The organism is Mesorhizobium sp. M2A.F.Ca.ET.043.05.1.1 (assembly GCF_003952445.1).
GTDB lineage: Bacteria > Pseudomonadota > Alphaproteobacteria > Rhizobiales > Rhizobiaceae > Mesorhizobium.
The window spans coordinates 57,672-114,758 of record NZ_CP034446.1 but is presented as its reverse complement, the minus strand read 5'-3'; the positions used below and the strand labels follow the sequence as shown (position 1 = coordinate 114,758).

General features: G+C 64.0%; 50 protein-coding genes, 1 tRNA gene and 2 pseudogenes (2 of these 53 running past the window's edge). 32 read left to right on the top strand and 21 right to left on the bottom strand.

The window, feature by feature from the left end; translation table 11 throughout:
- Positions 1-941 carry the 5' portion of a chloride channel protein gene (locus tag EJ069_RS00525; RefSeq protein WP_126059602.1) on the bottom strand. It extends 841 nt beyond the left edge of the window, so the window shows 941 of its 1,782 coding nt (coding positions 1-941); the start codon lies at positions 939-941; its stop codon lies off the left edge, out of view.
- A gap of 243 nt (positions 942-1,184) precedes the next feature.
- Positions 1,185-1,484 (bottom strand): putative quinol monooxygenase, encoded by a 300-nt coding sequence (locus tag EJ069_RS00520; RefSeq protein WP_126059601.1) that lies wholly within the window; start codon positions 1,482-1,484, stop codon positions 1,185-1,187.
- Between the two features lie 121 nt (positions 1,485-1,605).
- Between EJ069_RS00520 and flhA the strand changes: the two genes are divergently transcribed.
- Genes flhA through EJ069_RS00500 form a run of 4 tightly spaced genes read left to right on the top strand, consistent with a single transcriptional unit; the run spans position 1,606 to position 5,146 of the window.
- Complete coding sequence (gene flhA, locus EJ069_RS00515) at positions 1,606-3,693, top strand: flagellar biosynthesis protein FlhA (protein ID WP_042640531.1); 2,088 nt, start codon at positions 1,606-1,608, stop codon at positions 3,691-3,693.
- Entirely contained in the window at positions 3,690-4,442 is a 753-nt protein-coding gene (gene fliR, locus EJ069_RS00510) for a flagellar biosynthetic protein FliR (RefSeq protein WP_126059600.1), read from the top strand. Before flhA ends, fliR begins: the two co-directional genes overlap by 4 nt.
- 5 nt (positions 4,443-4,447) lie before the next feature.
- Positions 4,448-4,831, top strand: coding sequence for a hypothetical protein (locus tag EJ069_RS00505; protein ID WP_126059599.1), 384 nt, complete (start codon positions 4,448-4,450; stop codon positions 4,829-4,831).
- A gap of 48 nt (positions 4,832-4,879) precedes the next feature.
- On the top strand, positions 4,880-5,146 hold the full coding sequence (locus EJ069_RS00500; RefSeq protein ID WP_126059598.1) for a hypothetical protein: 267 nt from the start codon (positions 4,880-4,882) through the stop codon (positions 5,144-5,146).
- 188 nt (positions 5,147-5,334) lie between these two features.
- Here the strand turns inward: EJ069_RS00500 and EJ069_RS00495 are convergent, their stop codons facing one another.
- Positions 5,335-6,153, bottom strand: a complete 819-nt coding sequence (locus tag EJ069_RS00495) for an alpha/beta hydrolase (protein ID WP_126059597.1) — start codon at positions 6,151-6,153, stop codon at positions 5,335-5,337.
- A gap of 163 nt (positions 6,154-6,316) precedes the next feature.
- Here EJ069_RS00495 and EJ069_RS00490 point away from each other — a divergent pair, with 163 nt between their 5' ends.
- On the top strand, positions 6,317-7,243 hold the full coding sequence (locus EJ069_RS00490) for a LysR family transcriptional regulator (RefSeq protein WP_126059596.1): 927 nt from the start codon (positions 6,317-6,319) through the stop codon (positions 7,241-7,243).
- Between the two features lie 619 nt (positions 7,244-7,862).
- Here the strand turns inward: EJ069_RS00490 and EJ069_RS00485 are convergent.
- Positions 7,863-9,614: an adenylate/guanylate cyclase domain-containing protein gene (locus tag EJ069_RS00485; RefSeq protein ID WP_126059595.1), complete on the bottom strand. Its 1,752-nt coding sequence runs from the start codon at positions 9,612-9,614 to the stop codon at positions 7,863-7,865.
- 418 nt (positions 9,615-10,032) lie between these two features.
- Between EJ069_RS00485 and EJ069_RS00480 the strand changes: the two genes are divergently transcribed.
- From EJ069_RS00480 to EJ069_RS00465, 4 genes are all read left to right on the top strand, one after another.
- Positions 10,033-10,602 carry a rod-binding protein gene (locus EJ069_RS00480; RefSeq protein WP_245456406.1) on the top strand — a complete coding sequence of 190 codons (570 nt, stop codon included), beginning with the start codon at positions 10,033-10,035 and terminating at the stop codon, positions 10,600-10,602.
- Between the two features lie 8 nt (positions 10,603-10,610).
- Positions 10,611-11,030 carry a hypothetical protein gene (locus EJ069_RS00475; protein WP_126059594.1) on the top strand — a complete coding sequence of 140 codons (420 nt, stop codon included), beginning with the start codon at positions 10,611-10,613 and terminating at the stop codon, positions 11,028-11,030.
- Between the two features lie 31 nt (positions 11,031-11,061).
- A complete protein-coding gene (locus EJ069_RS00470) occupies positions 11,062-11,592 on the top strand; it encodes a hypothetical protein (protein WP_126059593.1) in 531 nt (176 codons plus the stop codon).
- Between the two features lie 186 nt (positions 11,593-11,778).
- Positions 11,779-12,063 (top strand): SCP2 sterol-binding domain-containing protein, encoded by a 285-nt coding sequence (locus EJ069_RS00465; RefSeq protein WP_040997164.1) that lies wholly within the window; start codon positions 11,779-11,781, stop codon positions 12,061-12,063.
- Positions 12,064-12,122: 59 nt separating this feature from the next.
- Here the strand turns inward: EJ069_RS00465 and EJ069_RS00460 are convergent, their stop codons facing one another.
- Together EJ069_RS00460 and odc2 are read right to left on the bottom strand one after the other, a co-directional pair.
- Positions 12,123-12,788 (bottom strand): N-acetyltransferase, encoded by a 666-nt coding sequence (locus tag EJ069_RS00460; RefSeq protein ID WP_126059592.1) that lies wholly within the window; start codon positions 12,786-12,788, stop codon positions 12,123-12,125.
- A gap of 159 nt (positions 12,789-12,947) precedes the next feature.
- Positions 12,948-14,081, bottom strand: a complete 1,134-nt coding sequence (odc2, locus tag EJ069_RS00455; RefSeq protein WP_126059591.1) for an ornithine/lysine decarboxylase — start codon at positions 14,079-14,081, stop codon at positions 12,948-12,950.
- 542 nt (positions 14,082-14,623) lie between these two features.
- On the opposite strand from odc2, the gene EJ069_RS00450 reads away from it, so the two are divergent.
- The 4 genes from EJ069_RS00450 to EJ069_RS00435 all read left to right on the top strand — a co-directional run bounded on the left by EJ069_RS00450 (position 14,624) and on the right by EJ069_RS00435 (position 18,831).
- On the top strand, positions 14,624-15,820 hold the full coding sequence (locus EJ069_RS00450) for an amidase (protein ID WP_126059590.1): 1,197 nt from the start codon (positions 14,624-14,626) through the stop codon (positions 15,818-15,820).
- A 2-nt stretch (positions 15,821-15,822) separates the two neighbouring features.
- The gene (locus EJ069_RS00445) at positions 15,823-16,722 is read left to right on the top strand and encodes a LysR family transcriptional regulator (RefSeq protein ID WP_126059589.1); all 900 of its coding nucleotides are present in this window, start codon (positions 15,823-15,825) and stop codon (positions 16,720-16,722) included.
- A gap of 125 nt (positions 16,723-16,847) precedes the next feature.
- The gene (locus EJ069_RS00440; RefSeq protein ID WP_126059588.1) at positions 16,848-17,516 is read left to right on the top strand and encodes a DUF1007 family protein; all 669 of its coding nucleotides are present in this window, start codon (positions 16,848-16,850) and stop codon (positions 17,514-17,516) included.
- Positions 17,517-17,619: 103 nt separating this feature from the next.
- A complete protein-coding gene (locus tag EJ069_RS00435; RefSeq protein ID WP_245456405.1) occupies positions 17,620-18,831 on the top strand; it encodes a nickel/cobalt transporter in 1,212 nt (403 codons plus the stop codon).
- Positions 18,832-19,024: 193 nt separating this feature from the next.
- On the opposite strand, the gene EJ069_RS00430 is transcribed toward EJ069_RS00435, so the two are convergent.
- Entirely contained in the window at positions 19,025-19,597 is a 573-nt protein-coding gene (locus tag EJ069_RS00430; RefSeq protein ID WP_126059586.1) for a TetR family transcriptional regulator, read from the bottom strand.
- Between the two features lie 64 nt (positions 19,598-19,661).
- On the opposite strand from EJ069_RS00430, the gene EJ069_RS00425 reads away from it, so the two are divergent.
- On the top strand, positions 19,662-20,423 hold the full coding sequence (locus EJ069_RS00425) for an SDR family oxidoreductase (RefSeq protein ID WP_126059585.1): 762 nt from the start codon (positions 19,662-19,664) through the stop codon (positions 20,421-20,423).
- A gap of 109 nt (positions 20,424-20,532) precedes the next feature.
- Here the strand turns inward: EJ069_RS00425 and denD are convergent, their stop codons facing one another.
- From denD to EJ069_RS00405, 4 genes are read right to left on the bottom strand one after another with little or no spacing between them, the layout of a single operon-like run.
- Complete coding sequence (gene denD, locus EJ069_RS00420; protein WP_126059584.1) at positions 20,533-21,507, bottom strand: D-erythronate dehydrogenase; 975 nt, start codon at positions 21,505-21,507, stop codon at positions 20,533-20,535.
- 2 nt (positions 21,508-21,509) lie between these two features.
- Positions 21,510-21,716 (bottom strand): hypothetical protein, encoded by a 207-nt coding sequence (locus tag EJ069_RS00415; protein ID WP_126059583.1) that lies wholly within the window; start codon positions 21,714-21,716, stop codon positions 21,510-21,512.
- A gap of 43 nt (positions 21,717-21,759) precedes the next feature.
- On the bottom strand, positions 21,760-22,749 hold the full coding sequence (locus EJ069_RS00410) for a cation diffusion facilitator family transporter (protein WP_126059582.1): 990 nt from the start codon (positions 22,747-22,749) through the stop codon (positions 21,760-21,762).
- A gap of 13 nt (positions 22,750-22,762) precedes the next feature.
- A complete protein-coding gene (locus EJ069_RS00405; protein ID WP_126059581.1) occupies positions 22,763-23,449 on the bottom strand; it encodes a GNAT family protein in 687 nt (228 codons plus the stop codon).
- Between the two features lie 82 nt (positions 23,450-23,531).
- Between EJ069_RS00405 and EJ069_RS00400 the strand changes: the two genes are divergently transcribed.
- Positions 23,532-24,716 carry a pyridoxal phosphate-dependent aminotransferase gene (locus EJ069_RS00400; RefSeq protein WP_126059580.1) on the top strand — a complete coding sequence of 395 codons (1,185 nt, stop codon included), beginning with the start codon at positions 23,532-23,534 and terminating at the stop codon, positions 24,714-24,716.
- Between the two features lie 158 nt (positions 24,717-24,874).
- Here the strand turns inward: EJ069_RS00400 and EJ069_RS00395 are convergent, their stop codons facing one another.
- The 3 genes from EJ069_RS00395 to EJ069_RS00385 form a co-directional block, all read right to left on the bottom strand.
- Positions 24,875-25,636: an SDR family oxidoreductase gene (locus EJ069_RS00395; protein ID WP_126059579.1), complete on the bottom strand. Its 762-nt coding sequence runs from the start codon at positions 25,634-25,636 to the stop codon at positions 24,875-24,877.
- 240 nt (positions 25,637-25,876) lie between these two features.
- Positions 25,877-26,608: a tellurite resistance TerB family protein gene (locus EJ069_RS00390; protein ID WP_126059578.1), complete on the bottom strand. Its 732-nt coding sequence runs from the start codon at positions 26,606-26,608 to the stop codon at positions 25,877-25,879.
- A gap of 116 nt (positions 26,609-26,724) precedes the next feature.
- Positions 26,725-27,654, bottom strand: coding sequence for a rhodanese-related sulfurtransferase (locus EJ069_RS00385; RefSeq protein WP_126059577.1), 930 nt, complete (start codon positions 27,652-27,654; stop codon positions 26,725-26,727).
- A gap of 154 nt (positions 27,655-27,808) precedes the next feature.
- On the opposite strand from EJ069_RS00385, the gene EJ069_RS00380 reads away from it, so the two are divergent.
- Complete coding sequence (locus tag EJ069_RS00380) at positions 27,809-28,447, top strand: 2-dehydro-3-deoxy-phosphogluconate aldolase (protein WP_126059576.1); 639 nt, start codon at positions 27,809-27,811, stop codon at positions 28,445-28,447.
- A 9-nt stretch (positions 28,448-28,456) separates the two neighbouring features.
- Here EJ069_RS00380 and EJ069_RS00375 read toward each other — a convergent pair whose 3' ends face one another.
- Positions 28,457-29,206, bottom strand: a complete 750-nt coding sequence (locus EJ069_RS00375) for an SDR family NAD(P)-dependent oxidoreductase (RefSeq protein ID WP_126059575.1) — start codon at positions 29,204-29,206, stop codon at positions 28,457-28,459.
- A 183-nt stretch (positions 29,207-29,389) separates the two neighbouring features.
- On the opposite strand from EJ069_RS00375, the gene EJ069_RS00370 reads away from it, so the two are divergent.
- A complete protein-coding gene (locus EJ069_RS00370) occupies positions 29,390-30,283 on the top strand; it encodes an AraC family transcriptional regulator (protein ID WP_126059574.1) in 894 nt (297 codons plus the stop codon).
- A 90-nt stretch (positions 30,284-30,373) separates the two neighbouring features.
- Here EJ069_RS00370 and EJ069_RS00365 read toward each other — a convergent pair.
- The 3 genes from EJ069_RS00365 to EJ069_RS00355 form a co-directional block, all read right to left on the bottom strand.
- Positions 30,374-30,447: transfer RNA gene (locus EJ069_RS00365), tRNA-Gln, on the bottom strand.
- Positions 30,448-30,529: 82 nt separating this feature from the next.
- Positions 30,530-32,389 carry a DUF882 domain-containing protein gene (locus EJ069_RS00360; RefSeq protein WP_126059573.1) on the bottom strand — a complete coding sequence of 620 codons (1,860 nt, stop codon included), beginning with the start codon at positions 32,387-32,389 and terminating at the stop codon, positions 30,530-30,532.
- 377 nt (positions 32,390-32,766) lie between these two features.
- Entirely contained in the window at positions 32,767-34,314 is a 1,548-nt protein-coding gene (locus EJ069_RS00355) for a sigma-54 dependent transcriptional regulator (RefSeq protein ID WP_126059572.1), read from the bottom strand.
- Positions 34,315-34,477: 163 nt separating this feature from the next.
- On the opposite strand from EJ069_RS00355, the pseudogene EJ069_RS00350 reads away from it, so the two are divergent.
- The 12 genes and pseudogenes from EJ069_RS00350 (at position 34,478) to EJ069_RS00295 (ending at position 48,898) form a co-directional block, all read left to right on the top strand.
- Positions 34,478-36,315 (top strand): annotated as a pseudogene (locus EJ069_RS00350) (M3 family oligoendopeptidase).
- Between the two features lie 351 nt (positions 36,316-36,666).
- Positions 36,667-37,377, top strand: coding sequence for a proton-conducting membrane transporter (locus EJ069_RS00345; RefSeq protein ID WP_126059571.1), 711 nt, complete (start codon positions 36,667-36,669; stop codon positions 37,375-37,377).
- Between the two features lie 275 nt (positions 37,378-37,652).
- On the top strand, positions 37,653-38,579 hold the full coding sequence (locus EJ069_RS00340) for a transposase (protein ID WP_126059570.1): 927 nt from the start codon (positions 37,653-37,655) through the stop codon (positions 38,577-38,579).
- Between the two features lie 302 nt (positions 38,580-38,881).
- Positions 38,882-40,026 (top strand): annotated as a pseudogene (locus EJ069_RS00335) (aminodeoxychorismate synthase component I).
- Complete coding sequence (locus EJ069_RS00330; protein WP_126059569.1) at positions 39,975-40,637, top strand: aminotransferase class IV family protein; 663 nt, start codon at positions 39,975-39,977, stop codon at positions 40,635-40,637. Before EJ069_RS00335 ends, EJ069_RS00330 begins: the two are co-directional and overlap by 52 nt.
- Before the next feature lie 39 nt (positions 40,638-40,676).
- Positions 40,677-41,612: a DUF3445 domain-containing protein gene (locus EJ069_RS00325; RefSeq protein WP_126059568.1), complete on the top strand. Its 936-nt coding sequence runs from the start codon at positions 40,677-40,679 to the stop codon at positions 41,610-41,612.
- Between the two features lie 131 nt (positions 41,613-41,743).
- Positions 41,744-43,189, top strand: a complete 1,446-nt coding sequence (locus EJ069_RS00320; protein WP_126059567.1) for a homospermidine synthase — start codon at positions 41,744-41,746, stop codon at positions 43,187-43,189.
- Between the two features lie 86 nt (positions 43,190-43,275).
- Positions 43,276-43,650, top strand: coding sequence for a hypothetical protein (locus EJ069_RS00315; RefSeq protein ID WP_126059566.1), 375 nt, complete (start codon positions 43,276-43,278; stop codon positions 43,648-43,650).
- Between the two features lie 187 nt (positions 43,651-43,837).
- Complete coding sequence (locus tag EJ069_RS00310) at positions 43,838-45,898, top strand: bifunctional UDP-sugar hydrolase/5'-nucleotidase (RefSeq protein ID WP_126059565.1); 2,061 nt, start codon at positions 43,838-43,840, stop codon at positions 45,896-45,898.
- Positions 45,899-46,149: 251 nt separating this feature from the next.
- Positions 46,150-47,214: a ferrochelatase gene (gene hemH / locus EJ069_RS00305; protein WP_126059564.1), complete on the top strand. Its 1,065-nt coding sequence runs from the start codon at positions 46,150-46,152 to the stop codon at positions 47,212-47,214.
- Between the two features lie 242 nt (positions 47,215-47,456).
- Positions 47,457-48,407 carry an SPFH domain-containing protein gene (locus EJ069_RS00300; RefSeq protein ID WP_126059563.1) on the top strand — a complete coding sequence of 317 codons (951 nt, stop codon included), beginning with the start codon at positions 47,457-47,459 and terminating at the stop codon, positions 48,405-48,407.
- 26 nt (positions 48,408-48,433) lie between these two features.
- The gene (locus EJ069_RS00295) at positions 48,434-48,898 is read left to right on the top strand and encodes an NfeD family protein (protein ID WP_126059562.1); all 465 of its coding nucleotides are present in this window, start codon (positions 48,434-48,436) and stop codon (positions 48,896-48,898) included.
- A 49-nt stretch (positions 48,899-48,947) separates the two neighbouring features.
- Here EJ069_RS00295 and EJ069_RS00290 read toward each other — a convergent pair whose 3' ends face one another.
- Entirely contained in the window at positions 48,948-49,949 is a 1,002-nt protein-coding gene (locus EJ069_RS00290) for a KpsF/GutQ family sugar-phosphate isomerase (RefSeq protein ID WP_126059561.1), read from the bottom strand.
- 160 nt (positions 49,950-50,109) lie between these two features.
- Between EJ069_RS00290 and EJ069_RS00285 the strand changes: the two genes are divergently transcribed.
- The gene (locus tag EJ069_RS00285; RefSeq protein ID WP_126059560.1) at positions 50,110-51,906 is read left to right on the top strand and encodes an outer membrane beta-barrel protein; all 1,797 of its coding nucleotides are present in this window, start codon (positions 50,110-50,112) and stop codon (positions 51,904-51,906) included.
- A gap of 18 nt (positions 51,907-51,924) precedes the next feature.
- Here EJ069_RS00285 and galU read toward each other — a convergent pair whose 3' ends face one another.
- A complete protein-coding gene (galU, locus tag EJ069_RS00280; RefSeq protein ID WP_042639406.1) occupies positions 51,925-52,830 on the bottom strand; it encodes a UTP--glucose-1-phosphate uridylyltransferase GalU in 906 nt (301 codons plus the stop codon).
- Between the two features lie 239 nt (positions 52,831-53,069).
- On the opposite strand from galU, the gene EJ069_RS00275 reads away from it, so the two are divergent.
- Both EJ069_RS00275 and EJ069_RS00270 read left to right on the top strand, forming a co-directional pair.
- Positions 53,070-54,290, top strand: a complete 1,221-nt coding sequence (locus tag EJ069_RS00275; protein ID WP_126059559.1) for a lytic murein transglycosylase — start codon at positions 53,070-53,072, stop codon at positions 54,288-54,290.
- Between the two features lie 221 nt (positions 54,291-54,511).
- Positions 54,512-55,720, top strand: a complete 1,209-nt coding sequence (locus tag EJ069_RS00270; RefSeq protein ID WP_126059558.1) for a DUF459 domain-containing protein — start codon at positions 54,512-54,514, stop codon at positions 55,718-55,720.
- Between the two features lie 154 nt (positions 55,721-55,874).
- Here the strand turns inward: EJ069_RS00270 and EJ069_RS00265 are convergent, their stop codons facing one another.
- Positions 55,875-57,087, bottom strand: partial view of a glutamate synthase subunit beta gene (locus EJ069_RS00265; protein WP_126059557.1) — the 3' portion only. 242 nt of this gene lie beyond the right edge of the window; only the last 1,213 of its 1,455 coding nucleotides appear in the window; its start codon lies beyond the right edge, outside the window — the gene reads right to left on this strand; it ends in the stop codon at positions 55,875-55,877.

Sequence of the window (57,087 nt, the reverse complement as noted above, 5' to 3'; positions counted from 1 at the left end):
TCGCGGTGCAGCGCGCCATGGCCGCTCGAAAGCACCTGCGGCGTGACCAGCCCGAGCAGGCCGACGAAGATGCCGCCGATGAACGGCCTGACCGACGCGTCGATCGACAACCGCACGAAGACGCGCTCGACGATGCTGACCAGATGCATGATGGCGATCGAAGCCGCGCCGCCAAGCAGGCCCAGCAACAGGAACGGCACATACTCGCTGGCGGTCAAATTCGGCAAACCTGACAGTTCCAACGGAAACGGCACACCGCCGAACATTTCCGCCGTCAGCGAGGCGCAGATAGCCGCCGCCATCACCGGCGCCACATTGGCGACGGAGTAGATGCCGATGACCAGCTCGAAACCGTAGAAGGCGCCGGTCAGCGGCGCGTCGAAAGCGGCGGCAATGGCACCGGCGGCCCCACAGCCGACCAGAATGCGCACGTCGTTGCGGCGCAGCCGGAACGCGCGGGCAAGCCTGGAAGCGATACCGGAGCCGATCTGCGTGTAGCCGGCTTCCAATCCAACGGAGGCGCCGAAGCCGGAGGAAATCATCGTCTGCGCCACGATGATGAAAGTATCGGTGAGCGACATGCGCCCGCCATAGAGCGCGTTGGCCTCGATCGGGTCGACCGGCGTGCGGAACTTGCGCTTTCTGAGCCAGATGACGGAAAGGCCGAGCAGCAGGCCGCCGACCGCCGGGAACATCGCCTGCACCGGGTCGGCGAGCGAGAACATCGCCGAAAGCCGGCCGCCCGCCTGCACGTCGAACAGCAGATAGTGCATGCCTTGCACCAGCGCGCTCATGCCGGTGACCAGCGCGCCCGCGATCGCGCCAACCACGCCGGCCATCAGCACGATGACGATGCCGCGCGCCTCGAGCACGGGGATCGAGCTGATCAGCACCGCGCGAAGCCGGCGGGCGTAGACTTGTGGGTCGTTTCTGGCAGGCAACGGAACGGCTCGCCGGTATGCGAAAGAAAAGAACTGCCGTGCCTGATACGCGCGGCGGCTGTGCGTGGCAATCGCAATGCCGACCGCATGTGGCGCCAATTTGGCGTTGCGCGAATTAGCGTTACGAAGGCTTCCGCCGCGACAAAGGTGATAGATTTAATCAGCTGCCGGGATTGTCAGCGGGCCGCCGTTGTCCTCCGCGACGAAGATCGCCAGCAGCTCCGTCGGCAGGGCCGGCCGCTTTCAAGTCGGCGCCCCGCCGTCTGTCTCGTAAAGTGTGAGCTTGCGGTCACCGATGCCGAGTTCCGCCCAGCTCGCGCGCCACTCGGCGATATGCGCAGACTTGAAATGCGCTTCGAGCGCGACACGGTCGCTCCAGGCTTCCGAAACATGGATGAGCCCGGCGTCCAGCACGTCCTGCGCGTAGGAATAGCCCTGGCAACCCGGCTCGGCGCGGCTTGCCAGGATCATACGTTGCATTGCTGGCCTTGCCTGCTCAAGCCTGTCCGGTGGCAGCCGGATCGTGCCGATGATCAGCAGCATGCGATTTTCCTTCCGCCGACAGGATCGAGCCGGCGTAGCCGCTCTCCCACCTTCGCGCAAGCTTGGGGGGTTACGGTCAAGGGCCTGCCCTGTGCGTGGCGGGTCTTGATTTGGGGACGACATGGCGATCAGCGAAACACTCCCGTCCGGCCTGGTGGCGAAGAACGGCCGCGACGTGTTCTTCGCGCTCGGCATCGTCGTCATCCTGGCGGTGCTGTTCCTGCCGATCCCCGCCTTCCTCATCGATATCGGCCTCGCTTTCTCGATCGCGCTCTCGGTGCTGATCCTGATGGTGGCGCTGTGGATCCAGCGCCCGCTCGACTTCTCGTCCTTTCCGACCGTGCTGCTGATCGCCACGATGCTGCGCCTGTCGCTCAACATCGCCACCACGCGCATGATCCTGTCGCACGGCAATGAGGGCACGCATGCCGCCGGCTATGTCATCTCGGGCTTCTCCAAGCTGGTGATGTCGAGCGACTTCGTCATCGGTCTCATCGTCTTCATGATCCTGATCGTGGTGAACTTCATCGTCATCACCAAGGGCGCCACCCGCATCGCCGAGGTCGGCGCGCGCTTCACCCTCGACGCCATTCCCGGCAAGCAGATGTCGATCGATGCCGATCTTTCCGCCGGCATGATCGACGAGAAGACGGCGCAGCTGCGCCGCCGCGAGCTGGAAGAGGAATCCTCCTTCTTCGGCTCGATGGACGGTGCCTCGAAATTCGTGCGCGGCGACGCTATCGCCGGCCTGATCATCACCGCCATCAACATCGTCGGCGGCATCGCCATCGGCTATCTGCGCCACGGCATGGGCCTCGGCCAGGCAGCCGATGTCTTCATCAAGCTGTCGGTCGGCGACGGCCTGGTCACCCAGATCCCGGCCCTCATCGTTTCGCTCGCCGCCGGCATGCTCGTCTCCAAGGGCGGCACGCGCGGCTCGGCCAACCAGGCGGTGTTCGGCCAGCTCGGCGCGCATCCGCGCGCGCTCTATGTCGCGGCCTCGCTGCTGGTCATCCTCGGCCTGATGCCCGGCCTGCCGCTATTCCCCTTCTTCGCGCTCGCCGGCGGCATGGCCGGCCTCGGCTACATCATCCCGTTGCGCCACAACCGCGCGCTTGCCGCCGCCGAAGCCTTGAAGACGCAGGAGAAGGCGAACAAGGTCGAGGAGGAGAAGAACTCGGTCAAGGCCTCTCTGGTCACCGCCGAGATCGAGCTGCTGATCGGCAAGCAGCTGTCGACCAGGCTGATGGTGGCGCATCAGGAACTGGTGTTCCGCATGTCGAAGATGCGCAAGAAATTCGCCCAGCAATATGGCTTCGTCGTGCCTGAAGTGCGCGTCGCCGACGACTTCGCCATTCCGCCGAAGAGCTACCAGATCAAGGTGCACGGCACGGTGGTCGCCGAATACCAGATGCGCGTCGGCGAGATCATGGTGCTGCTTGGCACCCGCGGCGTGCCGGACATCCCCGGCGAGGAAATCCGCGAGCCGGCCTTCGGCATGCGCGCCTATTCGGTGCTCGAAACCTTCGCCGAGGATCTGAAGCGCGAGAACTTCACCTTCGCCGACAACATGTCGGTGCTGCTCACGCATCTTTCCGAGGTGATCCGCAATAACCTGCCGCAGCTTCTCTCCTACAAGGACATGAAGGCGCTGCTGGAGCGGCTCGACCCGGAGTACCGCAAGCTCGCCGACGAGATATGCACCTCGCACATCTCCTATCCCGGCCTGCAGGCGGTGCTGAAGCTGCTGCTTGCCGAGCGCGTCTCGATCCGCAACCTGCATCTGATCATCGAGGCGATCGCCGAGATCGCGCCGCATGTGCGCCGCACCGAGCAGATCGTCGAGCATGTGCGCATCCGCATGGCGCAGCAGATCTGCGGCGACCTCTCCGAAGGCGGCACGCTCAAGGTGCTGCGCCTCGGCAACCGCTGGGACCTCGCCTTCCATCAAAGCCTCAAGCGCGACGCCAAGGGCGAGGTGCGCGAGTTCGACATCGATCCGCGCCAGCTCGAGGAATTCGGCCAGGACGCGACCAAGGCGATCCGCAAGCATCTCGAGGCCGGCGAACGCTTCGTGCTCGTCACCGCGCCCGACGCGCGTCCCTATGTGCGCATGATCATCGAGCGGCTGTTCACGACGCTTCCCGTTCTCAGCCATGTCGAGATCGCCAAGGGCGTCGAGATCAAGGTGCTCGGAACCATCTCGTGAACGCGCCCTCGCAAGGCGTCGTGATCGCCGCCTTCCTCGCCTTCTGCCGCATCGGCGCCTGCTTCATGCTGATGCCCGGCCTGTCCAGCGCGCGCGTGCCGCTGCAGATCAGGCTGTTCGTGTCGATCGCCGCGACCGGCGGCCTGCTCGCCTTCCTGTGGGATCGCATCTACCCGTTCGTCGATCCGCGCCCGCAGGTGCTCGCGCCAATGATCGTCTCGGAGCTGCTGGTCGGCGGGCTGATCGGAGCCATGACAAGGCTCTATATGGAAGCGCTGCGTTTCATGGGCTCGGCCATCGCCACGCTGATCGGCTATGGCGGCTCGGGCGGGCCGGCGATCGAGGAGCCGGAGCCGCAGGCAGCCCTTGCCGCCATCATCTCGTTCTCGGCGCTGCTTCTGCTTTTCGTCTTCGATTTCGACCACGAGATCGTCAAGGCGTTGGTCGCCTCCTATCAGGTCGCCCCGGTCAACGTGTTCTTCAATCCGCAGGCAGCGCTGGTCGACGTCACCGACACGGTGTCGGACGCCTTCTTCCTGGTCCTTCGGCTCGGCAGCCCGTTTGTCGCCTATGCCATTCTGGTCAATCTGACGATCGGCTTCGTCAACAAGCTGACGCCGCAGATCCCGGTCTATTTCATCTCCCTGCCCTTCGTCATCGCCGGCGGCATGATCATCTTCTATTTCGCTGTCGGCACGCTGCTGTCGCTGTTCGTCGACGGCTTCGTCGACCTCACCTTGGCAAGATAGCCGCCATGACGACGCGAAAAGACCGCCTGAAGAAACTGGTCAAGGTGCAGGAGCAGTTGAAGGCGCTGCACGAGACCCGCCATGCCGGCTTCCTCGCCGCCGCCGTCAAGGCGGAAGCGGAGGCCAAGGAACTGATCGAGCATTTCGACACCGACAAATCGCTGGCAGGCCTCTTTCCCGCGCTCTACCACAAGCACATCACCGACGCGCTTGGCCGCCAGAAACAGAACCTGGAAGATGCCAGGCAGGAAGCCGCGCTGATCGCCACGGCGACGGCGCGCACCAACATGGTCGAGCGCGCCTACGAGGACGTGCGCCGCCGCGACGAACGCGAACGCTCCGACCGCGAGCGGCTCGATTTGATCACGGAGAAGCGGGCCGAGGAGTAATTCGGTAATTCTGCCTATAACCCGAAGTTGACTTACGGACTACACCACGTGAACGACAGCTTCGCGCCTTATTTCAGCCGTTCAGACACAATGGTCAGTGTCCCAAAAGCTGTCATCGAGTTGAGCGCCATAAAACTCGAATACGACGGCAACGCCAGCCTGCGGTTACCTAAAGGCCGGAAGCCGATAAACGAGCTTATGACGGGCACTTTGGAAGCTGGTGGTCCTTCCGACATTAAATCGACGGGAACCCCCGGCTCTTACTTCCTAGATGGCGGAAGCCGAGACGCCGAGACATTTCGACCGGTGGAGTAATCGGCCACCGCATCGAAAGACTTAAGCGCGACAAATTGCATCTTTCACTACGCATCAGGCAAATTGCCACTGTCGGAAGCACAGTTCGGGAATGCGTCATGTATCAGCACCTACAGCTGTCACCCGGCAGTGCCGGGTGACAGATTCTCCGTCCGACGTTGATGACGGTCGTGGTCCGGTCGATGTCGTCAAGATCTGATGAACGAGAGCAGGTCGGGATTGAGGACATCCGCATGCGTGGTCAGCATGCCATGGGGGTAGCCGGGGTAGGTTTTCAGCGACCCGTTCTTGAGCAGGTCGACCGCACGCGGCACGGAACTTGCGAACGGGACGACCTGATCGGCCTCGCCATGCATCACCAGCACCGGCACGGTGATCTTCTTGAGGTCTTCGGTGTAATCTTCGAGCCAGGAGTCGACTGTTGCGTAGTGCGCCAACGCGCCGCCGGCCATGCCTTGGCGCCACCAATTCGCAATCACTGCCTCCGAAGGTTTGGCTCCGTCCAGCTTGTAGCCGTAGAATGGATTCTCAGGGACGAAACGGAAGAACTCTGCCCGGTTGCCCAGCACGCCTGCCCGGATCGCTTCGAACCATTCCGGCGGTTGACCGGCGGGGTTGTTCTCGCTCCGATACATGTTCGGCGTCAGCGAAGCGACCAGTACCGCCTTCGCGACGCGCTCCTGATAGCGGGCGACGTAGCGAGCTACCTCGCCGCCACCTGTCGAGTGCCCGATATGGATCGCGTCGCGAAGGTTGAGGTGTTCAGTCAGTGCCGCCAGGTCGGCAACCCAGTGGTCCATGTCGTTGCCGGTGCCGGGCTGGTCGGACCGGCCGTGGCCGCGCCGGTCGTGGGCGATCACCCGGTAGCCGTGTCGAAGGAAGAAGGTCATCTGGGCGTCCCAATCGTCCGCCGACAGCGGCCAGCCGTGGCTGAATACGATCGGCTGGCCTGAGCCCCAGTCCTTGTAGAAGATGCTTACGCCGTCTGAGGTTTTGATCGTAGGCATTGAGTCGCTCCTTCTCAAATTGGGCACAGTTGAGTGGGGAAATACCTCCGGCGAGGCGTGTTTGATTATATCCCCGAATTGCGACGTTAACTAAATCGCCCTTTTTTCAAAGACAAATACCTTGTATGTTCGAGCTATGCCTTAAAGGTATAGCGAGGACCTGATGGAATTGAGGCATTTGCGCTATTTTGCTGCTGTTGCCGAGGAGGGAAGCTTACTGACCGCAGCCGAACGACGGCTACACACTTCCCAACCCTCCCTCAGCAGGCAAATTCGCGATCTGGAAACCGAAATCGGTGTAAAACTGCTGGAGCGGCAGCCGCGTGGCGTGACGCTCACCGCCGCCGGTAAAGTGTTTCTCGATCATGCTCGGCTGGCACTTCTGCAAGTCGAGGCTGCGATCGAAGGCGCCCGACGGACGGCAGAGCCGAAAAGACCCGCACTCGCTATGGGGTTTCTGGTTGGGCTGGAGGTCACGTGGTTGCCTCACCTGTTGCGCATGATCCGTGAGGAAGCGTCGGAGACTGAAGTCACGCTGTGTAGTCTATCGTCCCCGGAGCTTGCCCTTGCCTTAATGCGCGGGAGATTGGACCTAGCCTTCCTTCGTCCCGAGAAACAGAGTTTGGGCTTATCCTTCAAATTGCTGGCGAAGGAGCCTCTTCTCGCCGTGCTGCCGGCGAGCCATCGCTTGGCATCAAGCAAAAAGATTCGGCCGGAAGATCTCGCCCGCGAAATTTACGTCAGTTCGGCGAGAACGTCTCCAGTATTGCAAGCTGCCATCCAGGAGTACGCATCGAGTACGGGGATCGTGCTCAAGGCAAAATACGAAGGCGAGAACATATCGTCGGCAATGTCGCTTGTCGCATCCACGGGCGGAGTTACTCTTGTCCCGCTTTATGCGCAAAATATGCTCGCACCAAACGTTGTTGCCAGAGCGCTGGAAGGAGTGCCTCCGACAGTTGATCTCACGCTTGGATATAACGAGACAAATACCTCGCCCTTGCTTCGCCGGCTTCTATCGCGTGCGGATGAATTGGTCGAAAACGTGCAAAAACAGAGCATCATAAGATACGCTGAAGTTCCATACTAGATATCGAGCTCCTGCGATTTCTTCTTATTGGGGCGCTACAGAATTGTGTTCCGCATTCTCGAATCTCAGTCAATCGACCCATCTCGACTTCTCCGATTAAGGAACGACAGGCAAAACGGAGTTTCACGCGACGAAGTAATCGATCAGACCTCAATATGCGGTGGACCAGGCAGCGCGGCTTTGGGCTGATGCCGCCAAATTGGCCAGGCCTGCTGCCGATGGAAGAGGTAGATCTAGGACGCTTGCCAGCGGCGCGGCCGCGATCACCTCGGCGGCCGGCTGATCTTTGCGCCTCATCCCGGCCGTTGAGACCGCTTCGCAGATTCCTGGAAGCGGGCCTTGCCGACGATTGGGCTGAAAGGTCGTGGTTGCGCCAAAAACTGACGATCAGCCATTGTCCTGCCGAAGCAGCCTTCGCCGATGTCCTACGGATCGCCGACAGGGCTTGAGATCGAGCAGGTGCTTTGCCGCGAGTTGGGATCAGTGCCCCACCTCTGACAGGGAAGTGCGGCGCGCCGCCCTACGGCGATTTGTGCCGGGCCCGCGCCACCAAGGGTGCGGTCTTTGCGATCTTGGCGGGTTCCCAACTTCGCGATCCGTATGCGCCAGCCTGGCAGAGCTATTCCGGCAGCCCGGCCTTTCGCAAACCTTCTGCAAGCAGAGCCATATCGGCAGGACGGCTAGTTGAAGCGACGTCGGCGAGATTGGAAATTCGCTGGTCGGGATCGAGCCCGAGAATTCGGCTCACGACCTTTTGCGCCTCCTCTGTTCGGCCGGCGTGAGCATAGCTTGCAGCCGCAAAGCGCAACGAGGGCAAAAAGTCCGGTTTTTCCCGCAACGATCTTTCAGCCCAAGTTGATGCCTCCTCAAATCGACCAGCGAAGAGATGAGCCACTGCAGCCGCATTCTGCATGTCGAACATCAGCGGGTCGACTGGGCTCATGCGCATCGCCGTCGCAAGGTGCCGAAGTGAGGTTTCCGTATCGCCAAGGTCGGCTCTGACCCAGCCGCTGAATAGCCACGCGGTAGCCAGGTTCGGATTGAGCGCAAGCGCGCGGTCAATGAACGCTGCCCCGCTATTGTTGTCGCCCACGACGTAGGCGAGCGCGATCCCGCCGCGGGAAAGAGCGATCGCGTCATCCCTGCCCAAATCCATGGCCTTCAAAGCCAGGCGCTCGGTTTCGGCGGTTTCCTGCTTGCGATCCGTCATCCAACCGTTCGCCTTGCGTATGACGGCACACCACGCGGCCATGCCGTATGCGGAGGCAAATTCAGGGTCGAGTTCGATGGCTCTGTAAAACAACTGAAGAGCGTTCACGGTGGATTCCCTGGTCAACTGGTGGAGGCTTGCTATCCCGCGCAGATAGTAGTCGTAAGCGTCAAGATGTTCGGTCGGCTTGCGCTTGGCCCGCTCGATCTCTGCCTGTTCCAGCTTCGGAGCGATCGCTCCGACGACGCTCCGGGTCACTTCCTCCTGCAGATCAAAAACATCCTCCAGCCCGCCGTCGAAACGGTCGGCCCATAGATGTGCTCCTGTTGTCGCGTCGATAAGCTGACCGGTGATGCGGACCCTGCTCGCCGCCTTGCGGACGCTCCCTTCAAGCACGTAGCGCACACCAAGCTCGCGTCCGACCTGCTTAATGTCCACGGCCCGGCCCTTGTAGGTAAAGCTCGAGTTGCGCGCGATGACGAACAGCCAGCGCGTCCGGGAGAGCGCGGTGATGATCTCCTCGACCATCCCGTCAGCGAAGTAGCCCTGCTCGGGGTCGCCACTCATGTTGTCGAATGGCAAGACCGCGATGGACGGTTTGTCGGGAAGCGCCAGCATATCCCTTGTGGAGAATACCGAAGTGGGTTTCGCCCGACTGACCCGATAGGCGCGCACCGCTTCCATGATGTTGTGGACCTGATGGCTACCGAGATCGGTGTAGTTGTAGTCTAGTTTGCCTTTGACCTGCTCGTAGACGTTGCTCGCGACGCAGATGCCGCCAGGTTCTGCAAGCTTCTCGAGCCGCGCGGCGATGTTCACGCCATCACCGTAGATCGTATCGTCCTGCGCGATCACGTCGCCCAAATTCACACCCATGCGGAAAGCCATGCGCTTGTCTTCGGGCAAACTTGCATTGTGAGCGGCCAATCCCTCCTGGGCTTCGACCGCACACTGCACCGCGTGGACTGCGCTGGCGAATTCGACAAGAAGGCTGTCGCCAGCCGAACCGACGATGCGTCCGCGCGACTCTTTGATCTTGGGCTCGATAACTTCGGCGCGAAGCCTCTTCAGATGCGCAAGCGTGCCAGCCTCGTCGGCTCCCATGAGACGGCTGTAGCCGACGACGTCGGCTGCAAGGATTGCGGCAAGGCGTCGCTCCATGCTTGTGTCCTGCCTCTTGCGTGGGTCGAAGCTCCGGGCGGAGAGCGTATTCTAGTCCTAACTCGAATGCGAGCGTGCAGTGCCGGCGCGCCGACAGCGATCAATCACCACGCCCCTGGGCCACTCACACGGCGTCGTCTTTGGTCCGATCGCCGGTGCTGCCGAAGGGCTGCTTTGGATCAGGGCACGACGATATCCCCTTCAGCCGAACGTCCGCTTTGACATCCGCGGCCTCGAAGCTGCCCGTCTCTTGCCGGCCCCAAAGGCCACTTCAGAACATCTGCTCGGGAAACACCCCTCGTGGCGCGAGCAGATAACCGATCCATACATCCGCATTCCGCCTCCCTTTTCGCGCAAGCCTGCCACAAGCTTGTTCAGTCATGTTGGGGATAACAAAACCGGCAAAGGGCGGACTTTCTTGGCCATTTCCCCACCCAGCGACATCGTCATGGACGTTGCCCGCGCAGCCGAGCCGGCCGATGTCGAGGCCGCGCGCGCGGCGCTCGCAAGAAGGGCGAATGGCACTTCGGCACCGTTCTCTGTCGATCCCTCCGCCACGGTCGATGCCGGCTCCGTGCTCTCGCGCGCCACGGCCGACAAGGCGGAAGCCGCCAATCCCGCGAAGAAGTTCCAGCGCTTCGAGGCGATGGTGCTGACGACCTTCATTCAGAACATGATGCCCAAGGACACCGAGGGCGTTTACGGCAAGGGCCTTGCCGGCGACATGTGGAAGTCGCAGCTCGCCGAGAAGGTGGCCGATGTCATGGCCGCGCATGGCGGCATCGGCATCGCCCGATCCATGCTTGCCGACCACTATCTCGACGGCAAGCACAAGCTGCCGGTGGGCCCCGTTGCCGGCGGACCGCAGAAAGCGGAGATCGACCAGCAAACCAGGCTTTCGACCTCGATGGTCGAGGAGCTTGAGCGCAAGGCCGCACGGTCGATGACCGGCGACGACACAACCATAAAAACGGACATCAAGATCTAGGGACCTACATGGCCGACCAGACGGACCTTTACAACCTTCCCGCGCGCGCCAATGCATTGGACGCGCCCGCCGCCGCACGACCAGGCAACCTCGCCGCCATCATCGGCCGCATCGAGGAAGTCGTGGACGAAGAGACCGCCGGCATCCGCAGCGGAACGGCCTATGACCTCAAGGCCTCGAACGCGCGCAAGAGCCGGTATCTTTACGAGCTGAACCGGGCGCTCAAGGGCGCCAACGAGATCGAGTTCCTCGAGCAGCATCGCGAGGGTCTGCTCAGGCTGCGCCAGAAACTGGCCAAGAACGAAGCGGCGATCCTTGCCCATCTCAACGCCGTCAACGAGGTCGCCACGCTTCTGAGGAACGCCATTCAGCGAGCCGATACGGACGGTACCTATTCGGCCGCCGAGTTCGGCATGGCCCGAGCCTGATCGAGATGATCTGGGCGCAAGGAAAGACCCGGTGATAAGATTTGTCGCCGCCGCGCTGTGGATTTGCGCCGTGACGCTCGGCGCGGTCTTTTATTCCTTCCAGGCGGCCAGCCAACGCGGCGCGGCCGAACCGCCGAAGCCGATGCTGGGCGGCCTCGACTACGTCAAGACCGACATGATCTCGGTGCCGCTGCTGCGCGATGGCACGATCGACGGCTATTTCCTCACCAAGCTGGTCTATACCGTTGAGCCGGAGCAGATGAAGAAGCTGTCGGTCCCGGCGCAGGCGTTGATGACCGACCAGGTCTATTCCTATCTCTATTCCAATCCGCAGATCGATTTCACCAAGAAGGAATCGATCGATCTCGACGCCTTCCGAAAGTCGATCCGCGATACCATCAACACCCGCATTGGCGTCGAGCTGGTGCACGACGTGCTGATCGACCAGGTCAACTTCCTCTCCAAGGACGATATCAGGGACAACGCGTTGCGCCGTCGCAGGGGCGCCGGGGAAACCGCGGCGGCAATGACCAAGGCGTTCAAGGCCGCGCCGGAGCATTGATCGCTCGGCACGGATGCCTAGCCGCGCTTAGCCCTGTTGCGACATGACGCATGGTGACCGCGTTGACGTTTACGTCAACTCGAAGCTATATGCGCGGTGACAGGCGACCGCGCAGGCGCGGCGCATCTACCTCGCCCAGCGGCCAAGCGCCGATGCGCGTCAACGCAACCAACGAGGAGAACAGCCATGGGCGTTCAGGAGATTGCCGACAAGATCAGGTCGCGCGTGGCAAGCGCGGGCTTCGAGCATTCGGTCAAGTTCGACACCGGCAGCGACGGCGTCATCGTCATCGACGGTGCGACCGTCTCGACCACCGATGCGCCGACCGACTGCACCGTGAAGCTGTCGCTCGACGATCTGGATTCGCTGATCGCCGGCGACCTCAACCCGACCATGGCCTTCATGGCCGGCAAGCTAAAGGTCGAAGGCGACATGACGGTCGCCATGGCGCTCAGCCAGCTGCTCGGCTGATCGTTCGCAAGAAACAAGGCCGCCCGTCGGGCGGCCTTGTTTCTGTCGAATAATAGGCGTCAGGCGACGAAGCCCGGCGCCTGCCCCTTGATCTTGCGACCAGCGGCCTTGATTGTGCCCTTGACGCCATCCAGCGCGCCGTCCTTCAGCTCCAGCGCCAGAAGCCGGTGCCGCTCATAGGGGCCAGGCATGGCGAGCGCTCCGGTGCGGTCGGCCGAGAAGCCGAACCGTCCGTAATAGGGCGCATCGCCGACGAGCAGGATCGCGCCATGGCCGAGCCGCGCGGCCTCGGCGATCGCATGCCGCATCAGCGCCGAGCCGATGCCGCCGCTCTTCAAGCCAGGCTCGACCGCCAGCGGGCCAAGCAGAAGCGCTGGCGGACCGCCCTCGCCCAGCCTCACATCCCAAAGCCGCACCGTGCCGACGACCACGCCCGACGCATCGCGGGCGACGAAGGCCAGTCCCTCCGAGGGCCGGCGGCCGCGCCGCAGCTTCTCGGACGACTTCTTCCTGCGCTTCGGCCCCATGGCGCGGTCGAGCAGCGCTTCGCGCGCCGTGGTGTCGATGACGGATTCGGCGACGATCGCAAACGCGCGAGCAATCTCCCCCTCGAGGGGAGATGTCGCCGCAGGCGACAGAGGGGTCGCCGCGCGTGAAGCGCCAACATCTTTCTGCCGCAAGAGGTCGAGTCCGGTCGAACCGACCCCCTCTGGCCTACCGGCCATCTCCCCTCAAGGGGGAGATTCCGCACACGCCACTGTCGATGATGAAATTTGCCAAGTCCATATCCGCGATCCTTCACGAGCGGAGATCTGTTCCACAAGCGAGCCCGGGCGGGCGACAGGCGCTCGCGCCGGTTGATCTGAGCGGTTCTTGCGAACGGCTCAGATCACGTAGGATCGGAGAGGCTCGAAGCCGTTGAAGGCGACCGCCGAGTAGGTGGTCGTGTAGGCCCCGGTGCCCTCGATCAGCACCTCGTCGCCGATGGTCAGCGACAAGGGCAGCGGATAAGGCGTCTTCTCATACATCACGTCGGCCGAATCGCAGGTCGGGCCGGCGAGCACGCAAGGCGCGGTCTCCGAGCCGTCGTGGCGGGTGACCAGCGGATAGCGGATCGCCTCGTCCATCGTCTCGGCGAGACCGCCGAACTTGCCGATGTCGAGGAACACCCAGCGCACATTGTCGTTGTCGGCCTTCTTGGAGATCAGCACGACTTCCGACTTGATGACGCCGGCATTGCCGACCATGCCGCGGCCCGGCTCGATGATGGTCTCGGGCAGCGCGTTGCCGAAATGCTTGCGCAGCGCCGAGAAGATCGCCTGGCCGTAGGCTTGGGCGGCGGGCACGTCCTTCAGGTAACGGGTCGGGAAACCGCCGCCCATGTTGACCATCTTCAAGACGATGCCTTCCTCGGCGAGCGTCGCGAACACCTTCTTGGCGTCGCCCAGCGCGCGGTCCCAGGCCGACAGGTCGGTCTGCTGCGAGCCGACATGGAATGACACGCCATAGGCGTCGAGGCCGAGGCCCTTGGCATGGCGCAGCACGTCGACGGCCATCGCGGGCACGCAGCCGAACTTGCGCGACAGCGGCCACTCGGCGCCCTCGCCGTCGGTCAGCACGCGGCAGAACACGCGCGAGCCGGGGGCGACGCGGGCGATCTTCTCCACCTCCTCGACGCAGTCCACGGCGTAGAGGCGAATGCCGAGCTGGTAGGCGCGTGCGATGTCACGCTCCTTCTTGATGGTGTTGCCGAAGGAAATGCGATCGGCCGGCGCGCCGGCATCCATCGCCATCTCGACCTCGGCAACCGATGCGGTGTCGAAGGACGAGCCTATCGCAGCAAGGAGGCGCAGGATCTCCGGCGCCGGGTTTGCTTTCACCGCATAATAGATTTTGGAATCGGGCAGCGCCTTCTCGAAGGCGCGGAAATTGTCGCGCACGACATCGAGGTCGACGACGAGGCAGGGACCGTTCGGACGTCGGGTGGCGAGGAAGTCAAGGATGCGCTGGGTGGCCATCGGGGTCTCTCCATAACGCCTTTCGGCGCGCACAAAGGCTGCAGAACGCGGGCGCTCAGCCTCGCGAACTCGCGGTCAAACAAAGGCGGGACGTCAAATCCATGGAACCAGCCGGTGGAGACCCCGGAACCATGAAATGCCGTCTCGCGGCGATGAACCTTGGCCTTGCCCGGCCTCGGTTCGCTTTGTCTGCCTTGGCTTGGATGGGAGAGCCCCGTCCGCACTGCCGGCAATGAAGGTGTGCCTCTTTAGTAACCCCGGTCTTTGGACAACCGGAAGAGAACCAGAAAGGCCCGCACCGTCGTTGCTTCAAGGTGTCCTCGGTCTTGTGGTTGGCCACTGACCGACTGGAGGGTTGGCTCCAGTTACCTTACCGATTGCCCTCACCATTCGACGATCGGCGGACACCCACAGGCACGTGCGACTTTGGGCAAGCGCGATATAGGAGCGAAGGGTTTCACAATCAATAAAAATCGTAAGCCCAGGTTGTAAAATTTCTGGCATCGAACAATGTTGGTCCGACTGTATCCGGAAATCGAACGATGCCAGGAACTCAAGGACCGCTAAACGCCTTCCTCGATCTGCGCCAAATGCCTGTGGCGAATGCGGAATTGGGACCGCTCGCCGGCCTGCGCCTGGCCGTCAAGGACATCTATGACGTCGCCGGCTACCGCACCGGCTGCGGCAACCCGCAAAAATACGAGGAGGCGCATGCCGCCTCGCGCACGGCGCGAACGGTGCAGGCCATCCTCGACGCCGGCGCGCGATTCGTCGGCAAGACCCAGACCGACGAGCTGGCCTTCTCGCTGTTCGGCCAGAACGCGCATTTCCCATACCCGGTCAATCCCGCCGCGCCCGATCGCGTCACCGGCGGCTCCTCTTCCGGCTCGGCGGCCGCGGTTGTCGGTGGGCTGGCGAACATCGCCACCGGCTCCGACACCGGCGGCTCGATCCGAGCGCCGGCGAGCTTCTGCGGCCTGATCGGGCTACGCACCACCCATGGCCGCATTTCGCTCGACGGGGCGATGAAGCTGGCATTGAGCTTCGACACGTTCGGCTGGTTCGCCGACGACATCGAGACCTATGAGATGGTAGGCAAGCTTCTGCTCGGCCGCGACCCGCATCAGCACCCGCTCAACCGCCCGCTGTCGATCCGCTGGCTGGACGCCTTCGTCATGGGTCCGGCGGAGGCCGCGCAATATGCGCGCATGAAAGCGCTGGCCGCCTCTGTCATAGGCCAGCCTGTGGAGACCGAATATGCCTTCGCCTCGCTCCCCGACGAGCTTTACTGGTGCTTTCGCCGCCTGCAGGCCTTCGAGGCCTGGCGTGAGCATGGCCCTTGGATTTCGGCCGGCGGTCGCCTCAGCCCGGGCGTCGAAGAGCGTTTTGCCTTCGGCCGCACCATAGATGCCAAAACTGCCGCCGCCGAAGCGGCGCGGCGGCTGGCTTTCCGGGCCGAGCTTGGCGCCCTGCTTGGCAATGACGGCTTTCTGGTCCTGCCCACCGTTCCCGGCGCGGCGCCGCTCGCCGCCAGCACCCCGGAACAGTTCCAGGCCTACCGCGAAAGGGCGCTGCATCTCTTATGCCTTTCGGGTCTTTCGGGCTTTCCGCAGATCACCTTGCCGATCGGCTCCGTCGACGGCGCACCTTTCGGCCTGTCGCTGCTCGGGCCTTCCGGCAGCGACGTTGCCCTGATACGGCTCGGCCGCAAGATTCTCGACGCGGCACGAAAGGTCTGACCATGGATACATTGACCCGCATGCGCGCCTTCATCGACGTGGTCGAGGCGGAGGGCTTTTCGGCCGCGGCGCGCAAGATCGGCCGCTCCAAGGCGCTGTTGTCGAAATATGTGCGCGAGCTGGAGGATGAGCTCGGCGCGCTGCTCTTGAACCGCACCACGCGCCAGTTCTCGCTGACCGAGGCCGGCCACACTTATTATCAGCGCGCCTCGGAGATCGTGCGCGAGGTCGACAGCCTTGCCGAGGCGGTGCGCCAGTCTTCCGGCGACGTCCGCGGCAGGATCAAGCTGTCTGCCGCCCGCACCTTCGCCGACGCGCCGATCGGTCAGTCGCTGATCGACTTTACCAGGCAGCATCCCGACATCGTGCTCGATATCCATCTCGACGACCGCTTCGTCGACCTTGTCGAGGAGGGTTTCGACCTTGCCGTGCGCATCTCGCGGCTGGAGAACTCCTCGCTCATCGCCAGGCGGCTGGCGCCGTTCTCGGTCAGGCTGTGCGCGTCGCCGGAGCTGATCGCCAAGCATGGCGCGCCGACGCGCCCGCAGGATCTCGCCAACCTGCCCTGCATCGTCGACACCAACGGCCGCTCGCTGGCCAACTGGCGCTTCAAGGGCGAAGGCGAGGAATCCATCAGCGTCGCCGTTTCCGGGCCTATCGAGGTCAACAGCCCGATCGTGGCGAGAGCCGCCGCGCTCTCCGGCCTGGGTTTCGCCATGCTGCCCGATTTCATCGCCGCCCCCGACGTCGCGTCCGGCAAGCTGGTCACAGCGCTCGACGATCGCCTCCTGTCGGGCACCGGCATCTTCGCCGTCTACCCGCACCGCCGCTATCTGCCGGCCAAGGTAAGGGTCTTCGTCGACTTCCTCGTGCACTGGTTCCGGACGCGCGACACCGTCTGACGCATGTCGCCCCGGACCTGTATAGCGGCGCGCATCAAAACCAACGTGAAGCGGGCGTCCCAATTTCGCCCGCTTTATGTCAACCCTCGGGACCGCTCCCGAAGTCAATGGAATCGCGGCACGGAATGCATCTGAAACGGCAAGCAACCATACTGGCTTCGGCCCTCGCGGCCACATTGGCCTCGGTCGAGCAGGCTGAAGTCCATCCGCATGTCTTCGCCGAAGCGCGGCTCGACGTCATCCTCAGCCAGGATCACCAAAGTGTGACGGCGCTGCGCCACCTTTGGCGCTTCGACGACCTGTTTTCGAGTACAGTGATGATGGAGTTCGACAAGAACTCCGATCTGAAGCTTGACGACAAAGAGCTCAAGGAAGTGGCCGACACCGTCCATTCCTCGCTGGCCGAGTTCAACTACTTCCAGCTCGTCACCCAGGACGGCAAGGACGTGCCCATGGTGCCGCCGCCGCATCTGATGGCGAATTTCGACAATGACCAGCTGATCATCCTGTTCGAGTCGCAGCCCAAGACGCCGATCAAGCTTGCCGGCAAGATCGACATCGGCGTCTACGATCCGACCTTCTACACCGCGATCGACTTCACCGACGACGCCAACATGACCGTCGAAGGCCTGCCCTCGACCTGCGCCAAGAAGGTCATCCGTCCGGATCCGGACGAGGCGATCAAGGAAAACCAGAAGACCCTGACGGACGCGTTCTTCAACGATCCGACAGGCACCGACATGAGCAAGATCTTCGCCACCAAGCTCGAATTGGACTGCCCGCCGGAAGGATGATTTGGTGATGAAACCGTCGTTACGCGCAAGCAGGTTCCGCAAAAGTGTCGCACGGTTTTGCGAGCGGAACCTGCGGCAGACAAGGGAATCCAAGCGGATATTCGTGGGGCATCCCACGAATATCCGCTTGGCGCTTGGCCTGCTGGCCGCCACCTTGGTGATCGCCCACCTGCCCGGCGCCGCGCATGCCCAAAGCTCGCTCGGCATTGGCACCAATGACGGCATGGCGCCGACCACCACAGGTCCGTTCGCCCACATCCTGATGTGGATCAATCTCAGGCAGCAGGAATTCTACCATTCGCTGGCGGCGGCCATGAAGGCGATGCGCCAGGACGGCAGCAAGCTCTGGCTGCTGATCGGCCTGTCTTTCGCCTACGGCATCTTCCATGCCGCCGGCCCGGGCCACGGCAAGGCGGTGATCTCATCCTACATGGTCGCCAATGAAGTGGCGCTGAAGCGCGGCATCCTGCTTTCCTTCGTTTCGGCGCTGCTGCAGGGCCTGACGGCGGTGGTCGTCATGATGCTTGCCTATTTCGTGCTGCGCGGCACCGCCATCTCGATGACCGACGCCGCCTGGTTCCTCGAAATCTCCAGCTTTGTGCTGGTCACCTTGTTCGGCGCTTGGCTCTTATGGCGCAAGCTCGGTCCATCGGTGCTCCGCCTGTTCGGCAGAGCGCCCGCCTACAGCCTGTCGGCCGCCCACGCCGCCCATTCTCATGGCGGACATTCCCACGCTCACGCTCACGCGCATTCCCATGCCGGCCACTCTCATGCGCACGCGCACGCCGCGCATTCTCATACCCTCCACGTGCATGACGATCATGACCATGCACATAGCCATGATCACGGCGCGCACGATCTTCACCATCACGACCATGCCACGCACAGTCACAGTCATGAACATCAGCATCACGACCATGGCCCGGGCGAAGTCTGCGAGACCTGCGGCCATTCGCATGCGCCGGATCCGGCGATGCTGTCGGGCGACCGCTTCGACTGGAAGACCGCTTGGTCGGCGGTCGCCGCCGTCGGCATCCGCCCCTGCTCCGGCGCGCTGATCGTGCTGAGCTTCGCGCTGCTCAACGGATTGTGGCTCGGCGGGCTGCTGTCGGTGCTGGCAATGTCGATCGGCACCGCGATCACTGTCTCGGCGCTGGCGACGATCGCCGTGCTGGCCAAGAATTGGGCTGTCTACTTCGCCGGCGACGGCCGCATCGGCAACCGCATCCATTCCATCGTCGAGATCGGCGGCGCCGCCTTCATTTTCATCGTCGGCTTGCTGCTTCTGTCGGCCAGCCTGTCGGGCGGCGTCTGAAGTGCCGACGATGGAGGAAGAACGCGCGCGGCCGTCAATGTCAGGCTGGCCGATCCCGAGGCGGTCGCCGGACTGGCGGTGATCGCGTTTATGGCCTGGACAGCTTCGATGTCATCCGGTTGCGCAAGCGGAACAGCTGTCGGTATGCAATGCAATAATGGAGGGGGCGCCTTCGCGCGGCGTCCGGTCCAACTCAGAGCCAGCCCATGCGCACCGCGGCGGCAATTCTTTCATTATCGCCATTGGCCAGAAGGTCGATCAGCAGGCCGCGTATCGTTGCGAGTATACGGGTAGCCCGCGCCTCGGCCTCGGCTCGCAGGAGCTGCGTCTGGGTGTCGATCAGCAGGTCCAGCCAGTCCTGGGCCGCTTCCGCCGCGAATCCCGCCCACGGACCGGGCTTACGGCTGAAAGAAAGCAGGAACGCCTCATAGGTGAGCCTGACCATCGGGCGTTGCTCGGGCGCGGACATCCAGGCCCACAGTCGCCCCGCCGTTTCTTCGAGACCATGGCTTCGACCCTCAGCCGCGAGCGCGACAGTCAGTTGCGCGATCTGTTCGGTGCGCGCCCGGACCAGCAATTCGCGCAGCAGCTTCTCCTTGCTACCGAACAGATAGAGCAGCACACGGGGACTGGAGCCGATGGCGGCCGCCAGCGGGCGCAACGACAATCCATTGAGGCCATGGTCGAGCACATAGGCATAGCTGGCATCGAGCAGTTCCGCCCGCCGGAGGGAAGGTTCGGCAGTCACCGCTTCATGCCCGGCCATCTTGCGCTCCTTTCATGCCCGCTGTAATACCTAACTGAAACGGTCGTTTCAGTCGAGGTATCCGATGGCGCGCAGCATGAGCTTCTCGCTTGCCGGTCGAACCGCCCTGGTGACGGGATCGGTGCGTGGGCTCGGGTTCGAGATGGCGCGCGGCCTAGCCGAAGCCGGCGCCCGCGTGATCCTGAACGGGCGCGAGCCCGCCACGCTCGAGGCAGCCGTCGCCGGAATGCGGGACCAGGGTCTGGACGCGCATGGCGCGCCGTTCGACGTCACTCGGCGCGACGCCGCGCAGCAGGCGATTGCCGGGCTGGGCGACATCGACATCCTCGTCAACAATGTCGGCCGCCGCGATCGCCGCGGCTTCGACGCCATGTCGCCGGAGGAATTCGGCGCCATGCTCAACGGCCACCTGGTTTCCGCCTATGCGATAAGCCAAACGATCGCCCGTGCCTTGATCCGCCGCGGCGCGCCGGGCCGGATCATCAATGTTTCCTCAGTCATCGCGCAACTCGGCCGGGCGGGAGACGTCGCCTATCCCGCAGCCAAGGCCGGTATCGACGGCCTGACCCGGGCGCTCGCCGTCGAACTCGGCGGCCACGGGATCACCGTGAACGCCGTCGCCCCCGGAACCTTCGCGACCGAGGTGAATGCCGGCCTCGCCGAGGATCCGGATTGGGCGCGCTGGCTGAAGACACGCACGGCGCTCGGCCGCTGGGGAAAGCCGGAGGAGATCGCCGGCATCGTGGTTTTTCTCGCCAGCGACGCGGCTTCCTTCGTCACCGGCCAGACAATCGCCGTGGACGGTGGCATCACCACGACGTTTTGACAGCGCAGGTGACTGGGCGTCCCCTCGCCTTCGCTCCCTACGGTCGAATTAGTTGCAGAGAAGCGGGTAACGGTTATCTCGGGAAAGCCGTGACCCTTTAGAGTTCAACCTAAGCGACCGTTTTGCCGAGCTCATCTTCGATATGAGCTTGGATGATCTCATCGAAGTTCTTCTCGGCGGCAAAGCCGAGCTCACGCGCCCGCCTTGCCTCGAACCGCGTCGGCCAGCCTTTGACGATCGCCCAGATCGTTTCGTCGGGCTGCTCGCGGATGCGCTTTGCGACCTCGGCGCCGGCAATGCGCTCCAGCGCCTCGATCTGCTCGCCGACGGTGACGGCGACTCCGGGCATGGTGAGGTTACGACGCGGTCCGACCTTGTCGCCGTCGATTTCGGCCGCATGGATGAGGAAATTCACTGCCGAGCGCGGGCTGGCATGGGTGTGCAGCACCGAGCGCGGCACCGGCAGGATCGCCTCCTGCCCGGCGAGCGGCTCGCGGATGATGCCTGAGAAGAAGCTGGAGGCCGCCTTGTTCGGCTTGCCGGGGCGCACGCAGATCGTCGGCAGCCGGATGCCGATGCCGTCGAAGAAGCCGCGCCGTGTGTAATCGGCGAGCAGCGCTTCGCTCATCTGCTTCTGCGTGCCGTATGAGGTGAGCGGCGTCGGATGGAATTCGTCCGGAATGACATCCGGAAAGGGCGCGCCGAAGACCGCGATCGACGAGGTGAACACAAGGCGCGGCGCGAAGGCCGCCAGCCGCACCGCGTCGAACAGCGCCCGCGTGCCGTCCAGATTGACCCGGTAGCCGAGATCGAAATTGGCTTCCGCTTCGCCCGAGACGATGCCCGCCAGGTGGAAGATCACGTCCGGGCGCGGAGCCACGAGGGCCGCCATGGCGCCGGGCGCGGATAGATCGCCGGTGTGGATCGAGACATCGACGCCTGTGAGCGGCGGCGGCTGCGGCGCCACGATGTCATGCAGGTCGAGCGCCGTGATCTTGCGCCCGCGCAAGGCGCCGTCCCTGGCCAGCCGCGCGATAAGCTTGCGGCCCACCATGCCGGCCGCGCCCGTGATCAGAATTCTCATCTTCAGAGACCTTTCTTGCGTTGGCTGCGTCCGCGCAGCCATAGGACGACGAACAGCCCGACCATGAAGACCACCGCGATCACGGCCGCCAGCACCGTCGATACCTTGCCCGCGGCCAGCATGATGGCCGGCAGGAAATAGGCGGCGAGACCGAACACGAGCAGTATCACAGCCGCGGCAATCGCCGCGTTGCGTGTGTCACGATCCATCAGCAGGCTTTCCTGGCTTCGAGGCTGTTAGGCATAATCGTGATCAGTGATAGTGCCGGCGATCGGCGGGCGCGCCATGCGTATGATCGTGATCATGGTGATGGCCATGCTCGTCATGACTGTCGGCGCATTGTCCGAATTCCGGTTCGACGGTGGCATGATCGATGCCGTGCTTGGCGGCAAGCCGTTTCTTGATGGCGCTCACCGCTACATGCGGATCGACGCCGTCATTCAGGCAGGCATGCAGCGTCGCCATGTTGGAGGTGCCGTCGAGCGACCAGACATGCATATGATGCACCTCGCGCACGCCCTTGACCGCGCCTTCGATGTCCTTGGCGATCACGTCGCGATCGAGGCTTGCCGGCACGCCTTCGAGCAGGACATGCGCCGCCTCGCGCATCAAAGACCATGCCGTCGACAGGATCAGCAGCGACACAAGGACGGAGAGGATAGGATCGATCGGCGTCCAGCCGGTTGCCAGGATGATGAGGGCTGCCGCGATTGCCGCGGCGGAGCCCAGCAGGTCGCCCAGCACATGCAGGATCGCGCCGCGCATGTTCAGGCTCTCGCGGTCGCCGCCATGCAGCACGAAGAAGGAGGCGATGTTGACCAGCAGGCCTGCCACCGCCACCACCAGCATCGGCCCGCCAAGCACGGGCGCCGGGTTCATCAGCCGCCCCCAGGCCTCGTAGACGATCCACAGCGCGATGACGAAGATGGCGATGCCGTTGGTGTAGGCGACCAGCGTCTTCACCCGGCCGAAGCCATAGGTCAGACGGCCGGTGGCCGGGCGTCCGGCGAGATGGAAAGCGTACCAGGCAAGACCGAGCGCGATCGAATCGGCAAGCATATGGCCGGCGTCCGCGAGCAGCGCCAGCGATCCGGTGAGCAGACCGCCGAACGCCTCGGCGACCATGAAGCCGCCGGTCAGGCAGGCCGCGACCAGCACCCGATTCTTGTCGGTCGAGCCATGCACATGCCCAGCGCCGTGGCTATGACCGGCGGAACCGTGATCATGCGAACCGTGCGCCATCGTCAAACTCCTGTTACGCTCCGAAGTCGGCGCGAAAATCCTCAAGCCGCCGCTTTTGGCCGCCTTCGTCATCGAAATTCGCTGGATCGAGCCAGCCTTCATAGGCTTTGCGCAAGGCCGGCCACTCCTTGTCGATGATCGAATACCACGCCGTATCGCGGTTTTCACCTTTGACCACAAGGTGCTGGCGGAAGATGCCTTCGAACTTGAAGCCGAAGCGCTCGGCAGCGCGCTTCGAGGGCTCGTTGCGGTTGTTGCATTTCCACTCGTAGCGGCGGTAGCCGAGATCGTCGAAGAGATATTTCGCAAACAGGAACTGCGCCTCGGTCGCCGCCGGCTTGCGCGAGATCAGCGGACCCCAATAAATGTTGCCGATTTCACCGACGCCGTTGGCGGCGTCGATGCGCATCAGCGTCTGGCGTCCGGCGATCTTGCCGCTCGCCTTGTCGATGACGGTGAAGAACAGCGGATCCTCGCTGGCTTCCGCCTTGTCGAGCCAGGGCTGGAAGGCTGCGCGGGTTTCCGGCGGGTAGTCGGGCAGCCAGGCGAAACGTCCGCCGACATCGGAAACCGAGGAGGCCTCGTAGAGGCCGTCGCCATGTTTTGCCGCGCTCAGCGGCTCGAGCCGGACGGTGCGGCCCTCGATCGCCTTGCGCTCCGGCCGTGGGCGCGGCTGCCAATTCTTCAGATCTTCCGACACCGACCCCTCCAATCCGTTGACTTTTCCCAGCGGACGGTCACAAAAACGGTCGCTCACAGAAAGAACCACAGGGACGGGAAAAATGCTCCACACGATCGCGGCCTTCGACCGTCTTGGCGAGGAAAACGCCTTTGCGGTGCTGGCCAGGGCCACCGCGCTTGCCCATCAGGGCCGCGACATCGTCAATCTCGGCATCGGCCAGCCCGACTTCAAGACGCCGCAGCACATCGTCGAGGCGGCGATCAAGGCGCTGCGCGACGGCCACCACGGCTACACGCCGGCCAACGGCCTGCTCGCCACCCGCGAGGCGGTCGTGCGCCGCACGCTGTCCACCACCGGCGTCGAGGTCTCGCCGGAGAATGTGATGATCCTGCCCGGCGGCAAGCCGACCATGTTCGCCGCGATCCTGATGTTCGGCGAACCGGGCACTGAGATCCTCTATCCAGATCCCGGCTTTCCGATCTATCGCTCAATGATCGAGTTCACCGGCGCCACGCCGGTGCCGGTGCCGATCCGCGAGGAGAACGGCTTTGCCTTCTCGGCCGACGAGACGCTGGCCCTGATCACGCCCCGGACCAGGCTGCTCATCCTCAACTCACCCGCCAATCCAACCGGCGGCGTCACGCCGCGCGCCGAGATCGAGAAGCTGGTCAAGGGCCTGGAGAAGCATCCTGAGGTCGCCGTCATGTCCGACGAGATCTACGACGTCATGACCTATGACGGCGAGAAGCACTGCTCCCTGCTCAACTTCCCCGAAATCCGCGACAGGCTGATCGTGCTCAACGGCTGGTCGAAGACCTGGGCGATGACCGGCTGGCGCATGGGCTGGTCGATCTGGCCGAACGGCGACAAGGGCGCCCATCTCTATGACAAGGTGCGCAAGCTGGCGGTGAACTGCTGGTCCTGCGTCAATGCGCCGAGCCAGTTTGCCGGGATCGCGGCGATCGACGGGCCGCAGGACGATGTCGAGAAGATGATGCGCGCCTTCGACAACCGCAGGAAAATCGTCGTCGAGGGCCTCAACGCGCTCCCCGGCATCTCCTGCATCACGCCGAAGGGCGCCTTCTACGCCTTCCCCAACGTGTCGAAGACCGGCTGGAAGGCCAAGAAGCTCGCCTCGGCGCTGCTGGAGGATGCCGGCGTGGCGCTGATCGGCGGCCCCGATTTCGGCGTGCTCGGCGAAGGCTATATCCGGCTTTCCTACGCCAATTCCGAGGAGAACATCCTGCGCGCGCTGGAGCGGGTCGAGGCGTTTCTAAAGAAGTGAGCCCTCATCCGGTCGCTTCGCGACCACCTTCTCCCCGGTCGGGAGAAGAGGTTGGCGCCAGCGCTGGAGAGCTCCTCTCCCCACCGGGGAGAGGTCGGGTTGCCCCGAATTGCCCTTCGCAATTCGGCTACTGGCAATCCGGGTGAGGGGGACCTGAGCTAACCCCTGCCGACAAACGGCATCTTCGTCGCCATCACCGTCATGAACAGCACGTTGGCGTCGAGCGGCAGGCTGGCCATATGCAGCACCGCGTCGGCGACGCGCTGCACGTCCATCACCGCCTCGGCGGCGATCGAGCCATTGGCCTGCGGCACGCCGACCGTCATCGGCTGCGCCATCTCGGTCAGCGCATTGCCGATATCGATCTGGCCGCAGGCGATGTCGAAGGGCCGGCCGTCGAGCGCCAGCGTCTTGGTGAGCCCGGTGATGGCGTGCTTGGTCGCCGTATAGGGCGCTGAGCCTGGGCGCGGCGCATAGGCCGACACTGAGCCGTTGTTGATGATGCGGCCGCCCATCGGCTTCTGCCTCCGCATCGCGCCGAAGGCGGCGCGCGCGCACAGGAACGAGCCGGTGAGATTGACGCCGACGACGTCGTTCCAGACCTCGACCGGGATCTCGTCGATCAGCGTCGACTTGTAGCCCATGCCGGCATTGTTGAAGAGCAGGTCGACGCGGCCGAAGGCCTCGAGCACAGTCTCGAACATGTCATCGACTTCCGCCGCCTTGCTGATGTCGCAGGCGACGGCCAATGCCTTGGCTTGCGTCTTTCCCGCATCGGCGATCGCCTCTTCCAGCACCGTCTTGCGCCGGCCGCAGAACACCGTGTTCCAGCCTGCCTGGAGCAACGTGGTGGCGACGCTCTTGCCGATGCCGGTGCCGGCTCCGGTAACGATGGCGGTCTTCTCTGCTATGGCGGTCATCGCCGTCCTCCCGGTCATGCTCGGAAAGACGTGGCATCGCAAATGCCGGGGATCATGGCAAGCCGCTATTGGCGACAAACAAGAGGCCAACAAAAAGGGCGGCCATTGGCGACCGCCCCGATCTGAACCGCGCTTGGGAGGAGGATAAGCCGGTCCGACTGATTAGAATGATGCGCTTGCTGGGTTAACGAGAGTTTAAAGACCGGCAAGACGTCGCCTGATGGCGTTTACCACACCGCTTCACCGAGGCGAGCTCGGCGCGCTGCCAGCCGGCACCTTGGCCGCGGAAACGGTCGCCTCGACATGGTCGATCAGCGCATCCGGCAGGCCGAGCCGGCCGGCGAGCAGGTCGAGATAGCCGCGCTCGGCGCGCGTGTCGGGATCGATGGTGAGCCGTGAGGCGGTGTAGAGTTCCAGCTTCTGCGCATCGGTCTTGGCGCCGGCGACCAGCGTGTCGAGATCGAGTGGCCTTTCGAGCTCGGCAAGCAGGAACTTTTCCGCTTCCGCGCCGATGCCGGCGAGCTTGAGCTTGTCGGCGATCTTCTTGCGCTCTTCGTCGTCGATATGGCCATCGGCCTTCGCCGCCGAGATCATCGCCCGGACCAGCGTCAGCGTGAACTCGGCCTCGCCCTGCGGCGCCGCCGCGGGATCGAAAGCGGTATCGGCCGGCGGCGGCAGCAGTTCAGGCTCGCCGGACGCAGGCGCCTGCGCCGGCTCGTTGCCGGCCTTGTAATTCTGATAGGCCTTGTAGGCGAGGCCGCCGATCGCCGCCAGACCGCCGAGCTTGATGGCCGCGCCCGTCACCTGCCGTCCGGTGCCGGTGCCGAGCAGCACGGCGGCAAGCGCTCCGGCAGCCAGCGGATTGTCCTTCGCCATCTGCACCGCCTGCCCCGCCTTGTCGCGAACGGTCGAGCCCGTGCCGGGAACTTGCGAGCCGAGAAGGTCGTCGAGCAGCTTCTTGGGGTCGAGCATCAATGCCTCCAGAATTGGCCCGGCCGAATGCGCGCGGGCAAGGTTTCGGACCGGCAAGAGGTAGGCCCCGCGCTTTGACATTACAATGACGACCAGCTTTTCGGTCGCAGGCCGCTCTAGCTGCCGATATGGCGCTTGCCGCCGCGGGCCTGCGCAAGTTCGACCTGACGGTGACGTTCGGCATAGCGCTCGCGGTCCGCATCGGACCGCGCCTCGAAGCAATGCGGGCATGAAACGCCGATTGCGTATTTCGGCGACAGCCGGTCCTCGACCGTCAGCGGATGCCGGCAGGCGCGGCAGAGCTCCGCCTCGCCCTCGCTCAATCCATGCGAGACGGACACCCGTTCGTCGAAGACGAAACATTCGCCCTGCCAGAGGCTCTCCTCGGCCGGCACGTCTTCCAGATATTTCAGGATGCCGCCCTTGAGATGAAAGACGTTTTTTAGGCCGAGTGACTTTACATAGGCCGTCGCCTTCTCGCAGCGAATGCCGCCGGTGCAGAACATCGCCACCTTGCGGCCTTCAAGCTCTTCACGGTGCTCTTCCACCCAGGCCGGGAACTCGCGGAAGCTGGAGGTCCTCGGGTCGACCGCGCCCTTGAAGGTGCCGAGCGAGACTTCATAGGCGTTGCGCGTGTCGATGACGACGATGTCGGCGTCCGAGATCAGCGCGTTCCAGTCGGCCGGCGCGACATAGGTGCCGGCGCTGGTTGCCGGATCGATATCCTCGACGCCCATGGTGACGATCTCGCGCTTCAGCCGCACCTTCATGCGATGGAACGGCATCTCGGCGGCGCTGCTGTATTTGACGTCCAGCCCGGCAAGGCCTTCGACGGCCTGCAGATGATCCACAAGCGCGGCAATCGCTTCCTCGCTGCCGGCGACGGTGCCGTTGATGCCTTCATGCGCCAGAAGCAGCGTGCCCTTGATGCCGCGCCCGCAACAGAAGGCGGCGAGTGGCGCGCGCAAAGCCTCGTATCCGTCGAGCCGCGCAAATTTGTAAAGCGCGGCGACCTGGATGGGCTGAATTTCCTTGGTTGTCGTCATGGCGATGCCACTAGACTGTGGTCAAAGCGGTTTCAAGGCAAAGGAAGTTCAGGCGACGCACGATCCGCACGCGGCATCGCGACACGCCGGGCTTCGTGGACTTGGACGGACCCTTCTGCTAATCGGTTTAAAACATAGAAACGGAGACCAGCACATGACCAGCAAGACCGAAAAGCTCCTGTCGCTCCTCAACGGTCAGCCGGTCATCCCGGTGCTCAAGATCGCCAATGTCGCCGATGCCGTGCCCCTCGCTCGTGCTTTGTCGCGCGGCGGTTTGCGGGCCATCGAGATCACGCTGCGCACCGCCGACGCGCTGGAAGCGATCCGGCGCGTCGCGGCCGAGGTCGAGGAAGCGATTGTCGGCGCCGGCACCATCCTCGATGCCAGGCAGTTCGACGAAGCGGCCCGCGCCGGCTCGACATTCATCGTCAGCCCCGGCATCACCAGCCAGCTCCTCGACGCCGCCAAGGATAGCCCCGTGCCGCTGCTGCCCGGCGCGATCACGCCCGGCGAGATCATGGCCGCGCGCGAAGCCGGCCTGCGCTTCCTGAAATTCTTCCCGGCCGAGCAATCCGGCGGCATCGCTTCCCTGAAAGCTTTCGCCTCGCCGCTGGCGGACGTGAAATTCTGCCCCACCGGCGGCATAACGGCCAAGAACGCCGCCGACTATCTGAGTCTGCCCAACGTCATCTGCGTCGGCGGCTCCTGGGTGGCGCCCGACGATCTCATCAAGGCCGGCATGTGGGACGAGATCGAAGCGCTGGCGCGCGAGGCGAGCAAGCTCAAGAAGTAGTCAGCGCTTTCACCAGGGCAGCGCGCCGTCCTCATCGAAATAGCCGCCTGTCGGTCCGCCCGGCTCCAGCGTCGCCAGCCGCACGATGATCTCGGCCGCCTGCTGCACCGTGCGGCCGCCTCTGTGCGCGTTGAGGTCCGTCGCGGTGTAGCCGGGAGCGGCTGCATTGACCATCATGCCGTGCGGCGCGAGTTCCCTGGCGAAGGCGAGCGTAATGGCGTTGAGCGCGGTCTTCGAGCTGCCATAGCCCATGACATTGGGCGACTGGCTGTTGCCGGACGCGCGAGCCAGCGATCCGAGATAGCTGCTCACCATGACGATGCGGGCGGCGGGAGATGCCAGGAGCAGCGGCAGGAATGCCCGCGTGACCCGCACCGGCCCGAAGACGTTGACGTCATAGGTGGCTTTCATGTCCGCGATGTCCTCCTGGCTCGGCGTTCGCTGATAGCGGCCGTCCGGGGCCAGCGCCTCGACATAGCCGGGAGCGATGCCGGCATTGTTGACCAGCACGTCCAGGCTGGATATCCGCGCCGCGACTGTCTTGGCCGCGGCCGCCACGCTGTCGTCGCTGGCGACATCGAGCGCGAGCCATTCGACATCCAACCCCTCATCACGCAATGCCTGCGCCGCGGACTCGCCACGATCGGCGTCGCGCGCGCCGAGCCGTACCTTGTAATCCAGTGCCGCCAGCCGCCGGACGGTCTCACGGCCGATGCCCTTGTTGGCGCCGGTCACCAGCGCGTTCTTTCTCGTCGTCATGTCCATGTCTCCTGTTCGGTGACCCAGAGATGACGTGAACCGGCTTGCTTCGCGCGCCAAAAGCTCTCAGCCTCTTGCCTAATCCTCTCAGGTGCGTCTTCGCGTCACCAGGTTCGTGTCTTCGCGGGCGCGTCAGCGCCTCGCTTTGTTGCTTGGCCGCGATGGATCGGCAATGCTGGAACGATGAGTGACATACTGCAGGAATTGATCGCCTTGGCCGGGCGCCATGCACGGGGACGGCGGACGAAGACGGCCATTCCGCGCGTCACCATCGGCCGCAGCGAGCTTCCGACGCCGCCGCTGCCCGAGCTCTGCCAGCCGACCGCGCTTCTGGTCCTGCAGGGGACCAAAACGGTGCTGATCGGTGACCGCACGCTTGCCTACAGCGCCGGCAGCTATTTTGTCTACGCGGTGGAGGCGCCCGCAACCAGCCAGTTGATCGAGGCCAGTAGAGCCTCTCCCTACATGGCTCTCGCCTTCGCCATCGACATCGAGTTGATCGCCGGGCTGCTTATCGATCATAGCGTGGCGATCGACGGCGACAGCTTCGTCACCAACACGGCCGATGATGACCTACTCGACGCCTGGCGACGGATGCTGCGGCTGCTCGATCGGCCGGAAGAAATTCCGGTTCTCGCGCCCATGCTCGAACGGGAGATCGCGTTCAGGCTCTTGCAAGGCCCGCAGGGCGAAAAGCTGCGCCAGCTCGCGCGCGCCGACGGCCGCCTGTCGCAGATCCGCCGCGCCACCGCCTGGATCCGAGCGCATTACAACGAGCCGATCGATGTGACGCAGCTGGCCGAGCTCTCGCATATGAGCAACGCCGCCTTTCATCGCCATTTCAAGGCGGCGACCGCGATGAGCCCCATCCAGTATCAGAAGCAGCTCCGCCTTTTGGAAGCGCGCCATCTGCTGATTGCCCAACCGGGCAGCGCAGCGCAGGTTGCTTTCACCGTCGGCTACGAAAGCGCCTCCCAGTTCAGCCGCGAATATGCGCGCCAGTTCGGGCTGCCTCCGGCGCGTGACGCCGCGCGGCTCCTGGCCAATGGCGAGGCGGCCGCGCTGGAAGTCGACTGAACATAAAGACCCGCCGGCTTGCGCCGACCCCCTCACGGGAAGTTCAAGCCGGTGCAGCTCGGGCAATGCCGGATAACGCCAACCGAGGACTGGTTCCCGCTCATGGATTCGAACCACGATTCACGCCTTCAAAGGGCGCTGTCCTACCATTAGACGAAGCGGGAGGCTGACGGTCTGGACGCGACATGAAAAACAAAAGCCGCGCTTCAAGTCCAACGCGGCTTCTCTTCGGTGTCTCTCAAATGGCTACTTCGTCTGGAAACGGGCGACCGACAGGAACTTGACCGCGTTGCCGCTGAAACGGCTGGCATCTTGCATCTCGCCATTCGCTTGGAAGCCGGCGGTGTACACTTCGCTCGGCGGCGTATGCACGATGTTATAGGCATAGCGCGGAGCCGTCGTCGGGTCGGAAACCGAGGCGATGTTCACGCCGCTGCCCAGCGCCCAGCGCGCGGCCTGCGGCGCTGCCGCCACCACCATGGCCTTCGGTCCCGGCTTGAGGTCGCGAGGCGAAGCTCTGCCTTCCTTGGCCGTCGTCTTCACGCCGGCGCCGATCGCCTTCGTGGGATCGCTGCCTGCCGGAAGGGCGGCGATGGCCTGGCGTGGCGAGGCAGCATCGGCCCCTGACGGGTCGTTGAACGCCGAGCGCGGCTCCGGCTGCGTCAGCGACGCAAGCTGGTATTCGGCGCCGGCGCCGCCGGCCTCGACGGTCGCGTTGGCCTGTTCGAGAACGGCCTTGACCTCATCCTGCTTGCCGGGCTGCGGCCGGACGGTCGGCAGCACGGAGAACGCATCGGTCGCGCTCTTGTCCTGCGAAGCCGTCTCGGCCAGCGCCAGAAGCACGTTCTTGTCCTTCGACGCCAATTCGGCCGGCGTCGAGCGATCGGGGCGCCAAGTCGGAAGCGGGATGTTGTTGACCGCCACTTGCGCTGGATCGGTGCCAGCGGCCTCGGCCGCGCTGGCGGCGCCGAACGGAACCTTGTCAGGCAAGGGCGCCTGCGCCGTCGAAACCGCCTGCTCGGTCGTCGCCGAGGCATCCGCCATGGCGAACGGCACGTTCTGCGGCGTCTGCTGGCCGACATCGACCTTCGGACGCGGCGCGAAGTCGGGCAACGGGATTTCCTTGGGCGGCAGTGCGGCGATGATCGTCTCGGGCGTATCCTGCTGCGGCTGCTGCTGATCATCGGCGCTGTCATCCGCGATCTGCGGGACGTTGGCGCGCTTGGCATCCTTCGGCGAAACGATCGCGATGCCCGGGAGATTGCTGTTGCGGGCCGTCGCGGCGCTCGCGACCTGAACCTGCTTTACAGCTTTCTGCTGAGGCGCCGGAGCGCTTTCGTCGGCCGCGTCATCGGCCTCGTCGGCGCCACCGCCGAACAAGGCGGCAAGCAATCCGCCGGACCGCTTGGTCGAGCCGCCGGCGCTGGCCAGTTCGATGTTCGGGGTGCCGGCGCCCTTGCGCGCCTGATAGGCGGCCAGCGCCTGCTCATAGCCAGGCAGCGGGCGCCCGTCGCTCGGCACATGCAGCGTCTTGCCGTTCGGGAACAGGCTGACCAGTTCCTGGCGGCTGATGCCCGGCCAGTGGCGCACATTGCCGACATCCATATGGACGAAGGGTGAGCCGGAGGTCGGGTAGTAGCCGACGCCGCCGCCCTGCATCTTGAGGCCGATGTTGCGCAGCTTCTTCAGCGGCACGCCGGGAATGTAGAAGTCCATCGCCTTGCCGAGCATGTGCTGGCTTTTCTCGGCGACGCCGCGGCTGCGCGAACGCAGCATCGCGTTGGTCGACGGCGAACGATAGCCGCAGACGACCTGGATGTAGTCGGTCGCGCCGGCTTCGCGATAAGCTTCCCAGACGAGGTCGAGCAGCCGCGGGTCCATCTTCGTCGGCTCGTTGCGGCGCCAGTCGCGCAGGATGATGTTGATCTTGCGCAGGCCTTCCGGATCGTAGCGGCCATTGCGCTTGTAGACGATCTCGGCCTTCTCGTGCGTGTGCAGGTGATAGAGCTTGAGCGTGCGGACCTCAGCCCTGGCGCCCGACATTGCCGCGGACAGAAACCCGACAGCCAAAATCACAAACGTCAGCCACCTCGGCCAGACGCTCATGTGAAAATGCCGCCCGTTTGTGTGTCGTTCGACTTTGTTCAAATCAACTGGCTTTCAGGCTGCCGTTTGTCCCCGGATTTGACCAAACGGATGCGTGGTTTTCACATCCGAATATCGATCCTAATGGTTAATCATCGTTTATTGAAGCCGAAATGCGGTAACACCGTGGCGATATCCCGTCAAAAATGATGCACAGCATTTCGTGGTAAACCGCTGGTTTAGATCAAGAATCCGGCCCCGGCCAGAACACGATCTGTTACCGTTAGCGTTAATGCGTGATCCCGGCAACGCCAACCGCTGAAAACCTTGCGTTTTCACGTCAAAAGCGACAATTTGACTCGGATTTTAGGCGCGCAAGCTGGTTCGACGCTTGCCCCTCAGGAGGCAAGCCGGTCGACGCGACCAGCTTCGGGATCAATGCCATATTCCTTCAACTTGCGGTAGAGGGTCGAACGGCCGATGCCCAAACGGCGCGCGACTTCGCTCATCTGGCCATTATAATGATCGATCGCCAGCTTGATCATCTCGAGCTCCACATCGGCCAGCGCCCGTACATTGCCGCGCTCGTCCAGAGCCCGAAGCGTTCCGAACCGCGGCTGCGGCCGCGCCGGTGACTCGCTGTCGGCAAAGGCGGACCCCATCATCTCGGCAACCGCCTCATCCGCCGGATTGGACGCCCCCTCGACCGTTTCGGCAACGGTGGATGTCGTTTCCGCTCCGAGATTGACCGTACCTTCCACCTGGGCCCGGATTTGCGGGAACTCCTCCTCGGTCAGCACGTCGCCCTCGGCAAGCACCGACGCGCGGAAGACCGCATTCTCCAGTTGGCGGATGTTGCCCGGCCAGTCATAGGCCTGCAGCATCGCAAGCGCTGGCGCCGATATGCCGGCAAGGCGCCGGCGCGGATCGGCCGGCGCGACCTTTTCCATGAAGTGCCGGACGAGATAGGGAATGTCGTCGCGGCGATCACGCAGCGGCGGCACGAAGATCGGATAGACGTTCAGCCGGTAGAACAGGTCCTCGCGGAACTTGCCGTCCTTGACCTGCTGCAGAAGGTTGCGATGCGTGGCCGAGATCAGGCGGATATCGACCCTGACGGTCGAGCGGCCGCCGACCGGATCGACCTCGCCCTCCTGCACGGCGCGCAGCAGCTTGACCTGGACGTCGAGCGGCAGATCGCCGATCTCGTCGAGGAACAGCGTGCCGGAATTCGCCTCGACGAATTTGCCGGTATGCTTCTCGGTGGCGCCCGTGAAGGACCCCTTCTCGTGCCCGAACAGGATCGATTCGACGAGGTTGTCCGGGATGGCGCCGCAATTGACGGTGACGAACGGCTTCGAACGGCGATCGCCGCTGCCCTGGATGGCGCGCGCCACCAGTTCCTTGCCGACGCCGGATTCGCCCTCGATCAGGATCGGGATGTTGGAGGCCGCCGCCTTCTGCCCGAGGCGGATCACCCGGTCCATTGCCGGGCTGCGCGTGATCATGTCCTTGAAGGTGAGATGGCCGCCGCCGCGTCGCCGCGATACGCGCTTCATCTCGTCCTCGACGGCCTCGACCTTGAGCGCATTGGAGATCGCGGTCTGCAGCCTGTCGGGCGATGCCGGCTTGACGACGAAGTCGAAGGCGCCGTGCCGCATCGCCGAAACAACCGTCTCGATGCCCCCCTGGGCCGTCTGTACGATGACGGGAATGTTGATGCCGCGCTCGCGCATCGCCTTCAGCACGCCGATGCCGCCGAGGCCGGGCATGACAAGGTCGAGGATGACGACGGAGACCTCGCGCGCGTTCGGCCCATCGAGCGCGTCGAGGCCGGCCTCGCCGCTATCGGTGACGATCGCTGTGTGCCCAAACTTGGTCAGCGCGGCCTCGACCAGCCTGCGCTGCACCGGATCGTCATCGACTATGAGTATGGAACCTGTCATGACTGTTTGAGTTTTCCGCCCGAGATAATCCCCATGGATCATCTTGGCACAGGGTTCTAAATAAGGTTTCAAAAAACCCGGTGAACGAATTCCTTAGGATTTGACCGGCTTCCTCCTTCCCTCTGATTTGGCACCGATTCAAAGTTCAAAGAAGGTATTGCTGATGCGCATGGAATTTGGTCATCGGCTCGGGGCGCCAGCGTCCGGACACGGCGCGGCGGAGCTTGGCGATCTGCCGGAGTGGAATCTCGCCGATCTCTATTCCGGCATGGAAGCCCCGAGCTGAAGCGCGACATCGCCAAGGCGGCCAGCGACGCCATCGCCTTCGAGACCCGCTGGAAAGGCACGCTCGCCGCGGAAGCCGGGCGCGGCGGCGCCGGCCGGCTGGGCGAGGCGCTGCAAGCCTATGAGGCGCTCGAGGAACTGATCGGCCGCATCGTCTCCTATGCCGGCCTCGTCTATGCCGGCAACACCGCCGATCCGCAGCGCGCCAAGCTCTATGGCGATGTCCAGGAAAAGATGACGGACGCGAGCGCCCATCTTCTGTTCTTCGCGCTCGAGCTCAACCTGATCGACGATGCGGCGATCGAGAGCGCTCTGGCCGCCGACAAGGCCTTCGGCCATTACCGGCCCTGGGTGCTCGACCTCAGGAAGGACAAACCCTACCAGCTCGAAGATCGCGTCGAGCAATTGTTCCACGAAAAGTCGGTCACCGGGCGCGGCGCCTGGAACCGGCTGTTCGACGAGACGATGACCGACCTGCGCTTCGACGTCGACGGCGAGGAGCTGACGCTCGAGCCGGCGCTGAACCGGCTCCAGGATTCGGATGGCGAAGTGCGCCGCCGCGCCTCCGAGGCGCTGGCCGCCACGTTCCGCAAGAACCTGCGCACCTTCACCCTCATAACCAACACCTTGGCCAAGGACAAGGAAATCTCCGACCGGTGGCGCGGCTTCCAGGATATTGCCGACTCGCGCCACCTGGCCAACCGCGTCGAGCGCGACGTGGTCGACGCGCTGGCGGCGGCCGTGCGCGAGGCCTATCCGCGGCTGTCGCACCGCTATTACGCGATGAAGGCGCGCTGGCTTGGCATGGAGGTGATGAACCACTGGGACCGCAACGCGCCGCTGCCGGAGACGCCGAAGGCTGTGATCCGCTGGGACGACGCCAGGGACACGGTGCTCTCCGCCTACCAGCGCTTCTCGCCCGACATGGCCGAAATCGCGCGCGGCTTTTTCGATCGCAGGTGGATCGACGCGCCGGTGCGGCCGGGCAAGTCGCCCGGCGCCTTCGCCCACCCGACAGTGCCGTCGGCGCATCCTTACGTGCTGCTCAACTACATGGGCAAGCCGCGCGACGTGATGACGCTGGCGCACGAGCTCGGCCATGGCGTGCACCAGGTGCTGGCCGCGGGCCAGGGCGCGCTGATGGCCTCGACGCCGCTGACGCTGGCCGAGACAGCCTCCGTCTTCGGCGAAATGCTGACCTTCCGCTCGCTGCTCGAACAGACCAGTGACAGACGCGAGCGCAAGGCCATGCTCGCTCAGAAGGTCGAGGACATGATCAACACGGTCGTGCGCCAGATCGCCTTCTACGAGTTCGAGCGCAAGGTGCATACCGAGCGCAAGAACGGCGAGCTGACCTCGGACCGGTTGGGCGAATTCTGGCTGGAGGTGCAGGCCGAGAGCCTGGGACCGGCGATCAAGCTGCGCGACGGCTATGAGGTCTTCTGGACCTATATCCCGCACTTCATCCATTCGCCCTTCTATGTCTATGCCTATGCCTTCGGCGACTGCCTGGTGAACTCGCTCTACGCCGTTTACCAGAATGCCGAGCGGGGATTTCAGGAGAAGTATTTCGAGATGCTGCGCGCCGGCGGCACCAAGCATCACTCCGAGCTCCTGGCGCCCTTCGGCCTCGACGCCACCGATCCCGCGTTCTGGCAGATCGGCCTTGGCGTGATCGGTTCGCTGATCGACGAGTTGGAAGCGCTGGACAAGTGAACAGCAACGAAGCCTGCATCGGCAGCTATAGTTTAGCAAAGACGCATATTGGCCGGACTCTATTCTTGCCTAAATAGCTGTTCTTGAATAACTCTCCGGCGCATTTTCAACTGGCTTTCGACAAGCCATATGATAGCGTCCGGCCTCAAGCTCAGCCGGACGCATTGCGCAGGCCAGAGATGCCTGCCGCTCCGCTACGGCGAATGCGAAGATGGCCGTCGGTCCGGACAAGACCGAAACGCCGATGGCTCGATTGAAGCCGGCGGTTCCACCGAACACGGAACCTTTGACGATCCTTGGCGGCAAGCGCGCCCTCCCAGCCGCGGCCGACGGATCGGACTGGAGAGGGAAATGAGCACTTTCTTCTACATGCTCCTGGCGTTCGTTGTGGGTATCCTGGTTGGCTGGTTCATCTGGGGCCGCCTGCGCGGCGAGCTCGACAGTCTGCGTGGCGATCTCGACCGCACGCGAAGCGAGCGCGACAGGCTGCGCGCCGACAGCGACCGGCTGAAGGGCGAGCTCGATGCCTGCGGCCGTGCCCGCGGCGATCTCGAAAGCCGGCTGCGTAACGCGCCTGCCGCCAAGGCCGGCGCCGACAAGGCCGCCACGCCGGCGCCGGCGGCGCTGATATCGACACCGGCGAGCGCGACAGCGGCAGCGGCGAAGGCCGCGCCGGCGAAGCCCGCCGCCGCGAAGAAGCCGGCGGCCACGAAAACTGCGGCAGCGAAGCCCGCGGCCAAGGCAGCCGCGCCGAAGAAAGCGGCCGCACCCGCCAAGAAAGCTGCCGCGCCGAAAGCCGCGGCCACCAAAGCCGACAATCTGCGTCGCCTTATCGGCATCGGTCCGGTCAACGAAAGGCTGCTCAAGGGCCAGGGCGTCACCACCTACGCCCAGATCGCCGCCTGGACCGACGCCGACGTCAAGCGCATCGAGGAGGTGCTCAATTTCGACGGCCGCATCGCGCGCGAAAAATGGATCGAGCAGGCAAAACTGCTGGCCACCGGCGACGAGGCTGAGTTCGTCAGGCAGTTTCCGACGGCTGGCACCGCAAGCAACACCTGAGCAGCCCGCCAGTATCGCCAACGGTCGGCCACAGGCGCCCATTTTTTCGTCATCCTATGGCGTAGCGAGGAGCGAAGCGACGAGCGCAGACCATAGGATCCTGTGTGTTGGTTCTGGTGTATGGTTCGAAGTGGGAAGGAGACCGAGTGGATCCTGGTCGTCCTTTCGGACAGGCCGTGGCATGGCCCGGTCCCTTCCCACCGGTGAACCATCAACCTGAACAGTTGCACGGGGCTGTTACAAGCAGACCTCGCACCACAGGAAGAGGCGTGGACATGATAGCCCAGAACTATGTCGGCTGCGACATCTCCAAGCAGTGGCTCGACTTTTTTGATGAGACAAGCGGCCGTCTTCGGCGCATCGACAACCAGGCCGATGCGATCGCGGCTTATGTGGCGGGTCTTGATCCCAGTCGGGACTTCGTCGTCATGGAGGCGACAGGCGTGCATGACCGGCTGCTGCGTCATGCGCTGGCCAAGGCCGGCGTGCCGTTCTCGCGGCACAACCCGGCACACACCCACCACTATTCGAAGTCGACGCGCCGGCGCGCCAAGACCGATCCTCTCGATGCCAGGATGCTGAGCGACTATGGCCGTCGCTATAACCCTGAAGCCGAGCCGGCGCCGCGCGAAGAAGTCGAGCGGCTTCAATCGCTTGCCGGCCACCGCGACCACCTGGTCGAGATGCGGGCAGCGCTGAAGAAGCACCTCGCCGAGGCCTTCGATGAGATCGTCATTGCCGATCTGGAAGAGACGATCTCCTTCCTTGACACGCGCATCAAGGCGTTCGAGAGCCAGATTGCCGAAGTCATTCGTCAAAACCAGGACACCGCTCGCGACCATGCGCTGATGGTCTCCGTGCCCGGTGTCTCCAAGGTCGGCGCGCTCTCGCTGCTGGCGCTCCTGCCCGAGCTCGGCCAGCGCTCACCCAAGGCGATCGCGGCACTGGCCGGCCTTGCCCCGTTCGACAACAAGAGCGGCAAGCTCAACCGCAGGAGCCATATCCAGGGCGGGCGATCACGCGTGCGCCGCGCCCTCTATATGGCTGCCCTCACCGCCATCAGAACCTGTGAGCGCTTCAAGACCTTCTACACCGCACTTGCTGCCCGCTCAGGCTCCAAGAAACTGGCTATCATCGCCGTCGCAAGGAAGCTCTTGGTCGTCCTCAATGCCATCATGCGCGACAAAATCGCCTTCGCATGAACACAGTTGCCATTCCGTGACCTGCAAGCGTTGCGGCGGTGCAAAAAGGTCTTCGTTCTGCACCGCCTTTATTCTTCGCGCGAGGCCACGGAATGGATCCTCGGGTCTACGTGCGCGCTTCGCTCCCGCTCTGCCCGTGGATGACGAAGGTTCGGGCGTTTCCGCCAATCCCTGCAAAATCAGCTAGCGAACAACTTCCTCACCGACCGGACGCCTTTGCGCCGCCCAACGCCGTTCCCTCGATTGCGCGTCCCCGGGCCCCCATATAGACCGGTCGACTGAATTGTCCGCTTCCGAGGCTCATGCCCCTGCCCGCAGCCATATTCCGCAACGACGAGAGCGCGCGTCAGTTGGTGTTCGACCGGCCGCACGAGGTCATTCTCGCGCGCACAGCGGAGGAGTTCGCGCCGGCGCTCGAGCGAGCCCAGGCTGCTACCGACGCCGGCAAATGGCTGGCGGGCTATTTCTCCTACGAAGCCGGCTACCTGCTCGAGCCGAAGCTGGTGCCGCTGCTGCCCAAAGGCCGGCGCGCGCCCTTGATCTGCCTCGGGATCTTCGATGCGCCTGTCGACCAGGCGGTGCCGCAAAGCCTCGGGCCCGCCAGCAACGGCCCGATCTTCGACGCCAGGGCGACGTGGTCCGCCGAGGACTATGCCGGCCGTTTCGCGCGCCTTCACAACCACATCCGCAAGGGGACTGCTACCAGGGCAACCTTACCTTCCCGGTCCATGCGCAGTGGTCCGGCGGTCCGCTTGCTGCCTTCGACGCGCTGACCGAGCGCCAGCCGGTCAAATATGGCGCGCTGATCTCGCTCGGCGATCCGGTCGTTCTGTCGCGCTCGCCGGAACTGTTCTTCGAGATCGATGCCGACGGCATGATCGAGACGCATCCGATGAAGGGCACCGCGCCGCGTGGCGCGACCAAGGCCGAGGATGCCCGGCTGAAAGCCTTCCTGCGCAACGACGAGAAGAACCAGGCCGAGAACCGGATGATCGTCGACCTTTTGCGCAACGACATCTCGCTGATCAGCGAGGTCGGCACGCTGGACGTGCCGGAACTGTTCCGCATCGAGACCTATCCGACGGTGCACCAGATGGTGAGCCGCGTGCGGGCGAAGCTGCTGCCCGACATCGGTATCCGCCAGGTCTTCGCCGCGCTGTTTCCCTGCGGCTCGATCACCGGCGCGCCGAAAATCCGCGCCATGGAAATCCTGCGTGAGTTGGAGGACGCACCGCGTGACGTCTATTGCGGCGCCATCGGCTGGATCGCGCCGGGCGGCAGGATGCGTTTTTCGGTGGCGATCCGCACCATCTCGCTCTTTGCCGACGGCGAGGCCGTCTACAATGTCGGCGGCGGCGTCGTCTTCGATTCCACCGCCGAGGAGGAGTATCGGGAGTGTCTGTTGAAAGCGCGCTTCGCGACGGGAACGGTCCCGGCTTCGAGCTGATCGAGACCATGCGCTGGGAGCCGGGTTCAGGCTTCCTGCGCTTCGAGCGCCATCTCGCCAGGCTTTATGCGTCCGCCGCCGAGCTCGGCTTCGCCTGCGATCCCGAACGGATCGGCGAAGTGCTGTCGAACACCGTCGACGGACACGGGATTGCCTTGCGCGTGCGCCTTGCCTTGCAGCACAATGGCGAAGCGACGGCTGCCGCTCAAGCCTATGAACCGCTGCCCGTGGGCAAGGTCTGGCGGCTGCAGTTGGCGCGGATCCGTCTCGATTCCACCAACACGATGCTGCGCCACAAGACCAGCCTGCGTCAGGTCTACACGCATGCCCGCGCGGAATATCTTGCCACGCGCGCCGACGAAGTGCTTTTAACCAACGAGCGCGGCGAGATCTGCGAGGGCACGATCACCAATCTCTTCGCCGATTTCGGCAACGGTCCGCTCGCCACGCCCCGCCTCGACTGCGGCCTTTTGCCTGGAATATTGCGCGGCGAGCTTCTGGACGAAGGCCGCGCCGTGGAAGCGATCTACAGCTTCGACGATCTGAAGGCGGCGAAGGCGATCTTCGTCGGCAACTCGCTGCGCGGGCTGATCCCGGCGCAGCTTGGCTGACCGGGCTGGAGACATAAACTGGATAACAATCAAACAGGCATGAACGTCCGCCACCCGACCCATACGCCCTATGACGGGTCCTCGAAGCTCTTCAGCATCGGGCTGAAGCCGCTCGATTTCGACCGCTGGATCGAGGTCGACGAGTTCCTGCTGCCCCATCTCGCCGAAAAGCAGCGGCTCTACGCGGAAATCCCGGAAAAGGTCTTTGTCGAGGAAGACGGCACCCGTGACGCTCAGCGCGAAGTGCTCGACCTGCTCGTCGCCCATCTCGAAGCCGCGCATCCCGTAACCCACCGCCGTAACGGAGCCGGTGTCGAGCCGGCCGGGTTCGAGGGTATAACCGACCGGCTGCCTCCTGCCTTGCGCGACGCGCCGTTCGCGAAGGCCTCGCTGCTCGTCCAGGAAGACCTGATCCTGATGCGCCGCGACGAGCGGGGCTGGCGGCTAGCCGCCGGCTCGCTGTGCTTTCCTTCATCCTGGTCGCTGCGGGAGAAATTCGGCAAGCCGCTGCAGCAGATCCACGAACCGGTGCCCGGCTTCGGACCCGGCACGCGGCCGGCCGAGCTCATCAACCGCATGTTCGACGGACTGCAGGGCCAGGCGGTCGAGCGCTTCAACTGGTCGATCCAAGCCGATGACAGGCTCTATCATCCGCTCTCCAATGTCGAGCGCATCGACCGCGCCACCAACCGCCCGAGCCGCTTCCCCGACGGCGACGTCAACGCCCATGCCTTCATACGCGTCGAACGCCAGACGCTGCGCAAGTTGCCAGTGTCGCGCGACATCCTCTTCACCATCCGCATCCATCTCGACCCGCTCAAAGTGCTCGCTGACCATCCGGACCGGGCGACATTGGCGGCCTCCTTCGCGGAGCAGCTCCTGGCCCTCGACCAGCAACAGCTCGACTACAAGGGCCTGACCGCCGACCGCGACCGGCTGGTTGCACTCCTCGGCCGCATGGCCGGATCGGCTTAACCACACGCCCAGAACGGCCTAGCCGGCGGTTGGCGCTTTTCGCTGGTTTATGACAATGATCTGTGGTGTAGCGCTTGGCCTTCGGGCCAAGGCGCCCGGTTTTGCGCGTGTTTGAAGGAGTGTGCGAAAAAATGGCGAATGAAAACTGGCCCGTTTACGGTGAAATCACCGGTCCCGTCGTGATGATCGGCTTCGGCTCGATCGGGCGGGGAACGCTGCCGCTGATCGAACGCCATTTCAAGTTCGACAAGTCGCGCATGACGGTCATCGACCCTCTCGACACCGACCGCAAGCTGCTCGACGAGCGCGGCATCGCCTTCATGCAGGACGCTGTGACCGAGAAGAATTACAAGAAGCTGCTGACGCCGCTTCTGACCAATGGCGGCGGTCAGGGCTTTTGCGTCAACCTGTCGGTCGACACCGGCTCGGTGGACCTGATGAAATTGTGCCGCAAGCTCGGCGTGCTCTACATCGACACCGTCGTCGAGCCGTGGCTCGGCTTCTATTTCGACGCCGAGGCCGACAATGCCAGCCGCTCCAACTACGCGCTGCGCGAGGCGATGATCAAGGAAAAGCAGGACAAGCCCGGTGGCCCGACGGCGGTCTCCACCTGTGGCGCCAATCCCGGCATGGTCTCGTGGTTCGTCAAGAAGGCGCTGGTCAACCTCGCCACCGATCTCGGGCTCGAGTTTTCGGAGCCCGCGCAGGAAGATCGCGAGGGCTGGGCCAGGCTGATGAGGAAGGCCGGCGTCAAGGGTATCCACATCGCCGAGCGCGACACCCAGCGCACCAAGAAGCCAAAGCCGATGAATGTGTTCTGGAACACCTGGTCGGTCGAAGGCTTCATCTCGGAAGGCCTGCAGCCGGCCGAGCTTGGCTGGGGCACGCACGAAAACTGGATGCCGAAGAACGGCAAGAAACACAAGCACGGCTCAAAGGCGGCAATCTATCTGGAGCAGCCCGGCGCCAACACGCGCGTGCGCAGCTGGTGCCCGACGCCGGGCGCGCAATACGGCCTCTTGGTGACCCATAACGAGTCGATCTCGATCGCCGACTTCTTCACCGTGCGTTCGAAGAAGGGCAAGGTCCAATACCGCCCGACCTGCCATTACGCCTACCATCCCTGCAACGACGCCTTGCTGTCGCTGGACGAGATGTTCGGCGCGGCCGGCAAGCCTCAGCGGGTCCACCACGTGCTCGACGAGAACGAGCTGGTCGACGGCGTCGACGAGCTCGGCGTGCTGCTCTACGGCCACGACAAGAACGCCTACTGGTATGGCTCGCAGTTGTCGCTGGCCGAGGCGCGCAAGCTCGCCCCCTACCAGAACGCCACCGGCCTGCAGGTCACCTCGGCGGTGCTCGCCGGCATGGTCTGGGCGCTTGAGAACCCGGCGGCCGGCATCGTGGAAGCCGACGAGATGGACTACCGGCGCTGCCTCGAAGTGCAGTCGCCTTATCTCGGGCCGGTCAGGGGCTACTATACCGACTGGACTCCTCTGGACAATCGCCCGGGCCTCTTCCCGGAAGACCTGGACAAGGATGACCCGTGGCAGTTCCGCAACATTCTGGTCCGATAGCGCCGGGACCGACCGGTGGCAGCGCCTTGCAATCGCCCGGAAATCGGGCGATTGAAGGGAGCGGACTGAGGAGAGGATTTTCAAGAATGACCATTGCGCGCAAACTGCTTTCGGCAGGCGCCGCGGCAAGCCTGCTGGCTGCGGCCGCCTGCACAACCACCGGCCCATCGGAACCACCGGGCGCAGCCGCGCCCAAGGGCGTCGAGGGCAATTGGATCGACGCCAAGGGCACCGGCCTGTCGACCTTCGCGGCCGGCAGCTTCACCACTGTCGCCACCGACACCGGCCAGAAGCTGTCGGAAGGCAGCTACACCATGACCGGACCGACCTCGGTCGAGATCCACGGCACCTCGCTGATCCGCCAGACGCCGGTCAGTTTCAACTGCCTGATGGTCTCAATCAGCCAGCTCAACTGCACCAGCGCCAGCGGCCAGAATTTCGTGCTGACGCGTCGGGCCTGAGGCTAGCAGACATCCATCAAAAGGACGGCGGCGCGAGCCGCCGTCCTTTTTGTGCCGGCAAACATCTCCCCGATTTGTGCTTGCATCGGCCGGGACCCGATGTGAACATGCCCCGAGGCCGACTGTTATTTTCCAGTCAAGCGAAGGCGTTAAGCACCGTTGAGGTCAGCTTATCCGGGAGACGCAGATGAAGAAGATTGCCGCCATCCTAGCCCTTTCCGCTTCGACGCTTGGCCTGTCGGCCGGCGTGTCCTTTGCCGACTACACGCTGAACATCCTGCATTTCAACGACTGGCACAGCCGCATCGAGGGCAACAACAAATACGAGTCGACCTGTTCCGCCGAAGAGGAGACCAAGGGCGAATGCATCGGCGGCGCCGGCCGGCTGATCACGGCGATCGCGCAGGAGCGCAAGAAGCTCGAAGGGCAGAACCTGCTCTTGCTCAATGCCGGCGACAGTTTCCAGGGATCGCTGTTCTACACCACCTACAAGGGCGCCGTGGAAGAGGAATTCCTCAACCAGATCAAGCCCGACGCGGTGACGCTCGGCAACCACGAATTCGACGACGGCGAGACAGCACTTGTGCCTTACCTCGACAAGGCGAAGTTCCCGATCGTCAGTGCCAACGTGCTGCCCAACGACAAGTCCGGCGCGTCGGGCAAGATCAAGCCGTCGATCGTGGTCGAGGTCGGCGGCCAGAAGATCGGCATCATCGGCGCCGTCACCAACGACACGCCGGAACTCGCCTCGCCCGGCCCGAACATTGCCATCGCCGACGACGTCAAATCGATCACGGCCGAGGTCGAGAAGCTCAAGGCGCAGGGCATCAACAAGATCATCGCGGTCACCCATATCGGCTACAGGCGCGAGCGCGACGTGATCGCCAAGATACCGGGGATCGACGTGGTGGTCGGCGGCCACAGCCACACGCTTCTGTCCAACACCGACCCGAAGGCCGAAGGCCCCTACCCGACCATGGTCGACAACCCCGACGGCTCCAAGGTGCCGGTGGTGCAGGCGGCGTCCTATTCGAAATATCTCGGCGAGTTCAAGGTCGTGTTCGACGACAATGGCAACGTCAAGGAAGTCAGCGGCGCCCCGATCTATCTCGACAAATCGATCACGCCAGATGCCGCTGTCCTTGCCCGCATCAAGGAGCTCGGCGCGCCGATCGAGGCGCTGAAGAACAAGGAGGTGGCCGAGACCACCAAGGCGATCGACGGCAGCCGCGAGAATTGCCGCGCGCGCGAATGCGAGATGGGCAATCTCGTCTCCGACGCCATTCTCGACCGTACCAAGGGTCAGGGCGTCGAGATCGTCATCTCGAACGGTGGCGGCCTGCGCGCCTCGATCGACCAGGGCACGGTGACGATGGGCGAGGTGCTGACCGTGCTGCCGTTCCAGAACACGCTGGCGACCTTCAAGATTTCGGGCAAGGACCTGGTCGCTGGCCTCGAAAGCGGCCTCAGCCAGGTCGAGGACGGCGCCGGCCGCTTCCCGCAAGTCGCAGGGCTGAAATATTCCTTCGACAAGTCGGTCGCGCCCAATGCCGGCCGCGTCAAATCGGTCGAAGTGATGGAGAACGGCGCCTGGGCGCCGATCAATCCCGACAAGCAATATCTGGTCGCCACCAACAACTATGTCCGCCAGGGCGGCGACGGCTACAAGGTCTTCGCCGAGAAGGCCAAGGACGCCTATGACTACGGTCCCGGCCTGGAGCAGGTCGTGGCCGACTATCTCGGCGCGCATCGGCCCTACACGCCCAAGCTCGACGGACGCATCACCGAGATCGCGGCAACGACGGCGGCGGCTGAGCCGGCCAAGCCCGCGGAGCCGGCAAAGCCTGCCGAGACCGCTCCGGCGAACGCTGAGCCTGCCATGCCGGCTATGCCTTCCGGCTCCAGCGACATTGCCGGCACACCTCCGGCCGTTCCGGCTGAAACCGCTCCGGCGGCTCCCGCCGAGACCGCGAAGCCCGCTGAAACGGCGCCGGCCGCGGAACCGTCAAAGCCGGCCGAGACCGCCCCGGCGACCCCTGCTCCCGCCGCCGAGCCGGCCAAACCCGCTGAAACCAAGCCGGCGGAAACCAGCCACACCGTCGCGGCCGGCGATACCTATTGGGAGCTGGCCAGGAAAGCCTATGGCGACGCCACCAAATGGAAGCTCATCTCCGAGGCCAACAAGGACTTCAAGCCGCGTCGCCTGCCGCTTGGCGCGACGCTGACCATTCCGCCGGCGGCGAAGTAAGCGGCAGCCCGGAATTCATGGCACCCGCCCGGGCAAACCGGGCGGGTGTTCCTTTTCCGGTGCCAAACACGGTAAGGTGCGGCCAGACGCAGCATTGAAAACCGGCGGGGCATCGCTAAAAGCATGTCTCCCGAAAGTGGGAACCGGTTTCGGGATAAAGACATGCGTAAAATCAAAGACCTAAAGCGCATGGAGCGAATCCGAAGGATCGCGACGCGCTTTAGTTTCCGCGGCGCTACCGGAGACCGTTGATGACGCTTGCCAGCCCCACCGATGTCAAGACCGCGAGGAGCGCTGGTCCGCTGCCTGCCGGCCACCCGGCGGTGAAGCAGGGCAAGGTTGGCGTCATGCTGATCAATCTCGGCACACCCGACGGAATCGAGTTCGGCCCGATGTGGCGGTATCTCAGGGAATTCCTCTCCGACCCGCGCGTCATCGAGCTCAACAAGGCGATCTGGTATCCGATCCTTTACGGCCTGGTTTTGACGACCCGGCCGAAAAAGTCCGGCGCCAACTATGCCCGAATCTGGAACCGGGAGAAGAACGAGTCGCCGCTGCGCACCTTCACTCGCTCCCAGGCAGAGAAGCTCGCCAGTGCCCTCGCCGATCAGTCGAACATCGTGGTCGATTGGGCGATGCGCTACGGCAATCCTTCGACGGCAAGCGTCGTGCAAAAACTGGTCGAGCAGGGTTGCGACCGTATCCTGTCCTTCCCGGTATATCCGCAATACTCAGCAACCACGACGGCAACCGCCAACGACCAGCTGTTCCGCGCGCTGATGAAGATCAGAAACGCTCCGGCGATCCGCAGCGTGCCGCCCTACTACGATGAACCGGTCTACATCGAGGCTCTCGCTCACTCGATAGAGCGGCATCTCGAGGGGTTGGACTTCGAGCCCGAGGTCGTTATCGCGTCCTATCACGGCATCCCGAAGCCGTATTTCGAGAAGGGCGACCCCTACCATTGTCACTGCCTCAAGACGACGCGCCTGCTGCGGGAAAGGCTCGGCTGGGACGAGAAGAAGCTCATCACCACCTTCCAGTCGCGCTTCGGCGCGCAGGAATGGCTACAGCCCTACACCGATGTCACGGTCGAGAAGCTGGCCAAGGACGGCGTGAAATCGATCGCCGTCGTCAATCCGGGCTTTTCCGTCGACTGCATCGAGACGCTGGACGAGATCGGCCGTGAAGCGGCCGAAACCTTCCATCACGCCGGCGGCAGGAACTTCGCCCATATCCCCTGTCTCAATGACAGCGCCGAGGGCATGGCGGTCATCGAGGCGCTGGTCCGGCGCGAGCTTTCCGGTTGGGTGTGACCGGCTTCACCGACAGGCTGGAAACCGGTGCGCAAAACCCGCCGCTAACCGATATCAGAGCATGATGCCGAAAAGTGTGAGCGGTTTTCGGACCACATCATGCTCTTTCTATTGACCCAGAGCCGGATGATTCAGGTCGATCCGGCCTGAAATCATCCGGCTCTGGCGATCACCTGATTGTAACGCTACGGAAACACACTTAAGTGATTCCGTGAGGTCGCCGCCTTTGAGGGAGAAGCGAAATGGGCTTTAGCGGTTTCGATATTGCCATCATTGTTCTTGTTTTCCTGGTCATCATTCTGCTTTTCAAGGGCATCAGGACGGTGCCGCAAGGCTACAACTACACGGTGGAGCGCTTCGGCCGTTACACCAAGACGCTGACCCCCGGCCTCAACATCATCAACCCCATCTTCGAGCGCGTCGGCGCCAAGATGAACATGATGGAGCAGGTGCTCGACGTCCCGACGCAGGAGATCATCACCCGCGACAATGCCATCGTCGGGGTCGACGGCGTCGCCTTCTACCAGGTGCTGAACGCCGCCCAGGCCGCTTACCAGGTGGCTGGGCTGCAGAACGCTATCCTCAACCTCACCATGACCAACATCCGCACCGTCATGGGCTCGATGGACCTCGACGAATTGCTCTCCAATCGCGACGCGATCAACGAGCGCCTCCTGCGCGTCGTGGACGAGGCGGCGCACCCGTGGGGCATCAAGATCACCCGCGTCGAGATCAAGGACATCAACCCGCCGGCCAATCTCGTGGAATCGATGGGCCGCCAGATGATGGCCGAGCGCGACAAGCGCGCCCAGATCCTGGCCGCCGAAGGCCTCAAGCAATCGCAGATCCTCGAAGCCGAGGGCCGCAGGGAAGCCGCTTTCCGCGACGCCGAGGCGCGCGAGCGCTCGGCCGAGGCCGAGGCCAAGGCGACGCAGGTCGTGTCGGAGGCCATAGCCAAGGGCGACGTGCAGGCGATCAACTACTTCGTCGCGCAGAAATACACCGAGGCCTTGGCCAAGATCGGCTCGTCGAGCAACAACAAGATCGTGCTGATGCCTTTCGAGGCCTCGTCGCTGATCGGCTCGCTCGGTGGCATCGGCGAGATCGCCCGCGAAGTCTTCAAGGGCGACGGCCCGTCGGGCGCGCCGCGCCAGGGTTCGCGCCCGCCGATCGTGCGGCAGAGTGACAGCTGATCATCTAACTCTGTGGGAGACCGTCAATGATCGACCGCATCGTTTCGGAACTCGGCCCGTGGAACTGGATGGTTCTCGGCATCGTGCTCCTGGTGATGGAAGTCGTGGCGCCCGGCGTGTTCATGCTGTGGATCGGCATCGCGGCGCTGATCGTCGGCGCTGTTTCGCTGGCGATCTGGGACGCGGCGTTCTGGACCTGGCAGGTCCAGGTGCTGGCCTTCCTCGTGCTGGCCGTGATCTCGGCCTATGTCGGGCGGCAGATCGCCGTCAGCCGGCAAGGCAGCGTCGACCAGCCGCTGCTCAACCGCCGCGGCGCGCAAATGGTCGGCCGCACGGCGACGCTGGCCGAGCCGATCAAGAACGGCCGCGGCCGCATCCGGCTCGGCGACACGCTCTGGCGTGTCTCGGGTCCCGACCTGCCGGTCGGCGCGCAGGTGCGCGTGACCGGGGCGGCGGATACCGATCTGGAGCTGACGGTCGAGGCGGTCTGAGCCGAGACAGATCAAAGTATCGGGCCGATTCGGCCTGAAATCTCACGCGTTAAGCTGCGCCGATGCGCAGCAGGTCGTGGAAGTGAACCACGCCCACCGGCATTTTGTTTTTGATCACGACCAGCGCGCCGATATTGTGCTCGTTGAGCATGGCGATGGCCGTGCCCGCCAGCGTCTGCGGATCGATCGTCTTTGGCGTGCGGGTCATCACCTCGTCGACGGTGACGTCGGCCAGATTGCGATGCAGATTGCGTGCGACGTCGCCGTCGGTGACGATCCCGACCAGTTGGCCACTCGCATCGACGATGCAGACGCAACCGACTTTCTTTTGCGAGAGCGTCATCACCGCTTCCGGCATCTTGGTGCCGAGTAAAGCAAGCGGCACCTGATCGCCGGTCCGCATGATCTCCGAAACCAGGGTCAGATTGGCGCCAAGTTGCCCGCCCGGGTGCAAGGTTCGGAAGTGATCGGATGTGAAGCCGCGCGCCTCGAGCAACGCGATCGCCAGCGCATCGCCCATGACGAGTTGCAGAAGCGTCGACGTCGTCGGCGCCAGCCCGTGCGGACAGGCCTCCGGCACGATCGGCAGCAGCAAGACCACATCCGCCGCTCGCGCCAGTGCAGAGTTCTCGCCCGAGGTGATGGCGATCAGGGGAATGGAAAAGCGCCTGGAATAGGCGACGATGCCCATCAGTTCCTTGGTTTCGCCCGACCACGACATGGCGATGATGGCGTCGTCACGGGCGATCATGCCGAGATCGCCGTGATTGGCCTCCGCCGAATGGACGAAAAAGGCGGGCGTGCCGGTCGAGGCCAGCGTGGCGGCAATCTTGGAGCCGATATGGCCGCTCTTGCCGACGCCCGTGACGATGACGCGGCCGTCGATCCGCGAAATCAGGTCGATGGCCGCCGCAAAGGGCTCGGCCAGTCCGTCTGCCAGCCCGGCAGCCAGAGCCGCCACACCGGCCTGCTCCGTCGCCACCGTTCTCAGCGCCGATTCGATCGCAGCCTGCCTGTCCGGCTGCTTTCTTTCTGGGGACCCCGCATGCATGGCAGAAGCCATTAGCGCCATGTCGCCCGCCTGTCCAACGGAATTGCCGTTTGCCCTCGTTTGCGGGCAACCCGGGCAGTCAGTCTCAACCCTCCGTTAACCATCCGCATTTACGGTTCGGTAAGTATGGCGCAACCGCGCCGCGCAAGCAGTGGTGACGATGTCCGGGGGCCAGCCTGAAACGAAAATCGGTCGGAAGGGCATTGCCGTTGCAGCACTGCTGCTGACGGCAAGCGCGCTTGCCCTGCTGCGTCCGGCGCCGGCATTTTCGCAGGAAACCGAGCTGCGCGGCGAGGTTTCCGAATCGGCCATACTTGCCGACCAGCAGCGCAAGGCCAGGCAGTTGCGGGGGCAAGGGGCGCAGGATCAGAACGCTCCCGCCGCCGCCCAAGACACGGCGCCGACAACCTATCAGCCGGCAAGCCCCGGCGCGGTTCCGGATGACGACCAGACGGCTGGTGCGTCGGACAGCATCTTCGACCAGCCGCCGGCAGCCAACGACCCGCTGGCCGACACGACGGCGCCGGCAAAGCCGCGCCGGCCTTCGACGGCAAGGCAGCGCACGCAGGACGCCAAGGCCGACACGAAGGCCAGCACCAAGACCGCCGATAAGAAAAAGACCAAGAAGAAGGCGGGCGAGGCAACCGACAACACGACCACCGCCGCAACCGCCGCCACCGGTGATCAGGCCGATGCTGCAGCCACTGCCGACGACGGCGGCAACCGCCGCGCCGTCACCATCGACAGCGTCGACAAGCAGAAGCTCGACCCGGGCCAGGAGCGCACCGGATCGATCGATGGACGGAAGGTCAAGCCGGAGGAAGATCCCTTCGCAGCTCCCGGCGTCAGGATCGGCACCTTTGTCTTCCGGCCGACGCTGGAGCAAGGCTTCACCGCGACCTCGAACGCCGATTCCAGCAGCACCGGCAAATCGGCCGTCCTGTCGGAGACAGCGCTGCGTTTCACCGCGACCTCCGACTGGCGCGAGAATTCGGCTCTGATCACCGGCTACGGCCAGTTCCGCAACACCGTCTCGGGCCAAAAGATCAACGACGCGCAGGGCCGCATCGAGGGCCAGCTCAATGTCGATCTCGACAACGAGCTGCGCGCCATCGCCAAGCTCGGCTACGAGGCAGCGCCGGAATCGGCCTCCTCGCCGGATGCGATCGCCGGTGTCACCCAGCAGCCGCTGCGCCAGACCGTGGACGGCAGCCTCGGCCTCGAAAAAAGTGTCGGCAAGATGCGCTATGCACTGACCGGCGTGGTCTCGCATGATTTCTACGGCGATGCCGAGCTCTCCAACGGCACCACCGTGTCACAGAGGGATCGCGACAACACACTCTACACGGCCACCTTGCGCACGGGATACCAGATCTCGCCGGCGCTGACGCCCTTCACGGAGGTCGAGCTCGGCCGCAGAGTCTATGATCAGCGTCTCGATACGGAAGGTTTTGAGCGCTCCTCGAAGCGGATCGGAGCGCGTGCCGGCCTCGAGCTCGACATGGGCGAGAAGCTTTCAGGCGAATTCTCCGTCGGCTGGCTGCGCGAGGCGATCGACGACAGCCGCCTGCCGGCGGTGGCAGGGCCGAGCATCAACGCCGACCTCAAATGGTCGCCCGAGCGCGGCACCATCATCGGCCTCACCGGCAAGACCAACGTCGAGACGACAACGACGGCCGGCCAGAGCGGCGATATACTCTATTCCGGCCGTTTGACCGGCGAGCGCCAGATCCGCGCCAACCTGACGGCGAACTCGGCGCTTGGCCTCGATTGGCGCGACTATACCGGTTCCGACGGCCACGACCTGATCCTGAGCGCCGAGGCCGGACTGACCTGGTGGCTCAATCGCTACGCCGGCCTCACCACGAGGGTGCGGACGGAGAAGCTGACCAGCAACCTGCCCGGACGCGACTATACGGCCAACAGCGTCTATCTCGGTCTGAAGGTCCAGCGATAGCCTCGCCGACCACGAAGGCTAGAATCCCACGCCGCGGCGTTCCGCCGGCCGCACCTCGTCCAGCAGCGTGCGGATGACGCCGGCCATGCTTGCGTTCATGTCGCTGCGCCACAGCGCGAAGGCGACATTGGCCTCGACGAACCCTTCCGGCGAGCCGCAATCGAAGGTGCGGCCCTTGTAGTGATAGCCGTAGAAGGGCTGCTTCTTCTCAAGCTTCAGCATCGCGTCGGTCAGCTGGATCTCGTTGCCGGCGCCGCGTTCCTGGCTTTCCAGGATGCCGAAGATTTCCGGCTGCAGGATGTAGCGGCCGTTGATGAAGAGATTTGAGGGCGCGGTGCCCTGTTTCGGCTTCTCCACCATGCCGGTGATGCGGAAGCCGTGATGCGTGTCCTCGCCGCGCCCGACAATGCCGTATTTATGCGCTTCGGCCGGATCGCATTCCTGCACGGCGATGATGTTGTTGCCGGTCTCCTCATAAAGCTCGACCATGCCCTTCATGCAGCTCTTTTCCGACTGCATGATCATGTCCGGCAGCAGCAGCGCGAAGGGCTCGTCGCCGACCAGCTCGCGAGCGCACCAGACGGCGTGGCCGAGGCCCATCGGCACCTGCTGGCGCGTGAAGCTCGTCTGTCCCGGCGCCGGCTGCAGCCGCTGCAGGCGGGCGAGCTGGTCGTCCTTGCCGCGCTGGGCGAGCGTGTCGTAGAGCTCGAACTGGACGTCGAAATGGTCCTCGATGACCGCCTTGTTGCGCCCGGTCACGAAGATGAAATGCTCGATGCCGGCCTCGCGCGCCTCGTCGACCACATATTGGATGACAGGCCGATCGACGACGGTCAGCATTTCCTTCGGGATGGCCTTGGTGGCCGGAAGGAACCGCGTGCCGAGGCCGGCCACCGGGAAAACTGCCTTGCGAACGCGCTTCATGCTGACACCCCTGCTTTTCGGCCAATTATCCGCTCGGCGGCACGCTCCGCAATCCCCCCAAACATTTTCACGCCGGAATCATTTTCACGCCGGAATGTTGGGCTACTGAACGTCCAGGTTGAATGTGAGAGCTAAAAGCCGCGACACCTCTTTTCGTTCCCGGCGGCACCTATGGTAAACTAAATACTAACCCGGTTCGGCGTTGAATGATCCTTCCTGATTTGACGAAGGAGGAAATGATGTCCGTTCGCAACACCGCGAGGCGCCTGACGGCACTGGCGACCGCAGCCGGCCTGACATTGGCTCTGCTGATGCCCGCCGGACCCGCTTTCGCCGATGCCGGGTTCCGCCAGTGGGTCGCGGGCTTCCGCGCCACCGCGGTGGCGGGCGGCGTCTCGGGCGCTGTCTACGATCAGTCCATGCGAGGCATCGAGCCCGACCCGGTCGTGCTGGAAAAGGCCCGCACCCAGCCCGAATTCACCGCCCCCGCCTGGGATTATTTCGACAACCGCGTGCATGACCAGGCGGTCGCCAACGGCCAGGCGATGGCACGCAAATGGAAGCCATGGCTCGACCGCATCGAGGCGCGGTTCGGCGTCGACCGCAACATCCTGCTGGCGATCTGGTCGATGGAAACCAACTACGGCGAGATCCTCAAGCGCGACGACATCATGCGCAATGTCATCCGTTCGCTGGCCACCCTTGCCTATGGCGACCCCAACCGCTCGAAATATGCTCGGACCCAGCTGATCGCGGCGCTGAAGATCCTGCAGACTGGCGACATCGACGAGAGCCATCTGATGGGCTCCTGGGCCGGCGCGATGGGCCAGACCCAGTTCATCCCGACCAGCTATCAGCGCTATGCGGTCGACATGGACGGCAACGGCAGGCGCGATATCTGGAATTCGATCCCCGACGCGCTGGCGACTTCCGCCAATCTGCTCAAGAAGAACGGCTGGCAAGCCGGCAAGACCTGGGGCTATGAGGTCACTATACCGGCCGGCAAGCTGCCCGGGGGCGCAAAGACGATCGCGCAGTGGCAGGCGCTCGGCGTTGTTAGAGCCAGCGGCAAGCCGTTCAAGAACCTGACCGACAAGGCGACACTGAAAGTGCCGGACGGCCGGGGGGGCCCCGCCTTCCTGATGATCCGGAATTTCTCGGTGATCAAGGCCTACAACAATGCCGACAAATACGCTTTGGCTGTCGGCCTTTTGGCCGATGAGATCGCCGGCGGCACCGGCCTGGTGCAGGACTGGCAGCGGCCTTTCACCAAGCTCAGCTTCGAGGAGCGGCAGGAACTGCAGAAGCGGCTTTCCGAGCACGGCTATTACGACGGCAAGTTCGACGGCAAGATCGGCGACGGCTCGAAGGCCGCCATCATGGCCTACCAGGCAAAGGTCGGTCTGACCCAGGATGGCTATCCGAGCCTGGAAGTGCTCAAATGGCTCCGCAAGCGGTAGCAGAGCCGCTCTAATGCATGTCGCCCAAAAGTGCGCAGCGGTTTTGGGGGAACGACATGCATCAAAACAAAGCTTAAAGCGCGTCGACTGAATCCATTTCAGCGCGACGCGCTTTAGGGCGCCGGGCATCCTTTCGAAGACGGCAAGGATGCGGTAGCGCTTCGGCTTGCGCATGACTTTCCCGTATTTGCCTGGTCATGCGCCAAGGGATGGAGAGGTGTTTGGTTTTGGTCGCGCGTATCAGGCAGGGCATTCGCCGGACGCCGATCCTGATTCTTGCCCTTGCCGTGCTTGTCGTCACCGCCGCCGGCGCTTTCCACGCCCCTGCGTTCGCGCAGGAGGAAAGCCGCGGCTGGTCGCTGCGCGATCTTCTGTTTCCGCGCCGCAGCGAACGCATCGAGCCGCCCGTCGAAGTCCAGCCAAGGCCGAAACCCAAGAAGAAGCCCAAGCCAAGCCCACCGGCGGAGCCCGAAACGCCGATCGTCGAGAAGACCAACGACGCTCGCGTCGTGCTGGTGGTCGGCGATTTTCTGGCGGGCGGCCTGGCCGAAGGCCTGGACACCGCTTTTGCCGACAATCCCGCTGTCAAGATCGTCGCCCGCTCCAACGGTTCCTCCGGCTTCGTTCGCGACGACGTCTACAATTGGCCAGCCCAGATAAAATCGCTGATCGAGACCGAGAAGCCGGCCGCCGTGATTGTCATGCTGGGCTCCAACGACCGGCAACAGATGAAGGTCGGCGACGTGCGCGAGCAGCCGCGTTCGGAGAACTGGACCAAGGAATATGAGCGCCGCACCGATGCGCTGGGCAAGGCTCTTCAGGAGACCAAGGTGCCGTTCCTGTGGGTCGGCATGCCGGCTTTCGGTGTGTCGAAGATGAACTCCGACATGCTCGCCTTCAACGACATCTATCACTCGGCCGCCCAGACCCATGGCGGCGAGTTCGTCGATGTCTGGGACGGCTTCGTCGACGAGAACGGCGCTTTCGTCACCTCTGGCCCCGACATCAACGGCCAGCCGGTGCGCCTGCGCTCCGACGACGGCATCAACGTCACCAAGGCCGGCAAGCGCAAGCTCGCCTTCTACACGGAAAAGCCGCTGGCCAAGATTCTCGGACTGGCGGCGCCGGGAAGCATCACCACCGTGTCCGCGCCGACGGGCGCTCCGGTCGAGGCGCCCAAGCCGGCCGCCGCGCCCGTCATCGTCGACCGCACCGCGCCGATGCTGCTCGGCGACCCGGCGCTCGACGGGGGAACCGAACTGCTGGGTGCCGCGCAACCAGCCAAGGCCAATCCGAACCTGCCTGGCGAAAAGCTGATCCTGGAAGGCAAGGCGCCGGCCGCCTCGCCCGGCCGCGCCGACGATTTTTCCTGGCCGCCAAAGCCGACCGCCGCCGCTCAGCCCGATACGGCGGCGGGCATCAATCAGTAGCTCATCGGCTCGGAGACCGTTTCAGAAATTCGCTCGTGCGAGTCAGATGGTGGTGTTTTCGAGAACCAGAGCGGAGCGTACGTTGACGTACGTGAGCACCGGAAGTGCAGAAAACGCCATCAACTGGCCGCAGGAGTAGAATTTCTAAACGGTCTTACCGCGGCAGCACCGTCGACCCCATCAACGCCTCGTCGATCGAGCGCGCCGCCTGGCGGCCCTCGCGGATCGCCCAGACCACCAGCGACTGGCCCCGGCGCACGTCGCCCGCGGCATAGAGCTTGTCGACGCTCGTCCTGTAGTCGCGATCATTGGCCTCGACATTCCGCGAGCGGCGGCTGTCGGTGACGACCTTGATCTTGCCGTCCAGTTCCTTCATCAGGCTGTCGCCCGCCGGGCCGGCAAAGCCGATGGCGATGAAGGCGAGATCGGCGCGGATAACGAACTCTGTGCCGGCGATCGGCTTGCGCTTCTCGTCCACCTCGCAGCAGCGCACGCCGGTCAACTGGCCGTCCTCGCCGATGAATTCGAGCGTCGCCACCTGGAATTCGCGCTCGGCGCCCTCGGCCTGCGAGGAGGACGTGCGCATCTTGGTCGCCCAATAGGGCCATACGGAGAGCTTGTCTTCCTTCTCCGGCGGCTGCGGACGGATGTCGAGCTGCGTCACGCGCACTGCGCCCTGGCGGAAGGCGGTGCCGATGCAGTCGGACGCGGTGTCGCCGCCGCCGACCACGACGACATGCTGGCCGCCGGCGATGATCGGGTGCGAAGGCCAGGCCACCGACTGGATAGGCTCGCCGCCGACGCGGCGGTTCTGCTGCACCAGATAGGGCATGGCGTCATAGACGCCGCTGAGATCGGCCCCCGGAATGCCGGCCGGACGCGGTGTTTCCGAGCCGCCGCAATAGAGCACCGCGTCGAATTCCTCGATGAGGTCGGCCACCTTCATGTCGACGCCGACATTGACACCGCAATGGAAGGTCACGCCCTCGCCTTGCATCTGCTCGATGCGCCGGTCGATATAGTGCTTCTCGATCTTGAAGTCCGGAATGCCGTAGCGCATGAGCCCGCCGGGGCGGCTTTCGCGCTCATAGACATGTACATCGTGCCCGGCGCGGCCGAGCTGCTGGGCGGCCGCCATGCCGGACGGGCCGGAGCCGATCACGGCGACACGCTTGCCGGTCTTCTTCTCGGGCGGATAGGGCCGGATATGGCCGGTCTCATAGGCCTTGTCGGCGATCGCCTGCTCGACCGTCTTGATGGCGACCGGAATGTCCTCGAGGTTCAGCGTGCAGGCTTCCTCGCAGGGCGCCGGGCAGATGCGGCCAGTGAATTCCGGGAAATTGTTGGTCGAATGCAGGTTGCGGATC

Excerpts from the sequence above, each read along its gene's own strand:
- hemH (WP_126059564.1), top strand. The coding sequence starts at position 46,150 with ATGACGCTTGCCAGCCCCACCGATGTCAAGACCGCGAGGAGCGCTGGT.
- EJ069_RS00450 (WP_126059590.1), top strand. The coding sequence starts at position 14,624 with ATGCCAGGAACTCAAGGACCGCTAAACGCCTTCCTCGATCTGCGCCAA.
- EJ069_RS00410 (WP_126059582.1), bottom strand. The coding sequence starts at position 22,749 with ATGGCGCACGGTTCGCATGATCACGGTTCCGCCGGTCATAGCCACGGC.
- odc2 (WP_126059591.1), bottom strand. The coding sequence starts at position 14,081 with ATGGCCACCCAGCGCATCCTTGACTTCCTCGCCACCCGACGTCCGAAC.
- EJ069_RS00285 (WP_126059560.1), top strand. The coding sequence starts at position 50,110 with ATGTCCGGGGGCCAGCCTGAAACGAAAATCGGTCGGAAGGGCATTGCC.
- EJ069_RS00360 (WP_126059573.1), bottom strand. The coding sequence starts at position 32,389 with ATGAGCGTCTGGCCGAGGTGGCTGACGTTTGTGATTTTGGCTGTCGGG.
- EJ069_RS00275 (WP_126059559.1), top strand. The coding sequence starts at position 53,070 with ATGTCCGTTCGCAACACCGCGAGGCGCCTGACGGCACTGGCGACCGCA.
- EJ069_RS00355 (WP_126059572.1), bottom strand. The coding sequence starts at position 34,314 with ATGACAGGTTCCATACTCATAGTCGATGACGATCCGGTGCAGCGCAGG.
- EJ069_RS00370 (WP_126059574.1), top strand. The coding sequence starts at position 29,390 with ATGAGTGACATACTGCAGGAATTGATCGCCTTGGCCGGGCGCCATGCA.
- EJ069_RS00505 (WP_126059599.1), top strand. The coding sequence starts at position 4,448 with ATGACGACGCGAAAAGACCGCCTGAAGAAACTGGTCAAGGTGCAGGAG.
- EJ069_RS00375 (WP_126059575.1), bottom strand. The coding sequence starts at position 29,206 with ATGACGACGAGAAAGAACGCGCTGGTGACCGGCGCCAACAAGGGCATC.
- EJ069_RS00415 (WP_126059583.1), bottom strand. The coding sequence starts at position 21,716 with ATGGATCGTGACACACGCAACGCGGCGATTGCCGCGGCTGTGATACTG.
- EJ069_RS00310 (WP_126059565.1), top strand. The coding sequence starts at position 43,838 with ATGAAGAAGATTGCCGCCATCCTAGCCCTTTCCGCTTCGACGCTTGGC.
- EJ069_RS00395 (WP_126059579.1), bottom strand. The coding sequence starts at position 25,636 with ATGACCGCCATAGCAGAGAAGACCGCCATCGTTACCGGAGCCGGCACC.
- EJ069_RS00325 (WP_126059568.1), top strand. The coding sequence starts at position 40,677 with ATGAACGTCCGCCACCCGACCCATACGCCCTATGACGGGTCCTCGAAG.
- EJ069_RS00440 (WP_126059588.1), top strand. The coding sequence starts at position 16,848 with ATGCATCTGAAACGGCAAGCAACCATACTGGCTTCGGCCCTCGCGGCC.
- EJ069_RS00315 (WP_126059566.1), top strand. The coding sequence starts at position 43,276 with ATGACCATTGCGCGCAAACTGCTTTCGGCAGGCGCCGCGGCAAGCCTG.
- EJ069_RS00345 (WP_126059571.1), top strand. The coding sequence starts at position 36,667 with ATGAGCACTTTCTTCTACATGCTCCTGGCGTTCGTTGTGGGTATCCTG.
- EJ069_RS00300 (WP_126059563.1), top strand. The coding sequence starts at position 47,457 with ATGGGCTTTAGCGGTTTCGATATTGCCATCATTGTTCTTGTTTTCCTG.
- EJ069_RS00460 (WP_126059592.1), bottom strand. The coding sequence starts at position 12,788 with ATGGCCGGTAGGCCAGAGGGGGTCGGTTCGACCGGACTCGACCTCTTG.
- EJ069_RS00400 (WP_126059580.1), top strand. The coding sequence starts at position 23,532 with ATGCTCCACACGATCGCGGCCTTCGACCGTCTTGGCGAGGAAAACGCC.
- EJ069_RS00520 (WP_126059601.1), bottom strand. The coding sequence starts at position 1,484 with ATGCTGCTGATCATCGGCACGATCCGGCTGCCACCGGACAGGCTTGAG.
- EJ069_RS00485 (WP_126059595.1), bottom strand. The coding sequence starts at position 9,614 with ATGGAGCGACGCCTTGCCGCAATCCTTGCAGCCGACGTCGTCGGCTAC.
- EJ069_RS00430 (WP_126059586.1), bottom strand. The coding sequence starts at position 19,597 with ATGGCCGGGCATGAAGCGGTGACTGCCGAACCTTCCCTCCGGCGGGCG.
- EJ069_RS00495 (WP_126059597.1), bottom strand. The coding sequence starts at position 6,153 with ATGCCTACGATCAAAACCTCAGACGGCGTAAGCATCTTCTACAAGGAC.
- EJ069_RS00445 (WP_126059589.1), top strand. The coding sequence starts at position 15,823 with ATGGATACATTGACCCGCATGCGCGCCTTCATCGACGTGGTCGAGGCG.
- denD (WP_126059584.1), bottom strand. The coding sequence starts at position 21,507 with ATGAGAATTCTGATCACGGGCGCGGCCGGCATGGTGGGCCGCAAGCTT.
- EJ069_RS00320 (WP_126059567.1), top strand. The coding sequence starts at position 41,744 with ATGGCGAATGAAAACTGGCCCGTTTACGGTGAAATCACCGGTCCCGTC.
- EJ069_RS00475 (WP_126059594.1), top strand. The coding sequence starts at position 10,611 with ATGGCCGACCAGACGGACCTTTACAACCTTCCCGCGCGCGCCAATGCA.
- EJ069_RS00390 (WP_126059578.1), bottom strand. The coding sequence starts at position 26,608 with ATGCTCGACCCCAAGAAGCTGCTCGACGACCTTCTCGGCTCGCAAGTT.
- EJ069_RS00385 (WP_126059577.1), bottom strand. The coding sequence starts at position 27,654 with ATGACGACAACCAAGGAAATTCAGCCCATCCAGGTCGCCGCGCTTTAC.
- EJ069_RS00425 (WP_126059585.1), top strand. The coding sequence starts at position 19,662 with ATGGCGCGCAGCATGAGCTTCTCGCTTGCCGGTCGAACCGCCCTGGTG.
- EJ069_RS00465 (WP_040997164.1), top strand. The coding sequence starts at position 11,779 with ATGGGCGTTCAGGAGATTGCCGACAAGATCAGGTCGCGCGTGGCAAGC.
- EJ069_RS00340 (WP_126059570.1), top strand. The coding sequence starts at position 37,653 with ATGATAGCCCAGAACTATGTCGGCTGCGACATCTCCAAGCAGTGGCTC.
- EJ069_RS00380 (WP_126059576.1), top strand. The coding sequence starts at position 27,809 with ATGACCAGCAAGACCGAAAAGCTCCTGTCGCTCCTCAACGGTCAGCCG.
- galU (WP_042639406.1), bottom strand. The coding sequence starts at position 52,830 with ATGAAGCGCGTTCGCAAGGCAGTTTTCCCGGTGGCCGGCCTCGGCACG.
- flhA (WP_042640531.1), top strand. The coding sequence starts at position 1,606 with ATGGCGATCAGCGAAACACTCCCGTCCGGCCTGGTGGCGAAGAACGGC.
- EJ069_RS00295 (WP_126059562.1), top strand. The coding sequence starts at position 48,434 with ATGATCGACCGCATCGTTTCGGAACTCGGCCCGTGGAACTGGATGGTT.
- EJ069_RS00290 (WP_126059561.1), bottom strand. The coding sequence starts at position 49,949 with ATGCATGCGGGGTCCCCAGAAAGAAAGCAGCCGGACAGGCAGGCTGCG.
- EJ069_RS00490 (WP_126059596.1), top strand. The coding sequence starts at position 6,317 with ATGGAATTGAGGCATTTGCGCTATTTTGCTGCTGTTGCCGAGGAGGGA.